This window comes from Psychrobacter sp. T6-4 (assembly GCF_052258425.1).
Lineage (GTDB): Bacteria > Pseudomonadota > Gammaproteobacteria > Pseudomonadales > Moraxellaceae > Psychrobacter.
Window position 1 is genome coordinate 173,015 of the sequence record NZ_JBQQEZ010000003.1, and the last position, 57,671, is coordinate 230,685.

Below are 57,671 nucleotides of genomic sequence, written 5' to 3' on the forward strand. Positions count from 1 at the left end.
GTTTTTGCATCGATTTGATTACCGCCCGCGTCAGTTAGGGTAATATCATGATGAAAAGGAATAGCGGCTAGTAGCTCGATGCCTACATTGTTAGCGATAAAATACTCACCTGTAAGAGTCGGGCGAATATCATCATCGACATCAACCGACAGCGCACCATTTAATAAGGTGCCGTTATCGCTTTTAGGTACAACGCCATGCGCGCCTGCACCTAGCGTCCAAGTACCCACAGGAACAGCAAAAGCCGTTGTCATCATCATTGCAGTCGCAGTCGCTAAAACTAGGGATTGTAGTTTCATCATGTATTCCTTAATACTAAAAGTGAGTGATAGACCGCCGATGAGGGATGGCATCAGGGGTCAAAGGCCAATAGTAGTTTTAGGATCAGCTCTTATCGTCCTACCTACAGTATAATGTAAAAACCTTACAGATGGTAAGGATTTAAAGCTAAATTGACGCCAAAGATATTAAAGGTATCTTGGACGTCACATATTTTGATCGTTTAAGATGGTGACTTTGATTAAAATAAGTGCACAATGATTGATGATGAAGTAGTGATAGTAAACGCTGTCTTTTATAAAAAAGGGGTCGATAATACCTTATGATTGGATACTGTAGTAACTCACCGCTTCGCTGCGAGAATGCTCGAAATATGACTTTGGTTAATCAGTCTAATAGCGCGTGTCCTGATTGTGGTTTATCTTTAATACCGGCTAATGATGTCAGTCGCAATTTGAGTATTGATCATCGTGTCTTGCAATTTGGTCTGATAGTCACTGTTTTTGTCTTGCTTGTATTGGTCTACGTTTACTACGCTGCATCTGTATAAATAAAAGGTAAGCTCGATGTTATTTGCTTTAAGAAATTTAAGCAAAACGTTTTATAACGATTTCAACAAAATATTAATTTATATGATATTTTATTGATAGCGCTTACTATCAAATCTAAACTCATTTATTCTACGAATATTGATTTTACTTATGCTAACAGAGGCGACGTAAAACAAATACTAGTAGCAAATACTCTCAAAGTGACTCAACTATAAACTAGATCGGTGTTATACCGCATAGGAACGGCATGCTACTCCAACCTGTACGGCGCTTGCGTCATTTTGTCTATAATATTTTACAAAATGATGAACACGATACTTGGCTAAGTCGTTACGTCGATTACTTCCTGATTGTTTTGATTATGACCAACGTCGCCGCGGTCATAGCTGAGTCTGTAGATCACTTATACTATCCTTATCAAGAGTACTTTACGTTATTTGAAAACTTCTCCATCGTTATATTTTCTATTGAGTATTTGCTAAGACTATGGAGCGTGGCTGAAGCAAAGCCTGATAATACTACGTGGCGACAGCGCTGGGAGTGGCTCAAAAGCCCGTCTGCGCTTATCGACTTGGTCGCCATTGCGCCCGCCTTTTTAAACTTTTTTGTCACCATAGATCTGCGTTTCTTACGTATCTTGCGTCTATTTAGAATCCTAAAACTAACCCGCTATTTTGTCTCAATGCGCATTTTGCTGGTGGTCATTAGTAAAGAAAAGGGCTCGTTTCAGGCGGTCATCTTTATTTTAATTATTATGATTGTCACTGCATCAAGTGGTATTTATTTGGTCGAAAACCACGCGCAGCCAGAAGAGTTTGAGTCGATACCTAAGGCGATGTGGTGGGCGGTGGTTACTTTGACCACGGTCGGCTACGGCGATGTTACGCCCATCACCAACGCAGGCAAGATATTAGGCGCGATTATCACTATATTGGGTGTAGGCTTGGCCGCTTTGCCTGCAGGTATTTTGGCGACGGGCCTTGCCAACGAGCTGGCGCAGCGCCGAGATGAGTTGGAACAGGATTTTCGTGAGCAGCTGGTAGATAGTGATTTTGATTTGGTACAAAATCAGGTCATGATTGATAAGATTCGCCGCGAGCTTGGACTCGATCGTGAGCAGGCGCAAGATATTGTCTTGCAGGTGCTGCGTGAGCAAGAGCTTGAGCGCCGAGAAAAAGAGATGCGTAAAAAGAATTTTTGTCCGCACTGCGGTGAGCCGCTTGAGTAATCGAATCTGTCATACATAAAAAAGGTGAGACACTAAAATGTTTCACCTTTTTTATGCTCATTTTTGTACTTACTAAGAGCGATTGTTGACAGGCATTAGCCGCCTGATTCTGACGACACAGGTGCTAGCGGCATGGGTAGTACGCGGGCAAGCTCATGTGCTATTAGTTGCGCCGCTTTTGGGATATCGTGCTCATCTAGCGGTAGATTTTGCAAAGTTAAATGCCAGTCCTCTATACCTCGGCGTAAACTTGCAATCCATACGGCGCTACAATCGCGAGGAGATTGTCTTAAATTAACTTCAAAGGCGCGGTTGCCTTCATCATCACTTAAATGCACTTCACCAGCGTTGAGCTTACCTAACGGATGACCGTGATAGGAGCTGACAAGCATGGCAATATGTTCGATATGCTCTGGTATATCGGCGAGCGCTAGGCGAATTTGCTCTTGATCAAGCGGCGCACGGTACAAGGATTGATCGCCGCGATCTTTACTGTTTAGGCTGTCTCCTTGATGCCTGACGGACTCCGCTTTGTCCCGTAATTGCTTAAACCAGACGATATCGTCGATAGTGCAGTTTTTGTCATACAGCACGCAAGCAATATCAAGATCTATAGCGTCTTGGTTTTTTTTAAAACGCTTGAGTAATCCTTTGGTCTCAACTTTGGTGAACTCATAATTTAAAGCAAAAAACAAAGTTTCAGCGTTTAATCCTAAAGCGCTCAGACTGTCTGATAGGGGCGGGGTAACTTGGGCATAAGGGGTAGACATGGTTAACCTTTTTTATTAAATAGTGTTGTTTATTAGCAGCAAGTAGAGCGCTTATCGCAGGCTATCTACTGATTCTTTGTTAAGTACCGCTTGATATAGCAAATCAGGTTTGGCACTAATGAGTCCTTTACCAAATCCGCGTAGCCACCAGACCAATTGCGAGGTTAGATTGACCGTGGCCTTAATCGTCAACGTATCGTCGTCATTATCGGTGACCGTCTGATCCACGCTCAGTTTGCTTTCAGTCAAGCTTTTACCCGCTCTTTTGGTAAATCTCAGCTCAACTTGAGTGTTTTTGCCGTGATCTGGTAGCTGGCTGAGCAAATGATGGGTAAAGCCCATACCGCCTGCATCAAGGTAGCTGTCAAGCTCAAAACCCTCAGGCGTGACAGATGGCGTGTCTAAAATCTCAACGCTCTCAAAGCGGTGTAGGGCAAAGGTGCGTATGATCATCTCAGGGTCATCCGTGCGGGTTGCGAGCATATAGATAATGACGCCGCGCTGGATAATAGCGATAGGGTTGAGAATATATTCGCTCGCCTCAGACTTGTTGCTACGCGTATAGCAGGCTCTTATCTGCATCTGATAAAACAGCGCATGATAAATATTATCTTTACTTTCTAGGTCAACATGCGGCGCAATTAGAGGCTGGGTCGCAGGTTCAATACGCACGCGATCTATCCAAGAGTGAGTGACCTTACTGTTTTTGAGCTGGCGCCGCGCCAAATCAAACCAGGGGAATAGCTCATCTAAAATAGCGGGCGGCAGTAGTTGGGTAAGATTGGCCTCAACCATGTTGAAGGCGACCGCTTGCGATAGGTTCATATGCGGTAAGCTTTGCAGCGGAGCATCATCACGCCAGCGCCAGCCTTGCGGATTGGCATTATTTTTTTCTATAGGAAAGCGTTTTGCCAAGGCATTTAAATCTCTTTGTACCGTACGCAAACTGATATCAAAACCTGCCAAAACCAGCTGCTCATATACGTGCGTAGTCCCTACCCAGCGATTGCGTTGCAACTGTGACAGCACTTGCCATTGCCGCGCAGTAGTTGCCGCGCCATGACGATTATCCGTATTGTCGTCTTTAACAATGGCTTGAGTATCGGCTTGTGGGCTGTCTGTCTGAGACACAGTCATTGGTAAATACCTTTATCAATTTGTTTTAATTGTTATGAGGTCAAAGTTATTAAGTTATTAAGTTATTAAGTTACTAAGTTATTAAGTCGCTGGCAGTTTGCAAGTGTCATGCGCTTATAAAAAACAGTAGTGCTCGTTTATTTATCATCGCAGAAAAGAGTGAGAGCGTCTAGACATGATTGCATAGCTTTGCTTGCGTAGCTTTGCTGGTTTATCTTTATTGACTAGGTGGTACAGCGGTGCTTACTCTTGTTCCTTATCACTTAAATCTTTAACCCGCTTTTCGTTTTGAGCGTCTTCTTGTATGGCTTGCTGCTCTTTTTTTTGACGTTTTTGTTTTTTCTTCTTTTTACTCTTTTTAGCTTCTTTTTTTGATACGCTATCATCGGCGACGTCATCGTTTTGATTGTCATCCCAGAGCATTAAGCGGCGTAGGACTTTGCCAAATAAGGTGTCTTTGTGGTAGCGCTTCTTTTTATTAAGGGTGTCGATAGGCAGGCCAGTCATTAGTGTCAAGGCTTCGTTGATCGTATGAACACCGTAAATTGAGAACTGCTTATTTTCAACCGCTTCAATGATATCATCACGTAGCATGAGCTGCTGACCGTTTGCCATAGGGATGACGACGCCTTGCTGTCCGGTTAGAGCTTGCTCGCGGCAGGCATCGAAAAACCCTGCGATTTTGGCATTGATACCACCAACCGCTTGCACCTCGCCCAGCTGATTCATCGAACCTGTGATGGCAAGCGCTTGATCGATCGGCACGTCGGCTAGGGCAGATAGGAGCGCGCAAGCTTCGCTAACGGTCGCACTATCGCCATCGATATGCGCGTAGCTTTGCTCAAAGGCGAGGGAGGCACTAAAGTTTAGCGCATGGTGCTGGCTAAAGAGCGCGCGTAAATAGCTGGTCATAATCAGCATGCCTTTAGCATGCAAACTACCGCCCAAATCAACATCACGCTCGATATCTAAAATCTCACCAGTACCTATATTGGGCTGGATAACTGCGGTCAAGCGCGCAGGCATACCAAACTCACTATCGGCGTAGCTGACGACGGTGAGGGCATTGACTTGACCAACGGCTACTCCTTGAGTCTTGATAAGCTGCTGACCGTTTTTAAGCTCATCCCAGTATAGATCGCGTAAGTAGCCTGAGCGCTCGTCCATATCGGCTATCGCTTCGGTGACGTGCGTGGCATCGACTAAGGTTTCGTTACTAAGGCGCGCATGACGATTAGACTCATGAAGCAATTTGATTAGCCGATCACTGTGCAGACTCAAACGGTCTTGCTCTTCAGCTTGCAGGCTCAAGTGCTCAAGTAAAGCCGCTTGCGCGCTACTGTCGAACGGATAAAGTCCTGCGTAATCTATAATATCTGCCATCTTGGCAACCAAAGCCAGTTCATGCTCATGAGTGCGTTTTACGTCATCATGAAAGTCGGCGCGTACTTTAAATACCGCATCAAATTCAGGCTCTAACTCTAATAGCTCGTAATATAGATCGGCCTCACCCAGCAAGATCACCTTGACACTCAAATCTACAGGCATGGGCGCTAAGGACAAGCTACCGGTCAAGGTCAGCATTTGCTCTAGGCTTGAGAGCTTGATTTTACGTGATTGCAATGCGCGTTTGAGTCCTTGCCACGCATAAGGATGCTCAAGGACGTGGCTGGCTTCAAGCAGCAAGTAGCCGCCGTTGGCGCGGTGTAGGGCGCCGGCGCGAATCATACTAACATCAGTTGTAACGGTGCCTAACTGAGTGATTTGCTCGACATGACCTAATAGATTAAGATGCGTCGGCAGATCCTCAAATACCACAGGCGCGCCGCTATTAGGCACGTGCGTCACCATAACGTTGACGGCGTAACGACTCGGCGTTGTCGCAAGGAGGGCGGCGACAAACTCCTCGTCATCGGCGTTTACGATTCGCTCTACATGGTTGACCATATCGGCGAGCATTGCCGTCAGGTATGAGCCTACCGCTGGCAGCGCCTCAAACTGCTTTTGAATAGGCGCAAACAGGGGCTGTAGCGTGCGTGTTGCGATATCACGGTGCATGGCTTCTATGGCGTCATTGGCATCATCTTCTAAGCGCTCAAGAGCAATCGTTAATTGGCTTAAGCGCTTATGCATGTGATTTTTTTGGGCAAAATTGCGCCGTGTATTGTTGTAATCCTCAGCTGATGTATCAAGGGTTTTTGGTTTATCAGAACTTGTAGACGCATACTCTTTAGTATCTAGCTCAATACTGGTATCTTGTTGAGGGTCTATAACATTTGCATCATTTAAGGATTGTGTTGCCAACTGACTTGGATGTACAAACATCGCTTTGTTGTCAGAGGGGCGAAAAGTCAGCGCCAAGTCATACTGTTTACCCTCAGCATTGAGCGCATCATAGGCTTGGCTCTCTTGCGCGTGCGCGTCATTTTTGATCGCCTCAATCTGGCTTTGATACTGATCACTGTAAAAGCGCTGACTCAAACGCTTTTTGGCCTGTTGCCAAAGGGTACTGATTTGCTCTTGCAATACAAGTGCCTGACCTGCGGGTAAGGTGAGAGCAATAGGAGTGCGTGGGTCTGAAAAATTATACACATAGACCCAGTCATCAGGGGTTGGCGCACGAGCAGCACTACGCGCGAGCAAACGGGTGATAATCGTACGTTTGCCTAAGCCATTCTCACCTGCGGCAAACACATGATAGCCGCTCGCTTGAATATCTAGCGCCGTACGCAAGGCTTTTAATGCACGCTGCTGCCCAAAGCCAATATCTAAAGGAGGCGCTGCGCGAGTATCTTTGGGGAGCACTCTATGATTGCTATAGCGTTTGAGCTGATCAGAGCTGAGCTGGCAGCGCTTTTTAACGTCGATAAAAATAGGGTGAGGCTTGATAGTCGCGTCGCCTGATTGCTCAGCGCTAGGCGCTAATGTGTCGTCTTTTAAGGTTTGAGTCATAAAGTTTTAGGTTTCGTCTTAGGCTTATCTGTCAGGCATAGCCAATAGATAATAGTAGGTAATAGGCAAGCGTTACAAAGCATTAGGCTCTAACGTCAAATACGTTCTAGCATAGCAGATTCTTTAAGCGACTACTTATTAGCGTAACGACTTTTTAATATGAGCTATATCGGCAAAACAATATAAATTATTTTATAAAATAGAGTATGAGAGGTCAGTATATGTCATTTATGATAAGACTAAAAAACGAATAACACATCAATAATCCCAAAGATAGTATAAGATGACGGACATCAGCGCAATGTCAAACTATTCAATGTGCAACCCTCGTGATAAAATGAGAGTTTCACACGACAAAATCGGACCCATCGTCTTATGCCAGCATCCTCAAACGCTACTGCCAAGCCCGCTATAAATGCGCGTAATCCTACAGGTTTTTCTGGACTTGATAGTACAGGTTTCGTCAAGATAGGCGCGCAACTGCCTAAGCTTGCTGGCATTTTATCAGAATCAGTACAAGCGTTAGCATTAGACATATCCGCCTTAGATCAGCGCACCTTGCTACTATATTTAGATAAGCTATTATTATGGAACAAAGCCTATAATCTGACAGCTATTACCGATCCTGTAGAGGCGCTAACTAAGCACATTGTCGATTGCTTAGCGATTATACCGCATCTGCCAGCAGGCTCGCTGCTTGATATTGGTACTGGGGCGGGTATGCCAGCGGTGATTATCGCCATCTGTCAGCCTGAGCGCCGGTGCATAGCTTTAGATAGCAATCAAAAAAAAATACGCTTTATTAAGCAAATCAGCAGCGAGCTTGGACTTGGCAATGTGCAGCCTATCGCTTCTCGTATTGAGGCGCATGACGGCGAGTACGATGTGGTGACCTCACGCGCTTTTGCCAGCTTACATGACTTTGTCAGTGCAGCGCAGCCACAATTAAAGGCGACAGGCCGCTTGTGCGCGATGAAAGGCAAAGCGCCAACTCAAGAAGAGCTACAAGAATTAGAAAATGAATGGCACATTAATACTATAAAACTAAATGTCCCAAGACTGCATGACAGTCGGCATTTAGTTGAGATGACACGTTTTTAAGATATAGACCTATATTAATAATACTGAGTGAGTTTATGGAAATCATAGCAATTGCCAATCAAAAAGGCGGCGTTGGCAAAACCACCACAGCGGTGAATTTGGCGGCAAGCCTTGCTGCTAAACGCAAACGGGTTCTTTTGATTGATTTAGACCCACAAGGTAATGCAACCTCTGGCACCGGACTTGACAAAAATGACTTGTCGCTGAGCATCACGGATGTTTTGCTCGATGGCGTTTTGTTGCAGGACGCTTTGGTGACGAGTCCTGCTGGGTTCGATGTCATCGGTGCTAATCGCGAGCTTGCAGGTATGGATACCACGTTGATGGGACAGACCAATAGTCATGAGCTGCTAAAAACGGCAATGAGCGCTTTGAGTGATCATCAAGCCAATACTCAAAGCAAACCTTATGATTACGTCGTCATGGACTGCGCGCCAAGTCTGAACCTGTTGACCATTAACGCTTTAGTCGCAACAGATGGTGTCATCATCCCTATGCAGTGCGAGTACTATGCGTTAGAGGGTTTGGCTGACTTATCACAAACCATTGAGCGCTTGACTGAGCTTAATCCAAAGCTACATATCCGCGGCGTGGTCAGAACGCTGTTCGATGCGCGCAACACTTTGGCGCGCGATGTCTCAGCTGAGCTTGAGGCGCATTTTGGCGATATCATGTACAAGACTCATATTCCAAGAAACGTACGATTAGCAGAAGCGCCTGCTCACGGTATGCCAGTTATTGCCTACGAGAGATGGTCTAAGGGCTCGCGCGCTTATCAAAAGCTGGCAGCAGAAGTCATCAAACAAAGCAAATAAAAGCACGACTTTTATCTACTCGCAAGCATCAATGGTTTTTGACATCATCAAAACGATATTTTGTGAGATTGATTCATCCAAAAGCTGGATTAAGTGAATGCTTGGTAAATAATATTGCCATCGTTTTTCTGTTATTAAACGCCGCTTTCATTTATTATCGGTTATAATCGAGCTTTTATTTTAGTGTTAGAGGAATTGGGAATCATGGCGAAGAAACGTGGATTGGCTGCCAATAGAGGCCTTGATGCCCTGCTTGGGTCAATCAAAAAAGAAAAGCAAATCACCGCCAGCGCCTTACAAGATGATACGGTTGTACGTGATGACGTTTTGCCAGAGGCTACCTCAAGTACTCAAGCGCCGGCCCAGTCTAAGCTTAAAAGCAATAAAAAGTCTAAAGCGGATACCGACACCAATATAAAGTCAGAGAACATAGAGCTAGTAGATAGTTTGGAGCTAGTAAATAGTGTAGAGCTAGATAGTAAAAAACCAGAAGCTGCTGCCAATATAGGTAGCCGAGCGCCGCGTCCTAACAACAAGACTTATAAAGATAAAGGTGGTGCTGAAGACCAAATTAGCTTGGTGCAAATAGAGGTCAGCTTATTGCAAGCGGGTAAGTATCAGCCACGCCGTGATATGAGTGAGACGGCATTGACCGAGCTTGCGTCCTCAATTGAGCAGCACGGTATCATGCAACCTATTGTTATCCGTCCGCTACTTGCTACAGAAAACAAAAGCAACGATATCGTTACGCACGAAATCATCGCAGGTGAACGCCGCTGGCGTGCGGCTAAAATGGCAGGTAAAACGGTCATTCCAGCAATAGAGCGCGCGCTGTCTGATGAGCTCGCTATTGCCTTAGCCTTGATTGAAAATATTCAGCGCGAAGACCTATCTGTCATTGAGCAAGCTGCCGCTTTGCAACGCTTTCATAGTGAGTTTGGTATGAGTCATGCCATGATCGCCGAGGTCGTGGGTAAGGCAAGAACAACAGTCTCAAACTTACTGCGACTCAATCAATTACATGATGCGGTCAAAGACCATCTGGCTAATAGTGCTCTTGACATGGGTCATGCGCGCACCTTGCTTGCGCTGTCATCAGAGCAGCAGCCTATCATCGCCCAAAAAATAATCGACGGTAATATGACCGTACGTGAAGCTGAAAAACTGGTCAAATCTATTCTCAAACCTACGCCTAAAGCTGATCGCAGCGAGTCAGCACCCGCTCATGATGCCGAGCGATTGACCCAGCGCTTAACCGACGCACTAGGTGCTGAGGTTAAACTCAAACACAAAAAAGACGGGCAAGGTAGCGTTGAGATTATCTTTCACAACCAAGATGAGCTTGCCGCTATCATCAAATATATAGAGGCGCAGCGCTAACGTGCGCTTTTTATACCTTAAATCGGGCTAACATCACTGGTTTAATACTCGATTTTTGATGCCTATTATAGTTATTACTATCTAATTATCTGATACGAGAGTTGTTATGTGGGAGCTGGTAACGGCGGGCGGTTGGCTAATGACGCCTATAGTAGCGTGTTCGATAGTGGCACTGATTATTATCATCGAGCGCAGTTATAATTTACAGGTCGGCAAAATTGCTCCCAGTTGGCTACGCGAACAGCTCATTACCCGTTTGCGCGATAATGGCGATATCAAGCGCGCGCAACTGATAAATGTCAAAGAAAAAACGCCCCTAGGTGATATCCTAGCAACGGGTTTGCTCTATCGTCAGTACGGGCTTGAATCTATGACCATGCATATGCAAAACCGTGCAAGCGTGCAAATACATCAATTAGAAAAAAACATCAATATGCTCGGTACTATAGGCGCTATTGCGCCGCTGCTTGGCTTGTTAGGTACAGTTTTAGGTATTATCTCCTCGTTCTTAGCGATTACAGATAACGCCATGCAAGATCCGACATTGCTCGCAGCTGGGGTGTCACAAGCATTAATCACTACAGCGGCTGGCATGATCGTCGCGATACCAGCACTAGTGGCGTATCGTTATTTTCAGCGCCGTATCATTGATATCAATGCGCAGTTTGAAACTCAAGCGGGCCTTATGGTGCAGGAATTATACGATTATCAGTTGTTAGATTCTTCATCAAACAAAGTCTTCACTAAAAGGGCTGTCAATATGAGTCAGGCTATTAATAAAGTGCTGCACGCTGATAATAATACGATCAACGCAATTTAGTCCATGTAGAGACCACTATGCGCTTTAGAAAACCTACTGTCGAGCCGCTTGAGATTAACTTGACGCCTATGATAGATTGCTTGCTGTTCTTAATTGTATTTTTACTGCTTGCAACCTCATTTAATCATTATAGTCGTCTAAATTTGGTTCTACCAGAAGCGCAAGGGGTAGCGCAAGCAGAGCAAAAACAGAGCATCGAGGTGGCTGTACAAGAGGATGGCAGTTACTTAGTCAACGGTATTAGTCTAGCTAATAGCAGTGAAGCTGAATTGACAAGCATGCTGCAACAAGAGGCTGGCAGTAACCGTGACCTGTTGTTTGTGATAGCGGCTGACGGCAATGCAACCCACCAATCTGTAGTCAGAGTTATGGATATCGCAGGTAAGCTTGGGTTTTTAAACTTAAATATCAGTACGGTTGTGCCGCAAGGTCAGCCTATACCGCAATGATTTATTGACTGAGTATACTTTAGCTATTATCAATGATGAGCGTTTTATACCTTTATAGTTTATATTTTTATAATCACGTCAGCCTTGTCATACAAGGGCAATGCATTTTTATATCAAAACTGAGGCTTTTATGAGCCAAGCTTTTAAACCTAGTCGCAAAAAAACACTGAGCAAACAGCGCTTAGTGTTGACAAACAAGCCTGATAGTGTACCCAAACATAAGACGCTACTACGCTTACTTAGGTACCTAAAACCTTATTGGTGGGCACTTATGCTCACTGTTTTGGGCTTTGCTATCAATGCAGGGACAGAGATCTGGGTCGCTAAACTTTTGCAGTATATTACAGATGCTATCAATCAGAGCGATCGCTCCAAACAAAACTTGTTTCCATTACTGATTGTTTTATTATTCTTAGTGCGCGGTATAGGCAGTTTTTTGGGTAATTATTTTACTGCTTTGGTATCGCGAAACTTGGTTTATAAGCTACGCGTAGAGGTATTTAATAAATTGCTGCGTCTGCCAAGCGCGTTTTATTTAGCCAATCCAGCGGGTACGATCTCCTCCAAACTCATCTTTGATGTCGAACAAGTGACCGCTGCCAGTACCGACTCGCTTAAGACTCTATTGCGTGATGGCTTGACTGTTATCGCCTTGATGGGCTTTTTGCTTTATAGCAATTGGCGTCTGACTTTAATCCTATTTTTGGTATTGCCACCTATTTTATTGCTGATTCGAATCGCCTCGAAGCGTTATCTAAAGTTATCAAAGAGCATTCAGCAGACCATGGGCGAGGTCAGTCATATCACAAACGAAGTCATCAGCGGCTATCATGTGGTCAAAAACTATGGCGGTCAAAGCTACGAGTCAAAGCGTTTTGATGCCACCTCACTAAAAAACCTACGCCAAGGTATGAAAATCGTTGTCACCAACAGCATCAATACGCCTGCGGTGCAGCTTTTGATGGCGATGGCGATGGCAGTAGTGGTGTGGCTGGCGCTACGTCCTGAAGTTATCAGTGGTTTTTCGGCGGGTCAGTTTATCTCATATATCGCCGCTGCAGGTTTGCTAAGCAAGCCTGTGCGCTCTTTGACAGACGTTAATCAAAAACTGCAAAAAGGTATCGCTGCAGGTGAGTCGATATTTGCGCTACTTGATGAGCCAGAAGAGGCAGATACAGGTACACTTGGCCCAAAATTATCAGGGAATATCCATTTAGATCAGGTAGGTTTGGTCTATCCTGATTCAACGGTAGCGCTGAGTGATTTTAGTTTAGATATCAAATCAGGTGAGACGGTCGCTTTGGTTGGGCGTAGCGGCGCTGGCAAGTCCTCACTGGTCAACTTACTCACGCGCACTTTGAACACATCCTCAGGTCAAATCACTATGGATGGCATGGCAATCGAAGACATTACGCTTGAGAGTCTGCGCGCGCAAATCGCTATTGTCAATCAGCAAGTCGTGCTCTTTAATACCACAATATTTAATAACATTGCTTATGGTAGTCTGGCTGATAAGACGCAAGCTGAGGTCGAACAAGCCGCGAGAGATGCCTTTGCTCATGACTTTATCACCGCGATGCCAAAGGGATATCAAAGCGAGATTGGCGCTGAAGGATTGCAGCTCTCTGGCGGTCAGCGTCAGCGCTTATCTATTGCACGCGCGCTACTAAAAAACGCGCCGATACTGATATTAGATGAAGCCACCAGCGCGCTCGACAATGAGTCTGAGTACTATATTCAACAGGCGCTCGATAATGTCATGAAAAACCGTACGACATTAGTGATTGCGCATAGGCTTACGACCATTGAATCTGCCGATCGTATCGCGGTGATGGATCAAGGTCAGATCGTCGAGTTAGGTACTCATAGTGAGCTTATGGATAAGCAAGGATACTACGCACAGATGTATGAGCGTGACTTTGAATAGCATGACTGTAAATAATGTTTTTGAATAAGGTTAATACTAAAGTAAATACCATGGCAATACTTACGATAATGACACCGAGCATAGTCTCAAATGAGCCTTGAGAAAACAATGACAGAGGCTTGGCAGCGCCAAGCGGCTTGGCTTTGGTTACTATTGCCACTTAGTTGGTTGTACGGCCTGCTTATGCTACTGCGCCGCCAAGCATACAAACTAAGTATATTTAAGAGTTTTCGTGCGCCTATTCCTGTTATGGTTATCGGTAATATCACCGTAGGCGGTAGTGGTAAAACGCCTTTGATTATTGCTTTGGTTAAGTGTTTACAGAATCAGGATATAAAAGTTGGGGTCATCAGCCGAGGTTATGGCGGTGATAGTAGCCAAATGCCAGCACTAGTTAAAGCAGATAGCAATCCAAGCCTAGTCGGTGACGAGCCTTGTTTAATCGTTGGCGTCACGCAGGTTGCTATGGCGGTATGCCCCAATCGCCAGCAAGCGATTGAGACATTACTAGCGGCGCACCCCGATACACAGCTAATAATCGCTGATGACGGTTTGCAACATTATGCATTGCAGCGTGATATTGAGTGGATAGTGGTTGATGACAGTCGCGGCTTTGGTAATCAGCAATTGCTCCCAACAGGGTTTTTGCGTGAGCCGATGTCGCGCTTGCAGGATACATGCGTGATCCATCATCAAAAGCCTAGTGAGGTATCATCTCTAGACAAGCCTTCATCACTGACCATGAGTTTGCAGCCTGCTAAGTTGCAGCGTTTATGGCCGTCCAATAGTAGAAGATTGAGCGCTACTCCTCAAGCTGGCCAGCCCGTCCACGGCGTCAGCGGTATCGGTTATCCCAAACGCTTTTTTGAGACGTTAAAGACACTTGGGTTTGAGGTTATTGAACACCCTTATCCTGATCACTATGATTTTAGTCTTGTCGAGCTACTTGAGTATCAAGATCATCCTATCATTGTCACTAGTAAAGATGCGGTAAAGATAAGATCGTTACTGATGCAAGAGCAAGTTTTAAGTACCCAGCAGCAAGCGCTTGTCGATAGATTATGGGTATTGCCTGTAAGCGCTGTCTTATCTGATAGTTGTTATCAAATGCTGCATCGCCAGCTACAGGCTTTAAATATAACTGTCCCAAACACCTTCAATCAATAAGCCATATCATAGGAGTCACGTATGACGACTAACTTGCCAGCCGCCAAAACGCATATTGTCATTCCAGCACGGTTTAAGAGTACGCGCTTGCCAGGTAAGCCGCTACTTATGATACACGGGATGCCTATGATACTGTGGGTCGCGCAAAAAGCAAAGGCTGCTCATTTTGCTGATGATATGTGTATCGCAACCGATGATGAGCGTATTGCGGCAGTATGCAAGGATGCTGGGTTTGAGGTGGTTATGACCAGCCGTGAGCACGCATCAGGTACAGATCGTTTAGCTGAGGTTGCGCAAATAAAAGGCTGGGCGGATCGTGATATCGTCATCAATATGCAAGGTGATGAGCCGCTAGTGCCGCCGCTACTCCTAGAGCAAGTCAAAGATTTGCTGGTAGCAGATAGCGATAGCGTTATGGCGACTTTGTATGAGCCTATCGAGGACTATGATACCTTTATGCGCTCCTCTGTAGTCAAGGTGGTTAATCATGCTCACGGCGATCAGCAGCGTGCGCTTTATTTTAGCCGCGCGCCCATTCCATATGATCGTGATATGGCGTTAGCACAGAGTAGTTTGACAGGTGAGAGTAGCTGTCCAAATGTATCAATACCCAAAGCGGCCAGTCGCCACTTAGGTCTGTATGCGTACCGCGTCAAATTACTACAGCAGTTTATAAGCTGGCCGCAAACGCCACTTGAGCGACTTGAGAGTTTAGAGCAGCTACGCATTATGGAGAATGGTGGTCATATCGCTATTGCCGCCGCGAGGATTCAACTACCAGCAGGGGTAGATACTCAAGAGGATCTCGATCGATTAAATGCGATGAGTTTAGACGAATTTCAAAGCACTAGGCTATAACTGCTAAAATAGCCTAATAAGGTATAAAATAGCCTAAGTATTAAAAAAGTGGATGTATGGTTCAGACAGTACTTTAAGCTGTAGGACAACTGGGCACTGGGATAACATAGTAAATATGACGGACATAACAAAAGCGACAGACGCCATTTACTTTGCGCCGCTACTCTCTTGGCAACATGAGTTGTGGACGCAGCTGACCCAGCGAGTATCGGTGTCATCAGGTCAGCTACCGCATGCACTATTAGCTGCCGGCATGTCAGGTATGGGCAAGCGCGCCTTTGTCTGGCGTCTGGTCGCTTGGCTGCTTTGTTACGAGAAACACAAGCATCCGTTAGGGGCCTGTGGTCAGTGCGAGAGCTGTCAATGGCTTAGATCTGGCACCCATCCAAGCCTACAGGTGTTACCTTTAATAAGCCTGCCGGTGAGCGCCGAGCATAATCAGCAAGAGAGCAAACCTAAAAGCACAAAGTCTGCCAAAGCGGTGAGTGCTGCGGCGCTAAAAATAAAAGTTGATGATATTCGTGCGCTGCAACCTTTTATTTATCAAGGCGGGCAGGGTATGCGTATTTGTATCCTAGATTATGCCGAGCAGATGACCATTGCAGCGGCAAACGCGCTACTCAAAACATTAGAGGAGCCGCAATCTCAGGTACATCTTATTTTGATCAGCGACATGCCAGCAAAGCTTCTGCCAACGATAAAAAGCCGCGTACAGCAATTACCACTACAGACTATCGATCATAAACTTGCTTTTGACTACGTCAAAGAAGCGTTGGGCGGTACTATCAATCGCGAAGCGGTAACAGATGATGCTATTGAACAGCTACTACAGCTAGCAAATGGCGCGCCACTAGCAGCGATCATGCTTGCACAAGCGCCTTGGTATCATAAACGTGCGCTATGGATAACTGTCTGGCAGGCACTGCGAGCAGGCAAGCGCAGCAGTACAGCGGCGAGTGATTATTGGCAGTCTCAGCTCAGTATTACCGAATTCATCAGACTATCAGAGCTGATGCTACTGGATATGCGCCGTATCAGTCTTGGGCTTGAGAGTATGCAGCAAGATATTGATCTGTCGGTCACACTTGCAAAGTATCAGCCGCTCGATAATGCGCTAAACCAGTTTGCGCTTAGCCTACAAGAGAGCAAAGTCGCCCTACAGCAAAACGTGCAAGAAAAATTTGCTTATGATAAGCTGATGCAAGAGCTTGCGCAGTTGTAACGCTAACCGCAACAGCATCTACTTTACTCTTAAATCTATTTAGGGCGTGTTTGATAATTCACAAATACGCACTGACAGAGACTATTTTTTAGTCGATTCAAAGATAAAAATAGTAAGTTTAGTCATTCTAAGCGTCTATTTTTATCAAAGGAGCGGCAAAAAAGAGTCCTGTCCTTTCAGGCTGATGCTAAAATTGCCCCATACTGTGTTGCAAGTTAAGCTAAGGTCTAGACATTATCTTCGACTTGCGCCGTGTCTGGAACCATTTTAGCGATCAGCAGTGCCATGGTTGAATGTTCAACACGCCCTAGTTTATAACCCTACCTTTGAGGAGCTGACAATGGCTATGCCTGGACGCGGCGGTATTTTAACCTGTCATATCGAAGACATTGCAACGCTATATGCCAGTTACTTATCCTTTGTCAGTAATGGCGCTTTGTTTGTGCCCTCCAATCGGGTTCAGCAGTTAGGTGATGAGGTGTTCATTGCCGTGACTTTGCCCAATTCAAGCGAGCGTTTGCCGATGAATGGTAAAGTCGTTTGGATTAATACCAAAGCGCAGGCCAACCGTCCCGCAGGTTTTGCGGTACAAATTGGCACTGATGCTGCTGGACAAAGAATTAAGAATGAAGTTGAACGTTTACTAGCAGGCAAAATTGATAGTTTGCAATCGACTTATACGATGTAAAAGATAGGCGTCTAATAACGTGGCGGTACATACATATCATCAGGGATAGGCTCGCGGTAATATTCATTATCGCGTTTGCGCTCAGGCAGTTCAACTTCTGCGCGCGGCACTTCTTTATAAGGAATTTGCTCTAATAGATGAGCAATACAATTAAGGCGTGCACGCTTTTTACTGTTGCCTTCAACCACCCACCACGGTGCCTCTGGTATATGGGTACGTTCAAACATCGTCTCTTTCGCTTTGGTATAATCCTCCCAGCGCCGGCGCGATTCCAAATCCATTGGTGAGAGCTTCCATTGCTTAAGCGGATCATGGATACGGCTCATAAAGCGCGAGTGCTGCTCATCGTCAGTAATCGAAAACCAGTATTTGACCAGACGTATCCCTGAGCGTACTAGCATACGCTCAAACTCAGGTACCGATTGAAAAAACTCCTCATACTGCGCGTCCGTACAAAACCCCATGACTCGCTCAACGCCGACGCGGTTATACCAGCTGCGATCAAATAATACAATCTCACCTGCAGCGGGCAGGTGTGCTACATAGCGCTGAAAGTACCACTGCGTTTGCTCACGTTCAGTTGGCGCTGGCAGAGCAGCGACTCGGCAGACCCTCGGATTAAGACGCTGAGTAATACGTTTAATCGCGCCGCCTTTACCCGCCGAATCGCGCCCTTCAAATATCACCACGATGCGCTCACCGCGATCAACCGTCCAATCTTGTAGTTTAATCAGTTCGCGCTGTAGGCGCACTAGTTCTTGAAAGTATAGGCGACGATCGAACCTGTCTTGATCGCTCATCTCAAAGCCATCAAAACGAAAATCACGCATATAGTCATCGATTTCGTTCTCAACCTCCTCATCATAGGTGTCGATTAAGTCTTCGTGCATTTTGCGCCGCAGCTCATCATTGAACACCTCTTTGTCCATACGCTCGATAAAGTTGTCTTGCTCAGCGTGACTTAGCTCATCTCGCTCTTGCGTCGTTAGCGATTTTGGGTCGATTGCTGAGGGTATTTTCGCCATTATTATTTACTCCTTTATAGCGCTTTATTGTCTTATGCTAAAAGATCATCGTCTTGATTTACTCTAGCATATCTATCAACAAAATTTTAAACAGGCTACGATTTGCTACTTGTTGCTTTGACGTTGTAGTCACCCTATTTTGTAATAAATATTTTAGACAAAAAAAATACCCTCCAAAGTATTGAAGGGTAATTTAAAATCTAACAGTGCTTTATTAATTTAAAGGGTAACTTATTTCTCTAAGATACAAGTCACACCTTGACCACCAGCAGCGCAGATTGAGATTAGCGCGCGGCCTGAGCCTTTTTGATCAAGCAGTTTGGCAGCAGTGGCTAAGATACGACCACCAGTTGCAGCAAACGGGTGACCGGCGGCAAGTGATGAGCCGTTGACATTAAGCTTACTACGATCGATTGACCCTAGTGGTGCGTCTAGTCCTAAGCGCTCTTTACAGAAGCTCTCATCTTCCCAAGCCGCTAGCGTTGAGAGTACTTGCGAGGCAAAGGCTTCATGAATCTCATAAAAGTCAAAGTCTTGTAAGCTAAGATTTGCACGCTCAAGCATACGCGGTACGGCATATGCTGGTGCCATCAGTAAGCCCTCTGTCGTGCCTGACTTACCAATAAAATCAACGGCAGCAGTCTCTTGATGAACGATATAAGCCAAAGTCTTAAGACCATGTTCTTTTGCCCACTCATCATTAGCTAGCAGTACACATGAGGCGCCATCAGTCAGCGGAGTTGAGTTGGCAGCAGTCATTGTCGGGTTGGCGTTTCTTTTGCCAAATACAGGCTTGAGCTTGGCCAATTTTTCTTTAGTGGTGTCAGGACGCAAGTTATTATCGCGAGTCAGACCTTTATACGGGGTGATCAAATCATCAAAGAAACCGTCGTCATAAGCGCGGGCAAGGTTTTGATGGCTGTTAAAGGCCAGCTCGTCTTGGGCTTCGCGGCTGATGTTCCACTCAAGGGTAGTAATCGCTTGGTGCTCGCCCATAGATAGACCTGTACGCGGCTCACCATTTTGCGGCGCATCGATCAAGTCTTTTGGATTTAGACCCATCAAGGCCTTTAAACGCTGCTTGTTGTTTTTGGCTGCGCCTAATTTGATCATGACTTTACGTAAGCCATCACCGATAGCGATAGGTGCGTCTGATGTGGTATCCACACCGCCGATAATCGCAGAGTCAATAAGACCCAAAGCGATTTTATTCGCTGAAGCAAAAGTCGCTTGTAAGCCAGTACCACAAGCTTGCGAGATATCATATGATGGTGTGTGCGGATCAAGCGCTGTGTTAAGGACAGATTCGCGCGTCAAGTTGATATCGCGGCTAAGTTTCATGACTGCGCCTGCAACCACTTCACCGAGTACTTCGTCTTGTAAGTCAAAGCGCTCAATCAAACCATTTAAGGCTGCGGTTAGCATGTCTGTATTGCTAGCATCGGCGTAGGTGCCATTTGAGCGCGCAAATGGGATACGGTTACCACCGATAACGGCAACGCGTTGCTGGTTTGTACTTAATTTAGCGCTAGGTTTTTTCTTAGGCTTAGCGCTAGACTTTTTGCTAGCTTTAGTGTCAGCAGCTTTATCGTCTTTACTGTCTTTTTTGTCAGTTGCCGCAGACTTAGCTTCCGCTTTTGGTTTAGCTTCCGCTTTTGACTTAGTCGCAGGCTTTGTGTCTGCTTTGCTATCAGACTTAGTCTTAGCTTCATCTTTTGCAGCTGACTTAGCTGGAGCTGCGTTTGATTCGCTTTCTTCAGTTGCCGCTTTTTCGCTTGCAATATCCGCTTTAATTTTCGCTTTTTTGTCAGCGTCAGCGCTTTGGGCTTGAGTGTCTACAGGTTTGCCGTCGCTATCGACGATATCTGTCGCTTGCTTAAGATCAGCGATAGAATCAAATTTTGAATCACTTGCTTTGGCTGTGTCTTTGCTGTTAGTAGCGTTTGTGTCAGTTGTAGCATTGCCTTTTACAACGGTGCTTTCAACGATAGGGCTGTCTTTTTTGTCGCTCATAACGGTGTCCTCATACTTGTAGGTTAAAAATAAAAGAGCACTTATAACACTAAGTGCTGTGATCTTGTAGCTATCAATGGTGCCTATGATAGTGACTTTTTGAATATTACGTGTAGCTGTTTAGCAAACTGAAGAGTTTATATCTCATAGGTCATCTTTATATACTTATACTTAGTCCATATTATTTAAAATATGGACGTAAACAGCAATTGTAACCACTATTGATAGGCAACTTTGATAACATATTGTTATATCTAAATCAGTTAGCTATAATTTGTTGTGTTTATTTTAACATAAGCTTATCGCTTTTAAAGCAACAGATAGTAACTGCCGTGTCTATAAAACTGGGCATAAATAGGCAAATTATCAGTTTATAATAGGCTATCTACTCATATTTTGTTTAAATACAGTGAGAAGGTATTCTACAAATGATAATTAAGATATCTTTTCATTGATATTATTCATTATTTTATATTTATTAATCGGAGCATGCTATGTCGGATCGTTATGGTGATTTTGTTCAGTCTTCAATAGGTAAAAAAGTTGCAAAAAACTTAGGCTTGCCGCAGCCTGTTACTCTTGATCGTTTTGAGAGTGGTCAGCGCCTAGTACGAGGTAGCGTACTTGTGGGCCGTGCGGCAGGTGATGATAGCCGCGTCAGTGCGTCAATCGCGCGTATCTTGTCAGAGCTGCATGCTGAAGTATTCGTCAATAGTAGCGACGATATTAAAGACGCTTTAGCTGATGCAGGCGTTGAGGCAAAAGGTAATACTGGCAGCGAAGATAAATTCAAAATCTTGTTATTTGATGCTAGCAATATAAGCGACGCTGAAGGTCTTAAAGCAGTTTATGAGTTCTTTCATAGCGTTGCTCGCCGGGTTGAGAAGTCAGGTCGCGTGATTATTGTTGGTCGTCCGCCTGAGTCTATCGATGATATTGAAACGGCACTAGCGCAGCGCGCGCTTGAAGGGTTTATCAAGTCAGTGGGTAAAGAGTTTAAGCGCGGTATCACAGCGCAGCTAATCTATGTCAATGAAGGCGCTGAGGACAACCTAGATTCAACGGTGCGCTTTTTTACCTCAGCGCGCTCAGCTTATGTCTCAGGACAAGTCGTACGTGTAAGCGAAGGCAATACGGTTGATATCGATTGGACACAGCCTTTGGGTGGCAAAACCATGCTAGTGACAGGGGCAAGCCGCGGTATCGGTGAGGCAATCGCTCGCGTTCTAGCCCGTGAAGGCGCCCATGTTATCTGCCTCGATGTTCCGCAGCAGCAAGCGGACTTGCAAAAAGTCGCCAGCGAAATCAGTGGTTCAGTCTTGACGGTCGATATCACAAGCGAAGACGCAGGCAAAGAGATTGCGACAGCGGCGCAAAAACGTGGCGGACTTGATGCTGTCATCCACAATGCTGGCGTCACTCGTGATAAGACACTTGCCAAGATGGATGAGCAAAAGTGGGATATGGTTATCAATATCAACTTAGGTAGTATTGCTCGAATCAATCGCTACTTGCTTGATAACGAGGTACTCAATGAGGATGCGCGTATCGTTTGTGTCTCGTCAATCTCAGGTATCGCAGGCAACATGGGTCAAACTAACTATGCGACCTCAAAAGCGGGCGTTATCGGCCTTGTCAATTCAACAGCTAAGCAGTTGGATAACAATGATAAAGGCATGACGATCAATGCTGTTGCGCCAGGATTTATTGAGACGCAAATGACAGAAGCGATTCCATTTGCTATTCGTGAAGCAGGTCGCCGCATGAACTCTATGAGCCAAGGCGGCTTGCCAGTTGATGTAGCCGAAACTATCGCTTGGTTTGCATCACCTGCCTCTGGTGGTCTTAATGGCAATACTGTACGGGTTTGTGGTCAAAGTCTGCTCGGTGCATAAGCGTTTGCTTGTTGTATAATTTACGGGTTGTATGAAAAGTTATTTTGAGAAATAATAATATAAGTTATTGATAACCTTTATTATATTCTTACAAAATCACAAATTATTACTATTAAATATAAATTAAGCTGCCCTAGGGTGGCTTTTTTATGATAAAAACACAGCCTAATCTACCAAATTTGCTCTTGCTTTACTTATTATATTTAAACTTATTATATTTAAACCTTGCCTTATTAGGATTGACTTATGTCAGACAAATATTATGATGCGTTGCCAAAAGCGCATACTACTTACGCCAATATCATCAAAAGCTTGCTGCCTACTGGTGAAAAGGCCAGCAAAGACTCATTGCCAAACGCCACTTATCATGTCGAGAACTTGCATATCGATCAAAGCAATCTAGACGATTATCGCAAGATTTGCGGTTTTGCGGACAATGGCAAGATTCCGATTACCTATTTTGCAGTGCTATCACAAGCGCTACAGATGAATATGATGGTCAAAGAGTCCTTTCCTTTTGCGATGCTAGGACTTGTCCATGTAGATAATAGTGTCACTCAGCACCGTCCTATTGGTGAGCGCGAAACGGTGACTATGTCTGTGGCGTTCGCCAATCTACGTGAACACAATCAAGGTCAGCAGTTTGACTTTGTGACGACTGTCAAATCAGGGGATGATGTCGCTTGGGAGGGCACATCGACGTATCTATCTCGCGGCAAAACGTCTAGCAGCAAAAGCAAAAAGAGTGCGCCGCGTCCTGTCACTGTCAAGCCGATGATCGATGAAGAGGGCGTGCACAGTGTCTTTGAGGTACCAGAGGATATCGGTCGCCGTTACGCCTTTATTTCAGGAGATTTTAATCTCATTCATTTGCATCCCTTGTCCGCGCGCGCGTTTGGCTTTCCAAAAGCGATCGCTCACGGTATGTGGTCAAAGGCTAAGAGCTTGGCGCTTATCGCTGACTTGCCTGATGCTTGTAAGGTTGAGGTGTCCTTTAAATTACCAATATTTTTGCCATCAGAAGTAGAGCTGATCTCAGAACCTGTGGCTAAGCTTAACGACGCAGCAGACAAGTGCGTATTTGGTCTCTATAGTGCCAAAAACGATAAGCCGCACCTGACAGGTCATATTGAGCTTGTAGACGCGGACGCCTAGTTATTCGTTATGCTAATGGCTTACTCTTAGCTAAGCGCTTATTACTAGCTGATAGGCGCTTAGCAAAAGCTATCACTATCGCTTTATGACAAGCGTATTTTTTATTGACTATGAATAGAACGATTATGACTGAATCTACTCAAAACTTGGATGTGACATCTAGCAACGACGCTAAGAATAATGACGCTAAAAGTAATGACGCCAATGTTCAATACATTGATACTGATAACGGTATTGCCCTCAATCAAGCTTTGCAGCCCTATTTTCGCCCGGACGCGCAGACTATTGTTTGCGGCGCGTTAGATGATGACAAGATAGCTGCACTGGTAAAAGCGGGTGTTGAACTGGTTATCAATCTGCAACCTGATGACGAGCTCGTCTTTGATGAAGCTAATGCGGTCCAGCAAGCAGGCATGAGCTATGAGCAGCTACCTATTAGTGGGGCCAATGATCTCAAGCAGCTTAACATCTTAGCGTTTGATAATATTTTGCGACAGCACCATGGCAAAAAAATTGCGATGCATTGCGGCTCTGGCAATCGTGTTGGTGCGGCGATAGCCCTGCGAGCAGGATGGCTACGCGGTCGCAAGATGGATACTGCTATGGCACGTGGACAAAGTCATGGACTGACTGGTTTAGAAGAAGAAGTGCGTAATCGCTTGCTCGTTCCGCGATAATCAGTGTACAGTCCAAACACCCAACACAAAATAGGCGACCTTTGGGTGGCCTTTTTTTATAAGTAATAAAAATCAATTATTTAAGTCACTATAAACGGAAGTATTATGACCAAGCATACTGATACCGACTTTGAGCTGCGTATCGCGCAGATATTTAATGATTTGCAATTGGATGACGCGCCAGCGGGCGGGGCACTAGTTGTCTATCAAGCAGGCGAATGTATTATGCAGGCGAGTGTCGGTATGGCGCAAAAGGATATACCTTGGCAGGCTGATACCTTATCCTTGAATTTTTCGACAGGTAAAGGGGTACTCTCAACCCTTATTCATGTTTTGGTGTCACAGGGTTTACTCGACTATGATGCCGCGATTGCCAGCTATTGGTCAGATTTTGCCGCTAACGGTAAAGCAGATATCACTTTAAGGCAGGTTCTATCTCATCAGGCCAATCTATTTGCGATCTCCTCTATTGAGACCGATAGCGAGACATTGATCGACTGGCAAGCGATGCTGGCAAAAGTTGCGGCTATGCCAATGACTAAACCTGATGCCAACAGCAAAACTGGCGATGAGTATGAGAGCGCCTATAGCGCCCTAATCTTTGGTTGGGTGCTTGGTGGATTAATAGAAGCGGTCACTGATATGACTCTAGCACAAGCCCTGCGTCACTATTTAACAGAGCCGCTAGGGATAGCAGATAGCTGTTATTTTGGCGTGCCTGAGGCCAAGGTCAATACAGTGGCTAAGCTCGTTAAAGACTTTGAGCCATCAGAGCAAGACAGCCTGCAACCCTCTTCACAAACAGGTGCTAAGCGTCACAAACCGGTATTGAAAGTAGACTCACCTAAAACCCTTGAGATGTATCAAAGCCTGCCAAGCTATCACTGTTGGCAACAGCGCGCCTTGGATAAGCAAGTTGAATCGTCAAACGCGCAAACAGAACTAAACACCGCTCAAATCAACCGCTTGTACTTTGATCATAGCGCTATCAATGCCAATAACTACAGAGCTGCGCTCGTACCGTCCAATCGGCAGCCGATAAATTATCATACCGATGAGGTACTAAAGGCCGTTATACCCGCCGCCAATGGTGTGGCATCAGCGAAGGCACTAGCAACTATTTATGCCATGTTAGCAAACGGCGGCGTTTGGCAAGGCAAAACCATCATCGATAAGCAGACATTTACGCAACTAGCGGCAGCACAGTCAAACAGTATGGACGCGGTTATGCCGGCAGCAATGAATTGGCGTCTTGGGTATCACCGTCTATTTAGCGTCTGCAATGAGACGGATATTGGGTTTGGTCATATGGGTTATAACGGTTCTGTCGCTTGGTGTGATCCAGCGCAGCAATTATCGTTTGCTTTTGTCCATAATTTTGATACCACGATGCTTAATGATATTCGTCAGTTTGCGCTGACAGAAGCGGTTTTGTCTTTGATAAATAAAAACTAGCGCTTAGCAGATGACGCTTAAACCTATCACCCCACCTAGTTGATATCAGGCGTCATCTTTAATAATTTAGGTGCGCTTAAACCATGGACAAAGATAGAGATGAGTATCACAATACTACAGACTACCCATAGTTTGATGGCGTCCTCATCGGCAAAATAGCCTTGATTGAGCGCATAGGAGAGGTAATATAGCGTACCGATACCGCGGATACCCAATGCTGATATAGCATATTTTTCGGTGCGATGCATATCGAGTCCAGACAAAGCGATAATGCCGCCAAGCGGTCTTATTATGAGCAAAAAGACAAAGCTTACGATATAGACTTGCCAAGTGAGCTCAAAATTAGACTGCAATCCTTGACCGATAAGCATACCAAAAGTCACCAGCACAAGTGACATGAGCAAACCCTCAGACTGCTCGGCAAAATCGTGTAGTTCTTCGTGATAGCTGTGCTCATGTTCTGAACGTCGAAACGAAAATGCGGCGACAAATACTGCGATAAAACCATAGCTATGTACGTACTCTGCGATCCCATAGGACAATAATGTCAACGCGATAACAACGTAGCCTTGCGAGATAATGGTCTCACGAGAGTGCCTGGAGAATACCGCTTTTGCCATCAGTTTACCGACGATGACACCGACAAGCACACCGACGCCGATCTGCCATAACACATCTTGCAAAAACCATGAACCCAGCATCTCAAGGCTAAAGCGCTTACCTTCACTATAGGCCTCTGCTATCTTTATAGCCAAATAGACAAAAGGAAATGCCAAACCATCATTGAGCCCTGCCTCTGAGGTCAAAGTAAAGCGCGGCGTATCTTCACCGCCTGTATTAGGCGGCCCAACTTGAATGCTAGAGGCCAGCACAGGATCAGTCGGAGCCAATACCGCACCCAGCAAAATAGCAGCGCCAAGGCTTAAACCAAAGGTGTAATAGCCAAGAATCGCCATCGCAAAGATACAAATGGGCATAGTGATCAATAACAAACGTACGGTTGGACGCCACATCTGCCAAGCCAATTCGGTATCGATCTTGATGCCTGCGCCAACCAAAGAGACGAGTACAACGACCTCAGTGAGCTTTTCGATAATGATGCCGTTCTCTAACGGATCCAAAAATGATAAGGTAAGCCAAAAGTAGCCAATAATGGCACCAAAGCTCACCTGTAGCATAGGTAAAGAGATTGGAACACGTTTGGATATGAGCGGAAATAAAGAGCCAAATAAAAAGGCCATACCACCGATTAATAACAGCAGATTGTAATTCTCAATCATAAGGTTTGTACGCACCGATATTGTAGTTTTTAATTTTTAGTTTTTGAGATGTAAAAAGCTTGTCAATAAAACCTCATTTATCATGACGATAAACCATCAGTGTTTTCGCAAAAAAACGTTATCAAAGACGCAAATACGTTGTGTTTTGGTAGAGTATCCTACTCACAAAAAAGCCAGCACGAATGCTGGCTATATCAGTACTTCTTGACTGTTAACTTTATAGAGTCTTAGCGCTCAACTTGACTCACATCACGTACCGCACCTGTATCGGCGCTAGTGGTCATCGCTGCGTATGCTCGAAGAGCAGGGGAGACGTGACGCTCGCGATCCACTGGTTTCCATGCATTGCGCTCGCGCGCTTCCATCTCAGCGCGGCGCGCGGCCAAATCTTCATCGCTGACATCCATATTGATAGTTCTATTAGGAATGTCAATATGTATAGTATCGCCCTCGATAACAAGACCTATCGCGCCGCCCTCTGCTGCCTCTGGGCTGGCATGACCGATTGACAAGCCTGAGGTGCCACCAGAGAAGCGACCATCGGTGAGTAGAGCACACTGCTTGCCCAACCCTTTGGACTTAAGATACGTCGTTGGATAGAGCATCTCTTGCATACCAGGACCACCTTTGGGCCCTTCATAGCGAATAATAACCACATCTCCTGCGACAATTTGATCCCCTAGTACTGCCTCAACAGCCGCATCCTGTGACTCAAATATACGCGCACGCCCTGTAAACACTAGGTTGCTCTCATCAACGCCTGCGGTCTTGACCACGCAGCCGCGCTCAGCAATATTGCCGTACAGTACCGCAAGGCCGCCATCTGCCGAGTAAGCATGCTTGGCGCTACGAATACAGCCTGACTCACGGTTGACATCGAGATTAGGCCACTCTTTGGCTTGTGAAAAGGCCTCAGTCGTACGTACGCCGCCTGGGGCTGCAATATAACGCGCGCGCGCCTCAAGATTATCAGGATTCATAATATCCCACTTATCGATAGCCGCGCGCATAGAGGGACTATGGATCGTTGGAATGTCTGTTTTGAGCAGCCCTGCGCGATCAAGTTCAGCGAGTAATGCCATAACGCCGCCCGCTCTATGCACATCTTCCATGTGGTATTTTTGCGTAGCAGGGGCAACTTTGGATAGACAAGGTACGCGTCGACTGAGACGATCGATATCTGCCATCTTAAAGTCAATTTCCGCCTCATTAGCCGCGGCTAATAGATGCAAAATCGTATTGGTTGAGCCGCCCATAGCGATATCGAGGCTCATGGCATTCTCAAACGCCGCTTTGCTCGCGATAGAGCGCGGTAATACTGAGTCATCATCCTGCTCGTAGCGGCGCTTGGCTAGATCGACAATAGTACGACCTGCTTCTAAGAATAGCTCACGGCGCAAGGCATGGGTGGCAAGTAGTGAACCATTACCAGGTAAAGATAAACCTAGCGCTTCGGTCAAGCAGTTCATCGAGTTGGCAGTAAACATGCCTGAACATGAGCCGCAAGTAGGACAGGCAGACACCTCGATCGCTAGGACATCCTCATCGCTGATCGTATCGTCAGCGGCGTCCATCATCGCATCGACTAGATCCAATTTGCGAATGGCATTACCTTTACTATCTGTCGCTTGTGCATCGCTTTGACCGTCATTGTTATGGCTATGAGCGACAGTACTGGCAATCACTTTACCTGCCTCCATAGGGCCACCTGAGACGAAGACGACTGGGATGTTCAAACGCATAGCTGCCATAAGCATACCAGGGGTAATTTTATCGCAGTTAGAGATACAAACGAGCGCATCAGCACAGTGAGCATTGACCATATATTCAACAGAATCTGCGATCAAATCGCGACTGGGCAAGGAGTAGAGCATACCGCTGTGACCCATAGCAATACCATCATCAACTGCAATAGTATTGAACTCTTTGGCCACGCCGCCTGCTTTTTCAATCTCACGGGCGACCAATTGTCCTAAATCTTTTAGGTGCACATGACCCGGTACAAACTGCGTAAAAGAGTTAGAGATTGCGATAATAGGTTTGCCAAAATCACCATCGGTCATGCCAGTTGCGCGCCACAACGCTCGTGCGCCTGCCATATTACGACCGCCAGTAGAGGTTTTTGAGCGATAATCCATGGGATATTCCTTACGTTTTAAAAGGGTGTTAATTTGACACAGGAGTGAGTGCTTTGAGGGTTAATAATCGCTAGTAATAGGTTTATAAGCGAATAGCTGTCTTAAGTTATTCGATACGCTCCAAAATAGCCGCCTCAAACCAAGGCAGCTTGTCTTTGTCAGCTTCAAGTTTGGCAATGAGGGCTAAAGCATGCGTCGCTGGCAGTTGCTGATAGTCGCTACTGACCTCAAAGATAAGTACGGACTCATCAGTTGTGCCGTTCTCATCAATACTGACCAGTTTTTGTTTGCCGTTTTTATAAAGTACATCGACACGGCCAAAAAACTGCCAGTCTTTAAAGGCCGCTTTGATAGCGTCTTCCTTATTTTGCATGTACAGCTGCTCGGTGGCTTTGCCTGTATTAGTCCATTGCAAGCGCACGGCTAACTGCAAGGCTTCGCTAAATACGACGACAGAGCCGACCACTTTGATGTGCCAAGGCGTCGATATCAGTGCTTCATCGATACCGATAAGTGTGGCAGCATCCTGAGCGCTCATAGGCGTATTAAATTGAGCAAGCAAGTCAGGCGTTAAAGGATGGCTCTGTTTAACAGCGTCATCTAAGCTATCATAGTGATACAAAAACGGCAATGGTTCATCTTGCGTCACTTGTCTTTTGGTGATTTTACAGTTGTGAATGTGCCATTTGATCAAATCATCAGTGATGGCGTCTGCAAGTATGTAAGCGTTTGGATCTATAGTCGGTTTGACACGGGTATCAAGTGGTATTTGCTCGTAGGTTTCATGAGTATAGGCTACTGCGGCGTCCCCAGCATCCTGATTTGGCTGTACTAAGTCTGGCTGTACTGATATTTTATCGTATGATTGCGTCGAATCCATAGAGTTATCGTCGTCAAAATAGGCTCATAGTATAGCATTTTTGCGCTACTTCTCGCTAATCAATAGTAGCTATATAGGCCATTTAGGCGGCAATAGATGACGTGATAAATAATAGTTTTAAAACAGGTGCACCTTGTAGTTTGCCCCTATATCGTTCACTATAGTTACGCTGATATAAAGGCAAGCTTACCCAAATAAGGATAAAATAATGAGCCAAAACAATTACGACGATAATAATATTTTTGCCAAAATGCTAAACGGTGATATTCCGCATCACAAGGTCTATGAGGATGATAAAACTTTAGCCTTTATGGACATTATGCCGCAAGCAGAGGGTCATGTGCTGGTTATCCCTAAGCAAAAAGCGGTTGATTTAGCTGATCTTGAACCTGAATACGCGGCAGCGGTACTGATGAGTGCTAAAAAGGTAATGAGCGCGCAGCGAGAAGTGTTTGCACGCGAAGGTATTATCCAAATGCAATTAAACGGCGCGCAAGCGGGCCAAACGGTATTTCATTATCACATTCATCTGATACCAGGCAGTATTCATGAATTGGGCGTTCATGCAGCTGCGCAGGCGGACAATGACAAGTTAGCTGAGCTGGCACAAAAGCTTGCAGCAGCGATTGAAAGCTAGCAGTGCACTAACATCAAAGCCTACTAAGCATAAGATAAAGAGTAACTTACGGGTTGCTCTTTTTTTGATTAAAAATGTGTCAAAGCTCCAAAATCAAACTATTGAATCTACTGTTATTTTGGAATTTAGTTGAGGACTATGGTATAAACGTCACCTTTATAGCATGACTGCTCAATTTTTAAGCAGCCATACATTTGATGCTTTTATACAAACTATCGATAACAAGGTGGTTTTAACTACCGGCCCTATTTAGAGGTTTAACTATGCAGAATAAACGCGTGCGCTCTACTATTTTGATGCCCGTATTTATCCCGACAGCGATTGTCATGATATTGCTAGTCATTGGCACTTCGGTCAATCCGCAGCTGGCTAGCGGGGCATTTGAGCAGGTACTGAGTTTTACCACAGAGACTTTTGGCTGGTTTTATATGCTGGCAACGGCGCTGTTTTTGATGTTTATTGTGGTACTAGCGTTTTCTCCTTATGGCGGTATTAAGTTAGGTCCTGATCATGGTGAGGCACAGTATAATTTTATAGAATGGTTTGCGATGCTGTTTTCAGCAGGGTACGGTATTGCGTTGCTATTTTATGGCGTCGCTGAACCCGTACTGCATTTTGCCACGCCGCCACTGTCCGAGCCTCAAACCATTGCTGCCGCCAAAGAAGCCATGCAGATTGCTTATTTTCACTGGGGCTTTCACATTTGGGCGATCAATGGAGTAGTGGCGCTAACCTTAGCTTATTTTGCTTATCGTCAAGGCTTGCCTTTATCTATGCGCTCAACGCTTTATCCGATTATTGGTGACAAGATATACGGCCCTATTGGTCATGCGGTCGATGTGTTTGCCATTTTGGGTACTTTGTTTGGACTTGCCACCAGTTTAGGTATTTCAGTCTCGCAGATTAATACGGGTCTAAACTATTTGGTTCCGAGTATTCCTGTGAATACGACTGTGCAAGTCATTGCTATCACGATCATTACCGGTTTGGCACTGATATCAGTATTGGCAGGGATGGACAAAGGCGTTAAACGCTTGTCTATCTTAAATATGATATTGGCGACTTCCTTGATGTTGTTTGTATTTATTGTTGGGCCCTCGGTATTTATACTCAATGCCTTTATGGAAAATACGGGCAGTTATTTGGGTAATATCGTTGAGCGCACTTTTAGCTTGCAGGCTTATCAGCAAGGTGATTGGATTACCAGCTGGACGCTATTTATTTTTGCATGGACGATTTCGTGGTCTCCATTCGTCGGCATATTTATTGCCAAAATCAGCCGTGGTCGCACTATCCGTGAGTTCATCGCGGGCGTGATGCTAGTGCCAACGATCTTTACCTTCTTTTGGTTTGCTGTATTTGGTGATACGGCGCTCAACATGATTATGGTACAAGGCTATGAGTCGTTAATTAGTGACGTACAGAACAATCAAGCAATCGCTTTGTTTAAGCTACTTGAGAACTTGCCCTTTACGCAAGTGGTTTCCGCTCTAGCAGTGGTACTTATTGTCACCTTTTTTATTACCTCATCTGATTCGGGCTCTCTAGTTATTGACTCGTTAGCAGCAGGCGGTCGCAGTGATACGCCCGCGTGGCAGCGTACGTTTTGGGTGTTGATATTAGGGGTTGTAGCCTCTGTGCTTTTGCTGGCAGGGGGTTTGCAGGCTTTGCAAACAGCAGCTATCGTCAGTGCTTTGCCGTTTACTATTATTATCTTAATTGCTATGTATGGTATGTGGAAAGCGTTACGCATCGAGGGTCATCGTAACGAGAGTTTGGCGAATGAAAACCATCTACCGCCGCATCTGCTCAAACTTGACGCTTGGCGTGACCGCATTGACTACATCACTGAACAACCTAGCCGCGAGGATGTCTTAGACTATATTAAGGGTACGGTCATGTCATCAATGACTGAGGTGGCCGAAAAGTTTAGACAGACGGGCTGGAAACCTGAGGTAAATTACGATGAGGTCAATAATAGGGCAGTGCTGGAGCTACAACGCGGCGATAACGTCGAGTTCTGGTATGAGGTGCGTCTGACTCATCAAGATACACCTGCCTACTATCAAGAAGGCGTCACCAGCAAAGAGAGCGTTACTAGCGATATACCGCAAGAGCACTATCATCGCGCGCAAGTTTACTTACGACGCGGCGGGCAGACCTATGATTTGTATGGGTATCAAAGCGAGTCTGTGATTAATGATATTATCGATCAGTTTGAAAAATATCTGCACTTTTTGCATGAGTCGCCTGATAGTTTGCCTTGGCGAATGCAGGAACATGACGAGCATATTACTCTTGAACAAGGTAGTGTGTTTGATAAGTAAGCATAAATAGACACACCACTTGCAATATAGCTTTCAACCCTTAAAATAGCGGCTTGCTTTTATTAATATATTTGACTAAATGTAAGCCGTTTTTTATGTCTATAGATACCTTGGATACTCCTGATTTGCACCTGCATCCTGCGACGACTCATCCGTTGTTGCAGCCGCTCAATATCGGCGGCTTAACGATACAAAACCGCTTGATGGTTGCGCCTATGGCAGGAGTGACGGACAATCCGTTTCGCAGATTGTGCAAATCCTTTGGCGCAGGTCACGCGGTCAGTGAAATGATCATTGCTGATACTGCTCTGTATGCACGCAAAAAGTCTCTGTACCGTGCCAACTTTGATGGTGAGATTGCGCCAATATCCGCGCAAATTGCAGGGGCAGAACCAGACAAGCTTGCCGAGGCGGCACGTTATCAGGTCGATAATGGCGCGCAGATTATTGATATCAATATGGGCTGTCCTGCCAAAAAAGTCTGCCGTAAGCTTGCCGGTTCAGCACTATTGCAAGACGAGGAGTTGGTCGCAAGGTTGCTCGATACAGCGGTCAACGCGGTCAACGTTCCTGTGACCCTAAAAACCCGTTTGGGGTTTGAAAATGGTCGCGAGAATATATTACGGGTGGCCAAGCGCGCTGAGCAAGCAGGGATTGCTGCTATTGCCATTCATGGGCGTACGCGCGAGGATATGTATACCGGCAACGCCAGATATGAGCTGATACGCGAAGTCAAAGACAGCATTAGCATTCCTGTCATTGCTAATGGCGATATTGATAGCGCCGAAAAAGCCCAGCAGGTATATGAGATGACTGGTTGTGATGCCGTTATGATTGGACGCGCGGCGCAAGGGCAACCGTGGATATTTCGAGATATCGAGCACTATCTGCGTACAGGTGAACGTCTTGATGCGCCAAGTGTGAGTGAGATTAAAGATATTGTACTCACGCATTTACAAGAGCTATATGCGTTTTATGGCGAGTACTCTGGTTGCCGTATTGCCCGCAAACATATCGCTTGGTACACTACAGGTATTCCAAACTCCAACGCCTTTCGTCAAGCGATGTATGATGAGGAGAGTACCGCTGGGCAATTTAAAGTGGTCGAGCGCTTCTTGCAAGCACACGAATAGCGCTATACCTGTAGCACTGTGCCTGCTCTATTGTTTGTGCAGTATGTTTTTATCATAGCATATGAGTCATGATTTTAAGTTGCTTATGACTTTAACTGGCTTATGACTCCAAGTTACTTATGGTTCTAGATTCTCGTCATAGATTTTTTCATGCACACGCTGCGTCCTCTGCGGCGCTTTTTCTTTTTGCCAAGGGAAGCGACCCTCTAGCTCCACTTGCAATGATAAGCTCAAAAACGTACGAATCAGCACAATAAGGCCTAAAACCAATACGCCGCGCAAGGTCGGTTCTGTAACTACCGTCGCCATAATATCAGCGGCAATCAAAACCTCAAGTCCTAGCAAGATAGACTTGCCAACCGTCTGCCTGATTTCGACATAAGTATCATGATTAAAGCCGCCTGTCACCTTGATGCCTCGGTACAGTGCGTAAAATAGTCCTAAAAACATAATCAGAACACCAATCACCTCAACGATTTTGGCAATTAAATCGATATAGTGCGCTAAGGTCTCAATCAAAACATTCTCCTACCTTTACAAAGATGTTTATTTTATCAAATGAGCACGGCAGTATTGTGACACCTTGTTTTAATTCGATACTTGTTTTTATGCAACAAATGAAAAATCACCAAAAGTTGTTTACGCTTTGAAATACCTCTTATAAAAGCAATAGCTCCTTTTGTCGCTGCGTTCTAACAATAAACTTGACAAATTTTAGCCATCAACTAACAATGGTTAAGCGACAAAATATACGGCAGATTTGATAAGTAATCTTTGCTATTTTAAATGTAGGCATTAATATGGAATGTTAATGTATCGATAACCACCAAAAAAAAGGACATCTTATGGCTAACCCCTCGAAAAAAACGATTTCTAAATCTGTTAAAGGCAAAAACATTATTATTACGGGGGCATCAAGTGGTATCGGAGAGCGTACCGCTTATTTGCTAAGCGAATGCGGCGCGCACGTTATAATGCTGGCACGTACTGAAGAAAAACTAAAAAAGGTCAAAGAAAATATCGAGGAGCTTGGCGGTAAAGCCAGCTACTATCCTTGTGATTTGACAGACATGGATGATATCGAAAAGGTGGGCGAACAAATCAAAGCTGATTTTGATCGTATCGATGTGCTAGTCAATAATGCTGGGCGCTCAATCCGCCGCTCGGTTCACGAATCTGTCAATCGTTTTCATGACTTTGAGCGTACGATGGACATCAACTACTTTGGCGCGGTCAAAATCATTTTGGGCTTTTTGCCCGGTATGATAGAGCAGCAAGCCGGTCAAATCGTTAATATCTCATCGATCGGTGTTTTGGCAAATAGTCCGCGTTTTGCCGCTTATGTCGCCTCAAAGTCTGCGCTTGATGCCTTTAGTCGCTGTTTGGCCGCTGAGGTCAAAGGTGACAACGTGACGATCACTAATATCTTTATGCCACTAGTGCGCACGCCTATGATTGCGCCAACTAAGCTGTATCGTTACATGCCAGCGCTAATGCCTAATGAGGCGGCACTAATGATTGCCAAAGCGATCGTAGATAAGCCTAATAGTATCGCTAGCAACATGGGTAAGTTTGCCTCAGCTACTTACTCACTAGCGCCTGCGATCAATGTTGGTATTCAGTCGATGGGTTATCGTATCTTCCCAAGCTCAGATGCGGCGCTCACGACAGACTCCAAACCCAACCTCGCTCAGCGCGCCTTTGCCAAAATCTTGCCAGGTGAGCATCACTAATTGCCTATATCAGTATAAAAACATCACCACAAAAAAGGAATGCATTGGCATTCCTTTTTTTATGCACTATCTCATGAAGCGCTCTAGCCAAACACTCGCCATAGTATCCAAAATAGTCCTGCCATGATGATAACGATGATAAGGAGGCGCTTAACAAGATAGGGGATAACAGGTTTTCTGTAGCCGATATCATCCAACTGACTCTCAACTCCGCGCTGCAAGCTTTTAAACCCTTGCTCAGGTGGCGTGGATTTGACACGGTCTTTGACTAAAGGATCAAAGCCTTCTACCTGTTGCTCTTGATCAAAGCTAATGGCGCTATTGGGAATGCCTTGCTTGCTGGCGATACTATTAAGCTTTTGCTGCTGCTTGTTTTTGAGCGTCATCTCATAGGCATCAATGCGCGCTTTGGCAGCATCCATACTGATGTTTTCATCTTGCGCTAGGTTTTTTATCGCCATGACAAGATTGCCTTTTTCGATCATCATTATCACTGATTTTGGCAGTTTTTTTTGCTTAGTGCTTGTATCGGTATTAGAGCCATCAGGGTTAAACATATTTATCCTTAAGCGTCAATTGCGCCGCTCAATGTGAGTAGTAGCACTTTTATTATAGCAACTTTATTGTGCTTAATTTTAGCCAAAAAAATACCGCAATTAAACAATTACGGTAAATTTATCACTTACTTACTTTTGAGTCTAAAAGACGCTTATAACGCTTTCCAGCGCTGGATAGATTCTTTGATGACTTCTTTAGCTTCGTACACATCGCCCCAAGATTCAACGACAGTCGTGCCCGCTTTTTTCAAGTCTTTGTAATGGCTAAAGTGGAACTGTAATTGATTAATGAGCTGCTTTGGTAGATCGTCCAAGCTATTGTAAGCGTTGCCTGTATCACGGTCATCAGCAGGAACGACAACGACTTTGTCATCGACTTCGCCGTCATCAACGAACTTCATCACACCGATGACTTTCGCTTTTAAGAAAATACCAGTAGGCAGAGGCTGCTCTGTGATGATGAGCGCATCTAGCTCGTCGCCATCTTCATCAAGGGTTTGCGGAATAAAACCATAGTTGCAAGGTTTGGCAAAAATCTGTGGATCAACACGGTCAAGCTCAAATACGGCAAGCTCGCGGTTCCACTCAATCTTGTGGCTGCTACCGGTTGGAATCTCAACCACAACGTTGATAATACCGCCGTCTACATCACCTGCGTCCAAAATTTTATTAAAATCTGCCATAAAGGGCTCCTAATGAATACGTTTTTAGCAAAAAAATGTGAGAAGTAAAAGGTAAGAGGTTACTACGGTTTGCGAGTATAGCAAGTTTGCGACATATTTTCCTATTTTGCTTAAGTCTAAGCTGGCACGATATTATGCAAAATAGGACTCAAAAGCTTAAAACACAAAAGTTATGATTTAGACGCTTATGCTAGAGCGTTTTAAGTTTTAGGTGCAAGAGGTCGCAGCTCGATGAAACCGGCGTGACGCTTAGCGATATTATCGATAAGTTTTTGCGTCGCTTGCTCATAAGATAATGAATCGGTGTCCATAGTGACAAAGTCTGCCAAACGTAGCATTTGCATACCCGCGTACCCGCAAGGGTTAATAGCATTAAAAGCGGACAGATCGCAATTAATGTTGAGCGCAATACCGTGATAGCTAAAGCCGCGCTTAATCTTAAACCCAAGAGAGGCGATTTTGCCGAGCATAATTGTCTCACGCTTAATAGTATGGTCAGAGTCAGTCATGTGACTATATAAGTAAACGCCTGGGGCATCGCGGCGTGCATGAGCGCTGATGTTATCTTGGCTATCCATAGACGCCAAGCAGTCATTGAGCACATCCTCTAATGCTTGTTCAGCATGAGAGACGAGGTTACGTACACTCCAGCCCAAACTGTCCAAGTCAAATAACCAATAAAGCACCAGTTGCCCAGACCCGTGCCAAGTGACTTGCCCGCCGCGATCGGTTTGGATAATAGGGGTATTAGTGTGCTCCAAGATATGCTCTTTTTTGCTTGCTTGCCCCAAAGTATAGACATCATTGTGATCGACTATCCATAACTCATCTGGAGTGCGCTGCGTATGCTGTTTTTTTAATTCAATGCGCTCAAGGGTACGCGCCAGCATTGCCTCGTGGGTTGCTACGTAGTCAGCTTTAGACAATGATCTAATAATCAGGGTATCACTGGTTGGGTGCGTATAATTTTGCATAGTCGTCACAGTATTAGAATATAGGGCTCATGCTTTAAATTGCGCTTCTTGCCCTAATAAAGAGGACTAAGCGCAATGATGGCAATATGAGAAAACAATGGTAGTCATAGACAAGTGTAGCAGCTGTGCTTAATTTTACTATACAAACCTACCAGTACGCTAAATACACTTTTCATTGTGATAGGCTTGCGCTACATTAAGTGGCAACTGACAGTGGCTCACACTGGCTTACTCTAGACATGACAAGGAAGACAAATGACAGATAATGATGTAATCACTCAAGATAATACACAGATGCATACAGATCGTACCATGAGCATTATTAATACCGTTGAGGAGATGCAAGCGCAGTTTACGCGTATGCAAGCGCTCAGTCGTAGCCAGCCGATTAATGACTGGTACGAGCGTGAGACGCAGCTCGACAACCTCGAGCTATTGCTTAGTGATAACCAAGAACAGATTGCCGAAGCTATTAGCGAAGATTTTGGCTATCGTAGCCAGTCTGAGACGCAGTTCGCTGAGCTGTTTCCAAGCTTTACGGGTATCACTCATGCCAAAAAGTACGGCAAAAAGTGGATGAAACCGCAGCGCATGCCGATATCCGCTTTGTATCGTCCCGCGCATAATGAGATTCAGCCGCAGCCTTTAGGACTGGTCGGTATCATGGTGCCATGGAACTATCCACTGTTTTTGGCGATAGGACCGATGATTGATGCGCTCACAGCAGGCAATCGCATCATGATTAAGATGAGTGAAGCGGCGCCTAAGTTTGCTGAAACGTTTGCAAAACTCGTCGCGCATTATTTTTCTCCTGATATGGTCTCTGTAGTGTTAGGCGAAGTTGAGATTGCCGAAGAATTTAGTAAGCTGCCCTTTGATCATCTGCTATATACTGGCTCTACCGCTGTCGGCAAAAAGGTAATGGCAGCCGCTGCGCCCAATCTGACTCCTGTAACTTTGGAGCTGGGTGGCAAATCCCCTGTTATCGTTTTAGAAGGTGCCAATTTAGAGGCGGCGGTCAACCGCGTTATGATGGGCAAAACGCTTAACGCGGGTCAAACTTGTATCGCGCCAGATTACGTACTGATTCAGCGCAAACATCATGATGAATTTATCAGACTCGCAAGAGAGTGGATGGATAAACACTATCCAGATATCGAGAACAATCCTGATTACTCGCGTATTATCAACGGCTCACAGTTCAAACGCGTACAAGGCTATATCGATAGCTTACAAGGCCAAGGCGTCTATCCATTGACCGAAGTGGGACCAGATATCGAGACGCGCTTGATGCCGCCTGTCGTCGTCGTTGAGCCAACCTCTGGTAGCGAGGTGATGAAGAATGAAATCTTTGCACCCGTATTACCGCTCATGCATTACGAGACACTCGATGATGCCATTAGCTTTGTAAACGCGCGTCCTCGTCCACTAGCGCTGTATGTGTTTGGGGACAATCAATATGATATCGACAGAGTGCGCTCAAATACGGTATCGGGCGGCTTATGCATCAACGAAGTTATCTTGCATGTGGTACAGCATGATCTGCCGTTTGGCGGCGTTGGGCATTCAGGTACAGGCGCTTATCACGGCAAAGCAGGATTTGAGCGTTTAAGCCATATGAAGCCTGTGTTTGTGCAGACTAAGCTCAACGGTATGAATTTCTTATTACCTCCTTATGGCGGATTCTTTAAAAAAGCGATGGGTATGTTCTTAAAATAAAGAGAATCTAAAAGATTAGAAATATAAAAGCGCTTATGGATATAAGCGCTTTTTTTTACAAAAAATAAAGTAGTACCTGTAAAGTTGATAAATAAGCGTTTGTTATCTTTATTCTAAATCGCTACACTTTAAATCAATACGTTAAAAGTAATAAAGCTCATCGCTAAGTCTTTTAGTATAAACAGTCATAGTTAGAACTCTAGTTAGACCCACAAATAGGATCGCTCATGCGCCAATGGATTGCACTCAGTGTATTATTGCTCAGCTCATTTTTCTGGTCGATTGTTGGCATGTCGACCGCCTCTGCTGCAACCTCAGCGGCGTGTGATACACCCATTAAGTTTGGCGCGCTGACATGGGAGAGCGGTCAATTTACAGCAGGCGTGCTCAAATACATCACCGAAAATGGCTATGGCTGCACGGTCGAGGAGGTGCCTGGCGCAGGTCCTGCGCTTGAGACCGCACTGTCACAAAACGATATTCAGATCATAAGCGAGCAGTGGGTAGGGCGCTCACCGATTATGGAGCAAGCCATCAATGACAATAAAGTGGCGGTCATTGGCGATACGCTAAAAGGCGGCGCAACCCAAGGCTGGTATGTTCCACAGTATGTAATAGAGGACAATCCAGGTCTACGCCGCTATGAAGATCTGCCCAAATACGCGGAGCTGTTTCGTGATCCACAGGATCCAAAACGTGCGCGATTTATGAATTGTCCTTCTGGCTGGGCATGTGAGATCTTTAATACGCGCCTGCTCAAAAACACAGGTTTAGATAGTGTCTTTAACAATGCACATCCAGGGACAGGTGCGGCGCTCGATGCCGAGATTGCCTCTGCTTTTGAGCAGCGCAAACCGCTGCTATTTTATTACTGGCAGCCAACAGGCTTGATCGCCAAATACGATTTTGCACCGATTGAGTTCCCTGAGCATGTTGATGAGTGCTGGCAAGACCTGTTAATCGCAAATGGCACCTCAGACTGCGTCTCAGGGTTTCCCGTATCACCACTCAAAATCGCCGCCTCAACGCCTTTTATTAACGATAATCCTGATCTGGTTGAGGCTTATAAAAAAGTACAGTTCACCCCTGATCAGCTTAACGGCGCTATTTTAGCTATGAGTGAAAACAAGCGCAGTGGCGATGAGCAAGCCTTACTGTTTTTGCGTGAAAACCCTAGCGTCTGGCAAGAGTGGCTATCGGCTGACGCAGCAAGCAATTTGGCCACAGCTTTAGGTATAAACGCCTCGGGAGGTAGTGCGGGTGATACTGATGTAAACACGCCTCTTGATTCTGTTGAGCCTACAAATAGCTTATTGGCGTTATCATCAAGCTTCCCCTCATGGTCACTTGAGGACTCGCTTAACAAGGCATTGGCAACTGTCGTCAGAGAATACGGCGATGTGTTTCGTAGCATTAGTAGTGTGACATTAACTTATCTATTATTGCCCATTGAGCGCGCTTTAACCTTTATACCGCCTTGGCTTATTATTGCAGCCGTTGCAGTATTGGCATGGTTTGGGGTACGTAAGATATGGTTTGCGCTCGCTTGCGGCGCTGGGCTGTTTTTGATCGGCGCTTTTGGACTATGGGGCGCTTTGGTCGATACTCTGGCGCTGCTGATCGTATCAGTACTGGTCACTATCGTTATAGGGATTCCCATTGGCATTGCGATGTCAGGGAGCCAGATACTACGCAAGATAATCACGCCGATACTCGATGTTATGCAGACGATGCCAAGCTTTGTTTACCTGATACCTGTGCTCATGCTGTTTGGCATTGGTAAAGTGCCCGCGCTGTTTGCAACGGTCATTTATGCTTTGCCGCCACTGATACGTTTAACAATGCTCGGTATCACTCAAGTCAATCACGAGATGATTGAGGCGGGGCGCTCATTTGGTAGTACTCATTGGCAATTGCTTATCTGGGTTAAGCTACCGCAAGCCTTGCCCAGCATCATGGCTGGGGTCAATCAGGCGGTCATGATGTCGCTTGCGATGGTGGTACTGGCCTCTATGATTGGCGCGCCAGGTCTAGGCGAGGATGTATTGCAGTCTATTCAAACGCTCAATATCGGGCAAGGTCTACAAGCAGGTACCGCGATTGTCATTATGGCGATTATCATTGACCGCATTACCCAAGCGTTCGGTCAAGGTAAGCGTGCGCGTCAAAAAACCATTGAAGCGGGTCGCCAGCACATAGGGTAGAGCGTCTTGAGCATTCACAATAGAGAATAATAATGAATCATATTCAACTAGAAAACATCAGCAAAATCTATAACGCTAGCCCTAGTCAAGCCAGATCGGCGCTAGCTCTACTAGCCGAGGGTATGGACAGCGTCGAGGTTAAAAAGCAGACAGGATATTCAGTAGGGCTTTATGATATCAACCTTGCGATTAAAGCAGGCGAGCTACACTGCATCATGGGGCTATCAGGTTCTGGTAAATCAACCTTAATACGCCATCTCAATCGTTTAATCGATCCGACCTCAGGTAAGATATGGGTAGATACATCAATTGATGCCAATACCACTTTGAATGAGATATCAAACGATAGGTTTGCCAAAAGCCTATCAGGCTCTGTAAGCGCAAATTCGCCAGCTACCATATCCGATGCTGCTATCAATATACTTGAATTGGACGACAAGGCACTACAGCACTATCGTCAGCAAACGGTCAGTATGGTGTTTCAGCACTTTGGTCTGATGCCGCATATGACGGTTATACAAAATGTGGCTTATGGTCTACGAGTGCGCAAGATGAGCACGAGCGAGCGTCATGATATCGCGCGTCACTGGCTGAATGAAGTTGGGTTGCCCAATCTTGAGAACAGCTATCCTGATGAACTATCTGGTGGTATGCAGCAGCGCGTTGGGCTGGCGCGAGCGCTGGCGATGGATACGCCTGTACTACTAATGGATGAGGCATTCTCGGCGCTTGATCCTCTGATTCGGGCGCAATTGCAAGATCAGTTATTAGAGCTACAAGCACGTCTTAATAGAACGATTGTGTTTATCACCCATGACATCGATGAGGCGGTTAAAGTGGGTCAACGCATTAGTATATTGAACGGCGGACGCTTGGTACAGACGGGCACGCCAAGTGAGCTACGCGCCAATCCCGCCGATGATTATGTCGCGCAGTTTATGAGTGCAAAGGCTTAATGCTTTACATAGCATTTTGAGAAAACAAAAAACGCTAGGCGGATGAGTACAGGCTTAGCGTTTTTTAGTTTAAGATATAAAGCCTTTAAAATCAGTTATACTTCCAAAATCATTAAGGGTTTGGCTCTAATAATTAACCTTACCATTATTTTATTTATCTCCTCTTTTATACTTATCAGGTTGTCCTATGAGTGCACCTTTTACGCCTATCATTACCTCCTTACTTGATAATGATTTGTACAAATTTACTATGCTCCAAGCCATGTTGCACCAGTTTCCGCAGACTCATGGCGTCTACCGCTTTCGCTGTCGTAATAATGCGGACACCGCCTATCCGCTAGCAACTATTAAGGAGGCTTTGGAGCAGCAGTTAGATAGTTTGTGCGAGTTGCGATTTTTGCAAGATGAGCTTGAATATCTACGCGGTCTGCGCTTTATCCGTTCAGATTTTGTCGATTATTTAGAGCTATTTCAGCTCAAGCGTCGATTTATCACCGTGAGCACTGACGAGAAAGGCCGCTTGCATATCGATATCGAAGGACCTATGATTCAGGCGATGTTCTTTGAGGTCTTTGTCTTAGCTATCGTCAATGAGCTGTATTTTGACGCGTTATCAGATACCGCCGTCATAGAAGAAGGGCAGCGCAGGCTTGATGCTAAGGTAGCTCTACTTCATCAGTATGTTACGCAGCAAACGGCAGGAGAGCCGCCTTTTATCATCGCCGACTTTGGTACTCGTAGACGCTTTAGTAAAGGCTGGCAGGCGCATGTGGTTGAGACTTTGCATAAGGCTGAGCCTAAAATCGTGGGCGGCACCTCCAACGTCTATCTCGCCAAAACTTTGGGAATGACCCCAATAGGCACGATGGCGCATGAGTTTATGCAAGCCTTTCAAGCCTTGGATGTGCGCCTGCGCGATTCACAAAAGGCAGCGCTTGAGGCATGGGTGCATGAATATCGCGGCGATTTAGGAATTGCGCTGACGGATGTCGTCGGCATGGATGCGTTCTTGCGCGATTTTGATCTGTACTTTGCTAAGTTGTTTGACGGATTGCGTCACGATAGCGGCGACCCTTATATCTGGGGCGACAAAGCCATTGCTCACTACCAAAAGCTTAAGATAGATCCCAAGACCAAGATTTTGACCTTTAGTGATGGTCTAGATATTCAAAAAGCTTGGGACTTACATCAGTATTTTAAAGATAGAATTAGGACCAGTTTTGGTATCGGTACCAACTTGACCAATGATATGGGTTTGACCCAAATCAATATTGTCCTAAAACTAGTCGAATGCAACGGACAGCCCGTAGCCAAGATATCAGACAGTCCTGGCAAAACTATGATCAATAATGATACTTATCTAGCATATTTGCGCCAAGTGTTTGAAGTTGATGAACTGGATTAACTTTCAGAGTCTACGCTGATAGAGTCCTCTTCAGCGAACGCGGCATCCAAGGCTTGTTGCACGGCATTGATACGCGTCTCGCACACACGGTAAGCGGCGATGGATTCTTCAACCGTCGTCATTAGATTGTCGATATCCGGCTCGTCTTGTTGCTGAAGCTGAGCGGCATTGGTTTTTAGGATATCATAAGCCGCCTTAAAGGTTTTTGGGGCGGCTTTTTTGCGTTTGCGAGCAGGGGTTGTCATAGCGTTTCCTAGCGTGTTGAGTTTAAAAAGTCTTGTTTAAAATGTTTAATTATCGGCTATCATAAATTTTTCATCATGAGTAGTATTGCCATCGCTAACGTTACTATCAATGATAATGTCTTTAATGCGCGCAGTTGCACTGCCGTCTTTTAGGACAATAGTCAGCGTTTGGTCAGCATATAACTGAGTACTGCTGGTGAATATCTGTTTGCCAGCTTTATCTGTCAGCAAGGTATAGCCTTGATTGAGTACCCGTGCGGGTCGATGCAAGAGCACGATATCACGTAGATGTGCGCTTTCACGCTGTGCTTGTATAACTTGCTGCTGGGCACTTTGAGTGATCGTTTTTTGATAGCGCTTAACCTCTTTGCCAGCAGTGGACGCGTGCTGGTAGGCGCTATCTTTTATTAACTGATGGCGCTCATCGCTAAGGCGCTTAGCTTGTCTAATCTGTCTATGAGCGCTTTGTTGTACGCTTTGCCACGCGTGCTTACTGTCTCTTTGTAGGGCGGTGAGCTGTCCGACTGTTTGCGTTTGTACTTGACTCAATTGACGAGCACACTGCATGTCAGCTTGAGTCAACTGATGACGTGCAGCCTGTTTGATTTGAGCTTGATATGTCAGAGTTTGCGTGATCAAGGCAGCCAGATGACTCATAATTGCTGCGATGACTTTGGAGGGCGTATCAAAGCTGGTGTGCGCCACCTCATCCAATATCACTTTGTCGCGTTCATGACCGATACCGACCCATACGGGGATGGGCTGTTCTGCGACCAGAGCTGCCAGCTCATAGTCGTTGAGATAAGCCAAATCACCGACCGCACCACCGCCGCGTATAATAACGAGTAAATCAGGCAAGCAGTTATAGCGCTCTAAAAACTGCTGCTGAGCGCTGACAATCGCTTGCCGAATCTCACCTGGGGCATGATTGCCCTGAAAGGTCGCATGATGATAGTGAAAATGACAAGCGCCTGTCGAGGCCAGTCTGTTGGCGTCCGCTTGAAAATCGCCTAAGCCTGCTGCTTTTTCGGGAGCGATAACAAGAACATGCTCGATATCAAATGGACTTGGCAATTGCGCGTTTAAGGTCAATAGGCCTTCACCGCTTAGGCGGTCAACCATTTCGGCATACTGGCGCGCCAAGTCGCCCAAAGTATAGCTGGGGTCAATATCCTCAATAGTGAGCGAAAAACCGTATTGCGCATGAAAGTTGGCGGATATCTTTAGCAAAACCGTTAAATCACGGCTAAGCGCCATACCGGTTGCGCGTTCAAACTTAGCAAGCACGCGGGAGGCTTTAAAGCGCCATAGATTGCCGCGGCAGCTGGCCACAACTTTACCATCATCGTCCTTTTCGGCTAATTCAAAGTAGTAATGACCGCCTTTACTGGATAGATTGCGAATCTCAGCTTTGACCCAGACTCTATGATCAAAGGTTTGTTTGATGACCATATCGACAGCAGATAAGTAGTCGCTTAAACGCAGTACGGTATTCTCGAGAGTATCATCCGCCTCGGCAAGCTCAGCCTCTAGCGTTGCCAAATCTTTGGCAGGGGCGAGGACTTTGGCTGATTTGGGCATTGAGAGATTGGGTTTACGCATAATAAGGGAACCACGATGTTAACGCTGAGTGAGCAAAAAGTTTAAAGGAGTAGTTTACCCAAAACACATAGCAAAAAAAAGCAAAGCCAATAAGCTGCTGTTTGATCGCATACTTATTGGCTTATTTTATTATGCAAAATTGCTGGCATTTTGGCTGAGCGATAAGTTACTGACAGCGAAAACTGATAGCGTACTCGTAATCGTCATCACGAGATAAGTTAGGTGTGCCGGTACCAAATATTGACCCCACTACAGCGCCCACTTGTCCAACCATTCGCCCTGAACGCTCATCCAAAATCCCATTGTATCTTGCCTCGTCTTTGACGATGATGACCTGCTTATTGCGGCAAGTTTTTTGAGCACTGTCGATAGCGTTTTGTTGCGCGCCTACTTTGGTGTCAGCAATACCTGTAGTCTCAAAAATTGAGCCTTCGCGCTGAATCACTGGCGATGAGGGCGTGCTTTGACAAGCGCTTAAAGCAAGTACAGCGGCAAGTGCAGCCGTCAACGTCGTAGTTTTAGTCAATGAAGTCATAGCAAATCCTGCTAAAAGGGGAAAAAAGATAAGATACGCTCGACATTACCTTATTTACGCTATCGGCGCTAGAGATATTATCAATACGTTATAAAGATCTTAAAATGACATAAACACAGACAGACACAGCAAATCACTTGAAATAATAATGATATCTAGGATAATTGAATCACAATTTTAACCAATGACGCTCATTATGCCTCTAATATGTGCCCCTGCTGGCGTGCTCGAAGTCGACGCGCTGTGGCAAAACGACAACCCAAATGATCCCAATACTGATACGGTCGCGCTATTGTGTCATCCTAACCCCTTGTTTGACGGTACAATGAACAATAAGGTGGTGACCACTATGTACCGCTTTGCTCGTGACAATGGTATGCACGCTGTGCGTTTTAACTTTCGCGGTGTGGGCGAGTCAACAGGCGAGCATGATTATGCTGAGGGTGAAGTCATTGATGCGATGACCGTGTTACAATGGATTGCAGGACAGACAGGCGCACGCAAATTGTGGCTTGGTGGTTTCTCCTTTGGAGGATACGTGACTGCACGCGCCGCTGAGCAAGTGACAACGTTGCCACATATCTGGGGGCTAAGCGATTTTGAAGTAGCTAATGTGGCACTTATCGCGCCCTCGGTTGAGGACAATGACGTTAGTGATTTGAGCCTGCCTATAGATAGAACGTTTGAGATCTATGGTAATGCTGACGGCGTCATTAGCCCTGATGTTATGCAAGCTTTTGCCGAGCAGCAAGGTATTGCGGTCAGCGTGGTCGATGGCGCAGGACATTTTTTTCATGGCCGATTGTCTGAGCTCAAAGCGCTACTTGAACAGCATAGCTTTGGTAAGCCTATATAACCGTTTTGCCTTTTTGTTTATTTATACCTAAATTTATCCAATAACGAGTCCTATTATGAGTCTATCGCCCTTGCAACGCTATGAGCAAGCCATCGCTACTGATGAGTTTACCCGAGATGAGCAGCAGCTTGAGGCTATGAGTTACTTGGATAACTTGTATCATCAGCTCAATACAGGCTCTGAGCAAAAAAAGAGCTTTTTTAGCTTTTTAAAGTCCAAACCCGAAGCGCCCAAAGGTTTGTACATGTGGGGCGGGGTGGGACGTGGCAAGACTTGGATGATGGATATGTTCTATGACTCGCTGACTATTGAGCGCAAGATGCGTCAGCATTTTCATCATTTTATGCAGCGCGTCCACCGTGAGCTAAACGCTTTGCAGGGACAATCTGACCCGCTTGAAAAAGTCGCCGACATCATTTATAACGAAGCCGTTGTTATCTGCTTTGATGAGTTTTTTGTCTCTAACGTCTCAGACGCCATGATATTAGGCGATCTGTTCACTATGCTGTTTAATCGCGGCGTAACGCTGGTGGCCACATCGAACATTGAACCCTCAGGTCTGTATAAAGATGGCTTGCACCGTGATCGCTTTATGCCTGCTATCGCTGAGGTTGAGCGCCATACGACGGTCATGAATATTGACGCAGGCGTTGATTATCGTCTGCGCGTATTACAGCAGGCTGAGCTGTATAAATCGCCGATGACGAAGAAAAACCACAATTGGCTCGCTAACCGCTTTGCTAGTCTCTCAAGCAACCAAAAAATTAGCAACGAGCCTATCATTATCAATGGTCGCGAGATTGCCATAAATGCGCGCACGGAAGACATTTTATTCTGCGACTTTCGCCAACTGTGTATGCAGCCGCGCTCTGCCAACGACTTTATCGAAATCGCTAAGCAATTTAACACCGTGCTCATCAATGCGGTACCTGCCTTAGATGATGATTTGCGTGACCCCACGCGCCGATTTATTTACTTAGTGGACGAGTTTTATGATCGCCGCGTCAAGCTTTTGGTACGCGCGCAGCAGTCTATCCTCGAGTTATATCAAGGCGAAAAACTTGCCTTTGAGATTGAGCGTACGCGTTCACGTCTGCTTGAGATGCAATCAGAAGACTATTTAAAAATGGCGCACCGCGTTGAAACCGCTACCTAATGCTCTAGAACAGACAATAAAAAAGGATAACCCATGAGCGTTGACGATAAAAACGACAACAAGATAAGTGCTGTAGATATCTCGCAAGACTCTGAGATTCAAGCGAGTGATGAGCAACTAATAGCTTGGATTAACTCTAGGCGTAGTATCGGTAATTTAGAGATGCCAGCACCATCAACTGAGCAAATAAAAGCGGCTATTGAATGTGCAGCCACTGCTCCTGATCATAAAAAACTGCGTCCTTGGCGCTTTATTGTGACGCAAGGCGAGGCCCGCCGCGACTTAGGTCAAGCGCTCGTCACTGCCGCCAAAGCAAAAGCTCAGCAAGAAGGCGAGACATTGTCTGAAAAGACTATTCACAAAACTGCCAACCTACCTTTGCGTGCGCCCGTTATCATTACAGTAGTCACGCACATGCAAGCACACAAAAAAGTGCCGCCTTTTGAGCAGATGCTTAGTGCAGGCGCTGCCGTACAAAATCTGATATTGGCGTTAAAGGCACAAGGCTATAGCACCGTATGGCGCACAGGTCTGCTCTGCAATGAGCCTGCGGTAAAAGCGTACTTCGATGTTAGCGCAGATGATTATGTGACCGCTTTTGTTTATACTGGCAGCAGTCCCACTCAAAAGCCTGTGCGTAAACCTATAGATATCGAGCCTTTAACACGTTTTGAACACTGATATTCGCTATTGAATGTTAAAAATAATATTTATAATAAACGGCACTAACGCGCGTTACCATCTTATTTGCGCAATACGGATTACTAATTATGACAAACGCTACTGACCCAAAAGACAATAAAAATAATGGTAATAAAGACAATAAGAGCAGCGGCGATAAACAAAGTGGCCTGCTTGCTAGTATTATTGAGCGCGCGACCAAGTCAGGTTTGGGACGCAAAAAACTCAATCCAAGTGCGGTGGAGTCTGCTGTCGCCGAAAACATGGACAAGATCCACAAAAACCCAACCAAGCTGCGCTTAGCATTTTTGGGCGGCGGTAGTTTTGGTACGGCAATGGCTAATCTGGCGGCGCGTAACGGCTGCGATACGACGCTTTGGGTCCGTAATAAGCGCACGGTCAAATCTATGGCTAAATTGCAGATGAATAAACAATATCTGCCAGGCTATAAGCTCGATGATCGCCTCAAATATAGCCACGACTTAGAAGCCTCTGTAAAAGACAAAGACATTATATTTTTAGCGGTGCCCAGCTCAGCCTTTCGTGAGACGCTACAAAGCATCGCGCCCTTTATCACAGGGCAGTCGATAGTCTCATTGACCAAAGGCATGGAGAAAGATACTTTTGCCATGATGAGCGATATCATCAAAGATGTGCTACCTGAGGTAAATTTTGGCGTGATGTCTGGGCCAAATCTAGCCGTTGAGATTATGAAAAACATGCCCTCAGCGACCGTCATCGCCAGTAGCTCTGAGCCACTGCGTCATGCGGTGCAAGCGGCTCTGCACAGTGCGTTTTTTCGCGTCTTTGCTAGTGATGACGTGCACGGAGTTGAGCTTGGCGGCGCTCTCAAAAACATCTATGCCATCGCTATGGGCATGGCTGTTGCCTATGAGGTTGGCGAGAACACCAAAGCTATGCTGCTTACCCGAGCTTTAGCGGAGATGAGCCGTTTCGGTGTTGAGACAGGCGCTAATCCTTTGACGTTTTTAGGCTTATCTGGCGTGGGCGACTTATACGCCACTTGCGGCTCAGAGCTTAGTCGTAATTTTCGTATTGGTAACATGCTTGGGCGCGGCATGAGTATCGATGCTGCGGTCAAAAAGTTAGGGCAAACGGCTGAGGGCGTCAATACTATTCAGCAAGTACATGAAAAAGCGAGCAAAGAGGGTATTTATATGCCAATTACCCATGCGCTTTATGCCGTCATTTACGAAGATAAAGCAGCGCTTGGCGTTGCTCTGCATTTGATGGAAGCCGGCTTTCGCAGCGACGTTGAATTTGTAATGCCGCATGATCATAGCAATGCCTCACTAACCGCGCAGATGAAAAAATCAGCGGACGATCAAGCCGATACGTCTGCCCAAGACAAAGATTAGGGGCTGTTAGTTTTATTCATAAGTACGGCTAATGGCTACCATTGCAACTCATAAGATACAAGGCTAAATACACAAGGACAGTGATGAAAATTATATTAATGCGTCATGGTCAAGCAGAAGATATTAGTCGTCCAGATAGCGCGCGGCAACTGACTGAATTTGGTCACAGCCAAGCGGTGCAAACGGCTGAGTATATTATCAATAACTTTAACCCAGATCACTTTGTAGTCAGTCCTTACGATAGAGCGCAGCAAACACTCGCTGAACTACAAGCGCTTGCGCCTAATGTGCCTGTGACCGTGCAAGATAATATTACACCATCAGACAATGCTAATAATGCGTTAATTACGCTTGCCACTATAGAGTCTGAGTGCATGGTGGTTGTCTGTCATATGTCTATTATCGCCAATATAGCAGGCCTATTGACCAACGACTATCCAGAGGGCTTTTCTTTAGCAGAGGCGCGAGTGTTTGAGATGGACTTTGTTATGTCTGGTATGGCAACTGAGAGCGATCGTTTTGTTCCTATGCAGCCTTAGTCATAACCCTAGCCCTATACAGTCTCATTCGCTATTTAGATTTTAGATGTTGATACCCTTTATAAGTAAGGACACGTTTAGTGTTACATGTCTGGTTACGCGCACAATACAGTCCTTTAGCCGTCTGGCATGGGGACACAAAACAGTGGCACGCTGTCGATAGCTGGCAGCAGCTGTCCAATATCTATGGCAGCAAATCTAGCAATAAAACCTTATGTTTGTACTTCCCCTCAAGCTATATACTGCAAGTTAATACCGAACTTAGTAGCGCGCAGCTCAAGCAATTGGGCGTGGTAGGCAAGCAGTATTTGTTTGAAGAGACTTCTCTTACGCCTGTTGAGCAGTTGTCAGTGCGTCAAGTGAGTCAAGGTAGTCATCATCATCTGCACGCACTTGCCAAAAGCGATATTGAAGCGTGGCAACAAAGTGCAGCATTAGTGGGTATGCGTATTAATGCCTTACTCCCTGATTATTTATTGTTACCAGTGCTGGAGGAGGGTGCCGGTCAGCAGGTCACTTTATATCAAGATCGCTATACTATGCTTATGCGTCAATCGCTACGCCTGGGCATGGCAGTAAGTTATCTACCGCTTATGCTTGAGCATCTGCCGCATCTGAGTGAAGTAAGTATCGTACCTACAATCGATTCTACTCACACAGAGGCTGACGATGATGCTGTTCTAAATAACACTGAGTTAAGTGATGCTGTATTGAATGAGGGTATCAGTCTACAAAAAGAGTCCATTGATCCCAATGAGCAAACCGCCGCTTATATTGCTGAGCAGCAGATACTCTTGACTACCGCCCACCCGCTGATACCTGCTGATCATCCTGAGCGTCATGAGCTTAATTTTGCTATTCGGCTAAACGATGCCAAGCTTGCGCCTTACCTGCGCGTTGCTATGATGGTCGCCCTATCAGCACTGGTATTACAAATGGCAACGGATGGAGCGCAGTGGTATCGATACAATCAAGCGACAGCTGCTACCCAAACGGCAATAGCTGCGCAGTATCAGTCTTGGTTTGCAGATGAGCGCCTCAATTCGCGTACTCAGCTACGTACTCAGATGAGTCCAAAGCTACGTACTGATGCTCAAGGGCAAACGCCGCATATGGCAGCCTTATCTCGTATATCGCCGCTAATCAAACAGTCGTCACTACAAGCAAAAGCTTTGGTAATGGCACCATCGTCTTTGAGTTTCACTTTGATCGCGTCTGAGCGTAATAGCTTAGATCAGTTCACAAGCACCCTAATAGAGCAAGGACTGAGCGCATCTTTGGAGCGTGTCAATGCTAACGAACAAGGACAATTTAGCGGGCAGATTACTATTGACGTGATGGAGGCGGCACCATGAAGCTGATGCAAAGGCGCTCAAAGGATAAGCCGTTAGATCAAAGTACTGTAGATCAAAGCACTTTAGACTCTAATAGGTTAATTGATCGGGTGAGTCGATATCAAAATGGTATAGGTACGCGCTGGCAAGCTTTATCATCGAGAGATCAGCTTGCTTTGATGATTTTATCACTATTCTTGCTGCTATTTGTCGGCGGTTACGGCGGCTATACTTTGCATCAAATGGCCAAAGACAGCAAAGAGAACTATCAAGAACAGATCGCAGATTACTTTTGGCTGCGCGCACAAGCTGGTAATATAGACAGCAATGCTTTGATAAGTAATAGCGCACAAGGCGAAGCATTACCGCCTGCAAGCCGCGTTACTACGTTATTAAGCGGTGCAGGCATTAGAGACGCGCAAGTTGCTGCAGTAGGTGAGTCGGTACAGATAAGTTTTATGAATGCCAGTCAAGCGGTAGTTAGCGCCGCTCTTAGTCAACTGACGCAGCAAGGATGGCAGTTTACTCAGATGACTATGGAGCAAGACGAGACGAGCAAAGCGATCACGGTACAAGCGACTATGACTTTGTGAACGCTTTATAAGAGACAAGTATCTTATTCTCTTAATTGAGGGCGCTGCCTAAAGCTTTGTTTGTTCAATTGCCATCGATAGCCGCTGCTTGAAAAGCATATGAGTTGACGCAATACAGTAAGCAATCATCAGTATCAGTGACAGCGCTTGTCAATTATAGCGCTATGCTATATACCATTGGAGGTGCTTATTATGTCACGCAATGTAGATTCCAACTCAGAGGCGCAAACTCGTAGAACCAAGACCGCCGAGATTGAGGCGCTATCAGATCCAAGGCGTTTTGACGTACAAAAAGAGTACGGCGTGGCGCGTCAGAATGCGATGAGTAATAAAAAACAGCGCTCACTAATCGCTTACAATCATCTGACTTATTTGTTGTATGTCGTCAGCTACTTTACCGCAGGTCTGCTGTGGGTCGTACCCATTGTCATGAACTACTCAAAACGACAAGAAGCAGACGGCTCGTGGCTTGCTACCCACTTTGATTGGCAGATTAAGACCTTTTGGTACAGTATCGTCTGGTTTGTGATTGGCATTGTCATTGTACTCTTTGCGCTCAGTGGTTTTGGGGTCAGTATGATGCTAGAGGCCGGCGACAACTTAGCTATTGGTTCGATATTACTGACAGGTTTTGGTTTGATTATTATCATCGTAACCTTTATATGGCATCTGTACCGTATCGTACGTGGCTGGATAGCTTTAACAGATAATCGTCCTGTACCTTAATATATTACTTGTGCATGGGCTAAATTAGGCGAGCTATTAATCAAATCTTAGTCTTATTTCTGTTAAGCTGATATAATCGCAGCGCCTGATTTTACCCTTTATTCATCATTACTCTAAGCAAGGTCTATCGCCACTATGTCTTATACCTTACTTCGCCCCTTTTTGTTCAAAATGGATCCTGAGCACGCTCACGACATGACATTGTCCTTGTTGCACAAGGCACACAAGGCACGGGCTTTGGGCCTAGTGTACGGGCAGCCGATGCACCCGACAGAATGCATGGGTTTACAATTTCCAAATCCAGTGGGCTTAGCCGCAGGGTTAGATAAGAACGGCGATTATATTGATGCCTTAGCAGAGCTGGGTTTTGGTTTTATTGAAGTTGGTACCGTCACGCCTAAGCCGCAGATAGGTAATGAGAAGCCGCGACTGTTTCGAATCAGACAGGCGGATGCTATTATTAACCGCATGGGATTTAATAATCAAGGCGTTGATTATCTCATTGAGAACGTCAAAAACTGCAAATACAAAGGCAATATCGGTATTAATATTGGCAAAAATGCCAGTACCCCTGTCGAGCAAGCGGCTGATGATTATGTCTACTGCTTAGAGCGCGTCTATCCGCATGCCTCGTATATCACTGTTAATATCTCATCGCCCAATACCAAAAACTTACGTGATTTGCAAAGTGGTGAGGCGCTAACCGAGCTGCTAGCTACTATCAAAAACCGCCATCAGCAGTTGGCGACTGAATATGGATTCTATGTGCCGCTCGTGCTCAAAGTCGCGCCTGATTTAGAACCAGACCAAGTAGATTATATCTCCCAGCAGTTATTAGACTTTGAGATTGACGGTCTTATCGCAACCAATACTACTTTGAGCCGAATAGGCGTTGAGGATTTACTCGATGGCGATCAAGCAGGTGGTTTATCAGGTCGCCCTGTCAGCCATATTAGTACTCAAATATTGCAACAGTTTGCGGATCAATTAGGCGATAAAGTCGCTTTGATTGGAGTGGGCGGAATAGATAGTCCTGACAAAGCGGTCAAAAAGATAACAGCTGGTGCGGACTTAATACAGCTCTATACTGGCCTGATTTACCGAGGCCCTGGACTGGTACAATCAAGCATTCAGGCGATTGGCGGCTATTATGATGCGATGGAAAGTGACATCAACAGCTAAATGGTGCCGTCCTAAAAGTCGCCGTTTCAACATAGCTATCCTCAATAACAGGCGGTGATATGAGTGGCCTAGATATAATGATTGCCTTTGTCGTACTTATTGGCTTATGGCGCGGCTTTCAAGTGGGTTTGATCAAGACAGCAGTTGGTCTTGTCGGCTGGTTTATCGCTTTGATTACAGCGACGCGTTTGGCAAACTCTATAGCGCCGCAGTTATCTGGCATCGTTGAAAATCCAGTGCTGCAAATGGCATTAGCATTTTTGCTTGTGGTCTTAATAATATTAGCAGTTATGCATACGCTTGCTTTTGTCTTCTCAAGTGCTCTCAAAACGTTAAATTTAGGCGTCGTTGACAAGCTGGCAGGCGGCGTATTAGGCGCCGCCAAAAATATATTAGTGATCTTAGTGATACTGAGTATCAGTGCCCCTTTATTGGTACAATTACCGCAGTGGGAGACCTCAGTTATTGCCCCTGAGCTTATGCCTTATGCTCCTATGGGTAAGGAGCTTGCGTCAGATATGCTGGGCGTTGCGTGGAGTCAGATCAATCAGTCATAGTTTGGACTGTTGTATTAAGTTTTAAACTGCTGAATTAATGACTTTTATGCGCACTATATTTGCATTTAGACCTTTATAAAATTAATTTTGACAGTATTTAGTGCACATCATGTTTTTCACCCATTTATTTTATAAGTAAGATAAATAATCAGTAGCAAAAAACGTTTTTGATAAGTTTACTCATGTATGATCTAAAATAGGACATAACTATGTGTGGAGTCGTTGGGGTTGCAGCTCATGAACCCGTTAACCAAATTCTTTATGATGGTCTAACGATGTTACAGCATCGCGGGCAAGACGCAGCGGGTATCGTCACTTTGCAAGATGGCAGGCTCTATTTGCGTAAAGAAAATGGCATGGTACGTGACGTATTTATGAACCGCCATATGATTAAACTGGTTGGCAAATTCGGTATCGGTCACGTCCGTTACCCAACAGCGGGCACCTCGAGCAGTGCTGAAGCGCAGCCCTTTTATGTCAATTCTCCTTATGGTATTACGCTCGCTCACAACGGCAATCTGACCAATGCTGAGAGTCTGGCTAAGTCTTTGTACATAGAGGATCGTCGTCATCTCAATACCGATTCAGATTCTGAGGTTTTACTCAACGTGGTCGCGCACGAGATGCAAAATCTAGGTAAGACGCATCCGAGCGCTGATGATATATTTGAGGCGATAAAAGCGGTCTACGGCCGCGTTGAAGGCGCTTATGGCGTAGTCGCTTTGATCACAGGCCATGGCCTGATTGCATTTCGTGATCCCAACGGTATCCGTCCGCTCGTATTCGGTGAGCGTCTAGCAGCTAACGGCGGCACAGAATATATGGTTGCCTCAGAGTCAGTCGCCTTGACGGGTTCAGGGTTTAGCATTATTCGTGATGTAAAGCCTGGCGAGGCAATATTTATTGACTTAGATCATAACCTGCATACTCATCAGTGTGTCGAGCCAAAAGAGTACACGCCGTGTATTTTTGAATATGTATACTTTGCGCGTCCTGATTCAATTATGGATAATATCTCAGTGTACAAATCACGCCTGCGCATGGGCGAGAAGCTTGGGGACAAAATTCTTAAAGAGTGGGGCGAGGATCATGATATCGACGTGGTCATTCCTATTCCTGATACTTCGCGCACCTCAGCGATGGAGCTGGCGCTTAAGATGAATATCAAGTACCGTGAAGGCTTTATGAAAAACCGCTACATCGGTCGCACCTTTATTATGCCAGGTCAGCAGCAGCGCAAAAAATCAGTCCGCCAAAAACTAAGTGCCGTGCCGCTTGAGTTTAAAGGCAAAAACGTGTTGTTGGTTGATGATTCTATCGTACGCGGTACCACCTGTCATGAGATCATTCAGATGGCACGAGATGCTGGTGCGCGCAAAGTGTTTTTTGCTAGTGCCGCGCCGCCAGTTAAGTATCCTAACGTCTATGGCATCGATATGCCTGTGCGTAGCGAGCTGATCGCCTCAGGCCATAGCGTAGAAGAAGTACGCAAAATCATCGGCGCTGATCGCTTAATTTTTCAAGATTTAGATGACTTAATTGATGCAGTAAAAGATACCAAACATAGCAAGGTTGAAGGCTTTGATTGCGCAGTATTTAACGGCTTTTACATCACAGGTCAAATCAATGAAGCCTATCTTGATCACCTGCAAGAGCTGCGTAATGACACTGCTAAGATCGGCAAAAAAGGCGTGCAAATTGTCGCTGATACGCCAGTCGATATGATGGGTGTTGAAGAGTTATAATTCTAAGTTTGTAGTGCTAAAGAAAAAAGGCTGATCTCGATTGCGAGTTCAGCCTTTTTTTTGGCTAAAACTCATCCTAACATACGCGCAAATAGCCAAAGTAAGCCATTAATAGTCGCAATGCCAACGAGCATACTGACGAGTAGCTGACGACTAATGTGATAAATAAATAGCACGGCAGTTAGCGCACCGATCTGTGCCAGTAGCAAGTGCATCTCAGCACTATTTAGGCGCGTACCCAAAGATAGCTCTTGATAGGAGAGGCTGGTTAAGATAAGCAGTACCATCACGGACAACGGCAGGCTCTCATTAAGGCGATGTAGCCAAGGAGTGTCGAGTACCTTTTTGGGT

The 57,671-nt window shown here is 45.5% G+C and carries 51 protein-coding genes (2 of these 51 running past the window's edge); 34 read left to right on the top strand and 17 right to left on the bottom strand.

Annotation, left to right across the window (positions count from 1 at the left end):
* A protein-coding gene (locus ACTXGE_RS03515; RefSeq protein WP_443541941.1) for an OmpW/AlkL family protein crosses the window boundary here: on the bottom strand, positions 1 to 299 show its 5' portion. It extends 328 nt beyond the left edge of the window; 299 of the gene's 627 nt are visible here — the first part of the coding sequence; it begins with the start codon at positions 297 to 299; its stop codon lies beyond the left edge, outside the window.
* 778 nt (positions 300 to 1,077) lie between these two features.
* On the opposite strand from ACTXGE_RS03515, the gene ACTXGE_RS03520 reads away from it, so the two are divergent.
* A complete protein-coding gene (locus ACTXGE_RS03520) occupies positions 1,078 to 2,058 on the top strand; it encodes an ion transporter (protein WP_317199017.1) in 981 nt (326 codons plus the stop codon).
* Between the two features lie 95 nt (positions 2,059 to 2,153).
* On the opposite strand, the gene ACTXGE_RS03525 is transcribed toward ACTXGE_RS03520, so the two are convergent.
* The 3 genes from ACTXGE_RS03525 to ACTXGE_RS03535 all read right to left on the bottom strand — a co-directional run bounded on the left by ACTXGE_RS03525 (position 2,154) and on the right by ACTXGE_RS03535 (position 6,917).
* Complete coding sequence (locus tag ACTXGE_RS03525; RefSeq protein WP_317199016.1) at positions 2,154 to 2,828, bottom strand: TerD family protein; 675 nt, start codon at positions 2,826 to 2,828, stop codon at positions 2,154 to 2,156.
* 51 nt (positions 2,829 to 2,879) lie between these two features.
* Positions 2,880 to 3,965 (bottom strand): helix-turn-helix transcriptional regulator, encoded by a 1,086-nt coding sequence (locus tag ACTXGE_RS03530; RefSeq protein WP_443541780.1) that lies wholly within the window; start codon positions 3,963 to 3,965, stop codon positions 2,880 to 2,882.
* 243 nt (positions 3,966 to 4,208) lie between these two features.
* Entirely contained in the window at positions 4,209 to 6,917 is a 2,709-nt protein-coding gene (locus ACTXGE_RS03535) for an AAA family ATPase (protein ID WP_443541778.1), read from the bottom strand.
* A gap of 375 nt (positions 6,918 to 7,292) precedes the next feature.
* Between ACTXGE_RS03535 and rsmG the strand changes: the two genes are divergently transcribed.
* The 10 genes from rsmG to ACTXGE_RS03585 all read left to right on the top strand — a co-directional run bounded on the left by rsmG (position 7,293) and on the right by ACTXGE_RS03585 (position 17,344).
* Positions 7,293 to 8,018 carry a 16S rRNA (guanine(527)-N(7))-methyltransferase RsmG gene (gene rsmG, locus ACTXGE_RS03540; RefSeq protein WP_443541777.1) on the top strand — a complete coding sequence of 242 codons (726 nt, stop codon included), beginning with the start codon at positions 7,293 to 7,295 and terminating at the stop codon, positions 8,016 to 8,018.
* A 35-nt stretch (positions 8,019 to 8,053) separates the two neighbouring features.
* On the top strand, positions 8,054 to 8,833 hold the full coding sequence (locus ACTXGE_RS03545) for a ParA family protein (RefSeq protein ID WP_443541774.1): 780 nt from the start codon (positions 8,054 to 8,056) through the stop codon (positions 8,831 to 8,833).
* Positions 8,834 to 9,037: 204 nt separating this feature from the next.
* On the top strand, positions 9,038 to 10,213 hold the full coding sequence (locus ACTXGE_RS03550) for a ParB/RepB/Spo0J family partition protein (RefSeq protein ID WP_317199011.1): 1,176 nt from the start codon (positions 9,038 to 9,040) through the stop codon (positions 10,211 to 10,213).
* Positions 10,214 to 10,319: 106 nt separating this feature from the next.
* Positions 10,320 to 11,033: a MotA/TolQ/ExbB proton channel family protein gene (locus tag ACTXGE_RS03555; RefSeq protein WP_435949112.1), complete on the top strand. Its 714-nt coding sequence runs from the start codon at positions 10,320 to 10,322 to the stop codon at positions 11,031 to 11,033.
* A 17-nt stretch (positions 11,034 to 11,050) separates the two neighbouring features.
* Entirely contained in the window at positions 11,051 to 11,482 is a 432-nt protein-coding gene (locus ACTXGE_RS03560; protein WP_317199009.1) for an ExbD/TolR family protein, read from the top strand.
* Between the two features lie 130 nt (positions 11,483 to 11,612).
* Positions 11,613 to 13,409 carry a lipid A export permease/ATP-binding protein MsbA gene (msbA, locus tag ACTXGE_RS03565; protein ID WP_443541771.1) on the top strand — a complete coding sequence of 599 codons (1,797 nt, stop codon included), beginning with the start codon at positions 11,613 to 11,615 and terminating at the stop codon, positions 13,407 to 13,409.
* Between the two features lie 90 nt (positions 13,410 to 13,499).
* Positions 13,500 to 14,576 (top strand): tetraacyldisaccharide 4'-kinase, encoded by a 1,077-nt coding sequence (gene lpxK / locus ACTXGE_RS03570; RefSeq protein WP_443541769.1) that lies wholly within the window; start codon positions 13,500 to 13,502, stop codon positions 14,574 to 14,576.
* A gap of 21 nt (positions 14,577 to 14,597) precedes the next feature.
* Complete coding sequence (gene kdsB, locus ACTXGE_RS03575; protein ID WP_443541767.1) at positions 14,598 to 15,434, top strand: 3-deoxy-manno-octulosonate cytidylyltransferase; 837 nt, start codon at positions 14,598 to 14,600, stop codon at positions 15,432 to 15,434.
* Between the two features lie 115 nt (positions 15,435 to 15,549).
* Positions 15,550 to 16,656 carry a DNA polymerase III subunit delta' gene (locus tag ACTXGE_RS03580; RefSeq protein WP_443541765.1) on the top strand — a complete coding sequence of 369 codons (1,107 nt, stop codon included), beginning with the start codon at positions 15,550 to 15,552 and terminating at the stop codon, positions 16,654 to 16,656.
* Positions 16,657 to 16,996: 340 nt separating this feature from the next.
* Positions 16,997 to 17,344, top strand: a complete 348-nt coding sequence (locus tag ACTXGE_RS03585; RefSeq protein WP_317199004.1) for a PilZ domain-containing protein — start codon at positions 16,997 to 16,999, stop codon at positions 17,342 to 17,344.
* 11 nt (positions 17,345 to 17,355) lie between these two features.
* Here ACTXGE_RS03585 and ppk2 read toward each other — a convergent pair whose 3' ends face one another.
* Both ppk2 and ACTXGE_RS03595 read right to left on the bottom strand, forming a co-directional pair.
* Positions 17,356 to 18,369, bottom strand: coding sequence for a polyphosphate kinase 2 (ppk2, locus tag ACTXGE_RS03590; RefSeq protein ID WP_443541762.1), 1,014 nt, complete (start codon positions 18,367 to 18,369; stop codon positions 17,356 to 17,358).
* A 231-nt stretch (positions 18,370 to 18,600) separates the two neighbouring features.
* On the bottom strand, positions 18,601 to 20,163 hold the full coding sequence (locus tag ACTXGE_RS03595) for an acetyl-CoA C-acetyltransferase (protein WP_443541939.1): 1,563 nt from the start codon (positions 20,161 to 20,163) through the stop codon (positions 18,601 to 18,603).
* A gap of 713 nt (positions 20,164 to 20,876) precedes the next feature.
* Between ACTXGE_RS03595 and ACTXGE_RS03600 the strand changes: the two genes are divergently transcribed.
* From ACTXGE_RS03600 to ACTXGE_RS03615, 4 genes are all read left to right on the top strand, one after another.
* The gene (locus ACTXGE_RS03600; RefSeq protein ID WP_443541760.1) at positions 20,877 to 22,277 is read left to right on the top strand and encodes a 3-oxoacyl-ACP reductase; all 1,401 of its coding nucleotides are present in this window, start codon (positions 20,877 to 20,879) and stop codon (positions 22,275 to 22,277) included.
* Positions 22,278 to 22,523: 246 nt separating this feature from the next.
* Positions 22,524 to 23,432 (top strand): MaoC family dehydratase, encoded by a 909-nt coding sequence (locus ACTXGE_RS03605; protein WP_443541759.1) that lies wholly within the window; start codon positions 22,524 to 22,526, stop codon positions 23,430 to 23,432.
* Positions 23,433 to 23,557: 125 nt separating this feature from the next.
* Complete coding sequence (locus tag ACTXGE_RS03610) at positions 23,558 to 24,109, top strand: protein tyrosine phosphatase family protein (protein WP_317198999.1); 552 nt, start codon at positions 23,558 to 23,560, stop codon at positions 24,107 to 24,109.
* 105 nt (positions 24,110 to 24,214) lie between these two features.
* Positions 24,215 to 25,564, top strand: coding sequence for a serine hydrolase domain-containing protein (locus tag ACTXGE_RS03615; protein ID WP_443541757.1), 1,350 nt, complete (start codon positions 24,215 to 24,217; stop codon positions 25,562 to 25,564).
* Between the two features lie 35 nt (positions 25,565 to 25,599).
* Here ACTXGE_RS03615 and ACTXGE_RS03620 read toward each other — a convergent pair whose 3' ends face one another.
* The 3 genes from ACTXGE_RS03620 to ACTXGE_RS03630 form a co-directional block, all read right to left on the bottom strand.
* Positions 25,600 to 26,844 carry a cation:proton antiporter gene (locus ACTXGE_RS03620; protein ID WP_435949095.1) on the bottom strand — a complete coding sequence of 415 codons (1,245 nt, stop codon included), beginning with the start codon at positions 26,842 to 26,844 and terminating at the stop codon, positions 25,600 to 25,602.
* A gap of 227 nt (positions 26,845 to 27,071) precedes the next feature.
* Complete coding sequence (gene ilvD / locus ACTXGE_RS03625; RefSeq protein WP_435949094.1) at positions 27,072 to 28,982, bottom strand: dihydroxy-acid dehydratase; 1,911 nt, start codon at positions 28,980 to 28,982, stop codon at positions 27,072 to 27,074.
* 106 nt (positions 28,983 to 29,088) lie between these two features.
* Complete coding sequence (locus ACTXGE_RS03630) at positions 29,089 to 29,862, bottom strand: hypothetical protein (RefSeq protein WP_443541755.1); 774 nt, start codon at positions 29,860 to 29,862, stop codon at positions 29,089 to 29,091.
* A 208-nt stretch (positions 29,863 to 30,070) separates the two neighbouring features.
* On the opposite strand from ACTXGE_RS03630, the gene ACTXGE_RS03635 reads away from it, so the two are divergent.
* The 3 genes from ACTXGE_RS03635 to dusB all read left to right on the top strand — a co-directional run bounded on the left by ACTXGE_RS03635 (position 30,071) and on the right by dusB (position 33,959).
* Complete coding sequence (locus ACTXGE_RS03635; protein WP_317198994.1) at positions 30,071 to 30,499, top strand: HIT family protein; 429 nt, start codon at positions 30,071 to 30,073, stop codon at positions 30,497 to 30,499.
* Positions 30,500 to 30,762: 263 nt separating this feature from the next.
* Entirely contained in the window at positions 30,763 to 32,826 is a 2,064-nt protein-coding gene (locus ACTXGE_RS03640) for a BCCT family transporter (RefSeq protein ID WP_443541753.1), read from the top strand.
* Positions 32,827 to 32,921: 95 nt separating this feature from the next.
* A complete protein-coding gene (gene dusB / locus ACTXGE_RS03645) occupies positions 32,922 to 33,959 on the top strand; it encodes a tRNA dihydrouridine synthase DusB (protein ID WP_443541751.1) in 1,038 nt (345 codons plus the stop codon).
* Between the two features lie 117 nt (positions 33,960 to 34,076).
* On the opposite strand, the gene ACTXGE_RS03650 is transcribed toward dusB, so the two are convergent.
* Positions 34,077 to 34,478 carry a DUF1622 domain-containing protein gene (locus tag ACTXGE_RS03650; RefSeq protein WP_317198991.1) on the bottom strand — a complete coding sequence of 134 codons (402 nt, stop codon included), beginning with the start codon at positions 34,476 to 34,478 and terminating at the stop codon, positions 34,077 to 34,079.
* Positions 34,479 to 34,804: 326 nt separating this feature from the next.
* Between ACTXGE_RS03650 and ACTXGE_RS03655 the strand changes: the two genes are divergently transcribed.
* Positions 34,805 to 35,692, top strand: a complete 888-nt coding sequence (locus tag ACTXGE_RS03655; protein WP_435949087.1) for an SDR family NAD(P)-dependent oxidoreductase — start codon at positions 34,805 to 34,807, stop codon at positions 35,690 to 35,692.
* An 83-nt stretch (positions 35,693 to 35,775) separates the two neighbouring features.
* Here the strand turns inward: ACTXGE_RS03655 and ACTXGE_RS03660 are convergent, their stop codons facing one another.
* From ACTXGE_RS03660 to lipB, 3 genes are all read right to left on the bottom strand, one after another.
* Positions 35,776 to 36,249: a hypothetical protein gene (locus tag ACTXGE_RS03660; RefSeq protein WP_443541748.1), complete on the bottom strand. Its 474-nt coding sequence runs from the start codon at positions 36,247 to 36,249 to the stop codon at positions 35,776 to 35,778.
* A 152-nt stretch (positions 36,250 to 36,401) separates the two neighbouring features.
* The gene (locus ACTXGE_RS03665) at positions 36,402 to 36,932 is read right to left on the bottom strand and encodes an inorganic diphosphatase (RefSeq protein WP_443541746.1); all 531 of its coding nucleotides are present in this window, start codon (positions 36,930 to 36,932) and stop codon (positions 36,402 to 36,404) included.
* A 200-nt stretch (positions 36,933 to 37,132) separates the two neighbouring features.
* Positions 37,133 to 37,906, bottom strand: a complete 774-nt coding sequence (lipB, locus tag ACTXGE_RS03670) for a lipoyl(octanoyl) transferase LipB (RefSeq protein ID WP_443541744.1) — start codon at positions 37,904 to 37,906, stop codon at positions 37,133 to 37,135.
* 255 nt (positions 37,907 to 38,161) lie between these two features.
* Between lipB and ACTXGE_RS03675 the strand changes: the two genes are divergently transcribed.
* The 4 genes from ACTXGE_RS03675 to pncB all read left to right on the top strand — a co-directional run bounded on the left by ACTXGE_RS03675 (position 38,162) and on the right by pncB (position 44,190).
* Complete coding sequence (locus tag ACTXGE_RS03675) at positions 38,162 to 39,625, top strand: coniferyl aldehyde dehydrogenase (RefSeq protein WP_443541742.1); 1,464 nt, start codon at positions 38,162 to 38,164, stop codon at positions 39,623 to 39,625.
* Positions 39,626 to 39,852: 227 nt separating this feature from the next.
* A complete protein-coding gene (locus ACTXGE_RS03680; protein WP_443541740.1) occupies positions 39,853 to 41,829 on the top strand; it encodes a glycine betaine ABC transporter substrate-binding protein in 1,977 nt (658 codons plus the stop codon).
* Positions 41,830 to 41,861: 32 nt separating this feature from the next.
* Positions 41,862 to 42,785, top strand: coding sequence for an ATP-binding cassette domain-containing protein (locus ACTXGE_RS03685; RefSeq protein WP_317198984.1), 924 nt, complete (start codon positions 41,862 to 41,864; stop codon positions 42,783 to 42,785).
* A gap of 187 nt (positions 42,786 to 42,972) precedes the next feature.
* On the top strand, positions 42,973 to 44,190 hold the full coding sequence (gene pncB / locus ACTXGE_RS03690) for a nicotinate phosphoribosyltransferase (RefSeq protein WP_317198983.1): 1,218 nt from the start codon (positions 42,973 to 42,975) through the stop codon (positions 44,188 to 44,190).
* Here the strand turns inward: pncB and xseB are convergent.
* From xseB to ACTXGE_RS03705, 3 genes are all read right to left on the bottom strand, one after another.
* Entirely contained in the window at positions 44,187 to 44,435 is a 249-nt protein-coding gene (gene xseB / locus ACTXGE_RS03695) for an exodeoxyribonuclease VII small subunit (RefSeq protein ID WP_317198982.1), read from the bottom strand. The two genes, pncB and xseB, sit on opposite strands and share 4 nt — an antisense overlap.
* A 45-nt stretch (positions 44,436 to 44,480) precedes the next feature.
* The gene (gene xseA, locus ACTXGE_RS03700) at positions 44,481 to 46,037 is read right to left on the bottom strand and encodes an exodeoxyribonuclease VII large subunit (protein ID WP_435949073.1); all 1,557 of its coding nucleotides are present in this window, start codon (positions 46,035 to 46,037) and stop codon (positions 44,481 to 44,483) included.
* Positions 46,038 to 46,203: 166 nt separating this feature from the next.
* Positions 46,204 to 46,572, bottom strand: a complete 369-nt coding sequence (locus tag ACTXGE_RS03705) for a hypothetical protein (protein WP_435949072.1) — start codon at positions 46,570 to 46,572, stop codon at positions 46,204 to 46,206.
* A 196-nt stretch (positions 46,573 to 46,768) separates the two neighbouring features.
* Here ACTXGE_RS03705 and ACTXGE_RS03710 point away from each other — a divergent pair, with 196 nt between their 5' ends.
* From ACTXGE_RS03710 to purF, 11 genes are all read left to right on the top strand, one after another.
* Positions 46,769 to 47,428 (top strand): alpha/beta hydrolase, encoded by a 660-nt coding sequence (locus ACTXGE_RS03710; RefSeq protein ID WP_435949070.1) that lies wholly within the window; start codon positions 46,769 to 46,771, stop codon positions 47,426 to 47,428.
* Positions 47,429 to 47,483: 55 nt separating this feature from the next.
* Positions 47,484 to 48,584: a cell division protein ZapE gene (gene zapE / locus ACTXGE_RS03715; RefSeq protein ID WP_435949069.1), complete on the top strand. Its 1,101-nt coding sequence runs from the start codon at positions 47,484 to 47,486 to the stop codon at positions 48,582 to 48,584.
* Positions 48,585 to 48,617: 33 nt separating this feature from the next.
* Positions 48,618 to 49,265 (top strand): nitroreductase family protein, encoded by a 648-nt coding sequence (locus ACTXGE_RS03720; protein ID WP_435949067.1) that lies wholly within the window; start codon positions 48,618 to 48,620, stop codon positions 49,263 to 49,265.
* A gap of 89 nt (positions 49,266 to 49,354) precedes the next feature.
* The gene (locus ACTXGE_RS03725; protein WP_435949066.1) at positions 49,355 to 50,644 is read left to right on the top strand and encodes an NAD(P)H-dependent glycerol-3-phosphate dehydrogenase; all 1,290 of its coding nucleotides are present in this window, start codon (positions 49,355 to 49,357) and stop codon (positions 50,642 to 50,644) included.
* Positions 50,645 to 50,727: 83 nt separating this feature from the next.
* Positions 50,728 to 51,183 carry a SixA phosphatase family protein gene (locus ACTXGE_RS03730; RefSeq protein ID WP_435949065.1) on the top strand — a complete coding sequence of 152 codons (456 nt, stop codon included), beginning with the start codon at positions 50,728 to 50,730 and terminating at the stop codon, positions 51,181 to 51,183.
* An 80-nt stretch (positions 51,184 to 51,263) separates the two neighbouring features.
* Positions 51,264 to 52,538 carry a type II secretion system protein GspL gene (gene gspL / locus ACTXGE_RS03735; RefSeq protein ID WP_443541736.1) on the top strand — a complete coding sequence of 425 codons (1,275 nt, stop codon included), beginning with the start codon at positions 51,264 to 51,266 and terminating at the stop codon, positions 52,536 to 52,538.
* Positions 52,535 to 53,110, top strand: a complete 576-nt coding sequence (gene gspM, locus ACTXGE_RS03740; protein WP_435949063.1) for a type II secretion system protein GspM — start codon at positions 52,535 to 52,537, stop codon at positions 53,108 to 53,110. Before gspL ends, gspM begins: the two co-directional genes overlap by 4 nt.
* Before the next feature lie 192 nt (positions 53,111 to 53,302).
* Positions 53,303 to 53,836, top strand: a complete 534-nt coding sequence (locus ACTXGE_RS03745) for a DUF4870 family protein (protein WP_317198972.1) — start codon at positions 53,303 to 53,305, stop codon at positions 53,834 to 53,836.
* Between the two features lie 135 nt (positions 53,837 to 53,971).
* The gene (locus ACTXGE_RS03750; protein ID WP_435949060.1) at positions 53,972 to 55,018 is read left to right on the top strand and encodes a quinone-dependent dihydroorotate dehydrogenase; all 1,047 of its coding nucleotides are present in this window, start codon (positions 53,972 to 53,974) and stop codon (positions 55,016 to 55,018) included.
* 59 nt (positions 55,019 to 55,077) lie between these two features.
* Complete coding sequence (locus ACTXGE_RS03755; RefSeq protein WP_443541733.1) at positions 55,078 to 55,575, top strand: CvpA family protein; 498 nt, start codon at positions 55,078 to 55,080, stop codon at positions 55,573 to 55,575.
* 209 nt (positions 55,576 to 55,784) lie between these two features.
* Positions 55,785 to 57,320 carry an amidophosphoribosyltransferase gene (gene purF, locus ACTXGE_RS03760; RefSeq protein ID WP_443541731.1) on the top strand — a complete coding sequence of 512 codons (1,536 nt, stop codon included), beginning with the start codon at positions 55,785 to 55,787 and terminating at the stop codon, positions 57,318 to 57,320.
* Positions 57,321 to 57,391: 71 nt separating this feature from the next.
* On the opposite strand, the gene ACTXGE_RS03765 is transcribed toward purF, so the two are convergent.
* Positions 57,392 to 57,671 carry the 3' portion of an AzlD domain-containing protein gene (locus ACTXGE_RS03765; protein ID WP_435949058.1) on the bottom strand. 80 nt of this gene lie beyond the right edge of the window, so the window shows 280 of its 360 coding nt (coding positions 81-360); its start codon lies off the right edge, out of view — the gene reads right to left on this strand; it ends in the stop codon at positions 57,392 to 57,394.

Bases quoted from the DNA above. Each gene is read 5' to 3' on its own strand.
- ACTXGE_RS03615 (WP_443541757.1), top strand. From the start codon at position 24,215: ATGACCAAGCATACTGATACCGACTTTGAGCTGCGTATCGCGCAGATA.
- ACTXGE_RS03525 (WP_317199016.1), bottom strand. From the start codon at position 2,828: ATGTCTACCCCTTATGCCCAAGTTACCCCGCCCCTATCAGACAGTCTG.
- ACTXGE_RS03580 (WP_443541765.1), top strand. From the start codon at position 15,550: ATGACGGACATAACAAAAGCGACAGACGCCATTTACTTTGCGCCGCTA.
- msbA (WP_443541771.1), top strand. From the start codon at position 11,613: ATGAGCCAAGCTTTTAAACCTAGTCGCAAAAAAACACTGAGCAAACAG.
- ACTXGE_RS03680 (WP_443541740.1), top strand. From the start codon at position 39,853: ATGCGCCAATGGATTGCACTCAGTGTATTATTGCTCAGCTCATTTTTC.
- ACTXGE_RS03600 (WP_443541760.1), top strand. From the start codon at position 20,877: ATGTCGGATCGTTATGGTGATTTTGTTCAGTCTTCAATAGGTAAAAAA.
- ACTXGE_RS03675 (WP_443541742.1), top strand. From the start codon at position 38,162: ATGACAGATAATGATGTAATCACTCAAGATAATACACAGATGCATACA.
- xseA (WP_435949073.1), bottom strand. From the start codon at position 46,037: ATGCGTAAACCCAATCTCTCAATGCCCAAATCAGCCAAAGTCCTCGCC.
- ACTXGE_RS03530 (WP_443541780.1), bottom strand. From the start codon at position 3,965: ATGACTGTGTCTCAGACAGACAGCCCACAAGCCGATACTCAAGCCATT.
- ACTXGE_RS03665 (WP_443541746.1), bottom strand. From the start codon at position 36,932: ATGGCAGATTTTAATAAAATTTTGGACGCAGGTGATGTAGACGGCGGT.
- dusB (WP_443541751.1), top strand. From the start codon at position 32,922: ATGTCTATAGATACCTTGGATACTCCTGATTTGCACCTGCATCCTGCG.
- xseB (WP_317198982.1), bottom strand. From the start codon at position 44,435: ATGACAACCCCTGCTCGCAAACGCAAAAAAGCCGCCCCAAAAACCTTT.
- ACTXGE_RS03685 (WP_317198984.1), top strand. From the start codon at position 41,862: ATGAATCATATTCAACTAGAAAACATCAGCAAAATCTATAACGCTAGC.
- ACTXGE_RS03750 (WP_435949060.1), top strand. From the start codon at position 53,972: ATGTCTTATACCTTACTTCGCCCCTTTTTGTTCAAAATGGATCCTGAG.
- ACTXGE_RS03545 (WP_443541774.1), top strand. From the start codon at position 8,054: ATGGAAATCATAGCAATTGCCAATCAAAAAGGCGGCGTTGGCAAAACC.
- lipB (WP_443541744.1), bottom strand. From the start codon at position 37,906: ATGCAAAATTATACGCACCCAACCAGTGATACCCTGATTATTAGATCA.
- ACTXGE_RS03535 (WP_443541778.1), bottom strand. From the start codon at position 6,917: ATGACTCAAACCTTAAAAGACGACACATTAGCGCCTAGCGCTGAGCAA.
- ACTXGE_RS03520 (WP_317199017.1), top strand. From the start codon at position 1,078: ATGCTACTCCAACCTGTACGGCGCTTGCGTCATTTTGTCTATAATATT.
- ACTXGE_RS03730 (WP_435949065.1), top strand. From the start codon at position 50,728: ATGAAAATTATATTAATGCGTCATGGTCAAGCAGAAGATATTAGTCGT.
- ACTXGE_RS03610 (WP_317198999.1), top strand. From the start codon at position 23,558: ATGACTGAATCTACTCAAAACTTGGATGTGACATCTAGCAACGACGCT.
- lpxK (WP_443541769.1), top strand. From the start codon at position 13,500: ATGAGCCTTGAGAAAACAATGACAGAGGCTTGGCAGCGCCAAGCGGCT.
- pncB (WP_317198983.1), top strand. From the start codon at position 42,973: ATGAGTGCACCTTTTACGCCTATCATTACCTCCTTACTTGATAATGAT.
- ACTXGE_RS03550 (WP_317199011.1), top strand. From the start codon at position 9,038: ATGGCGAAGAAACGTGGATTGGCTGCCAATAGAGGCCTTGATGCCCTG.
- ACTXGE_RS03620 (WP_435949095.1), bottom strand. From the start codon at position 26,844: ATGATTGAGAATTACAATCTGCTGTTATTAATCGGTGGTATGGCCTTT.
- gspM (WP_435949063.1), top strand. From the start codon at position 52,535: ATGAAGCTGATGCAAAGGCGCTCAAAGGATAAGCCGTTAGATCAAAGT.
- ACTXGE_RS03560 (WP_317199009.1), top strand. From the start codon at position 11,051: ATGCGCTTTAGAAAACCTACTGTCGAGCCGCTTGAGATTAACTTGACG.
- rsmG (WP_443541777.1), top strand. From the start codon at position 7,293: ATGCCAGCATCCTCAAACGCTACTGCCAAGCCCGCTATAAATGCGCGT.
- ACTXGE_RS03655 (WP_435949087.1), top strand. From the start codon at position 34,805: ATGGCTAACCCCTCGAAAAAAACGATTTCTAAATCTGTTAAAGGCAAA.
- ACTXGE_RS03640 (WP_443541753.1), top strand. From the start codon at position 30,763: ATGCAGAATAAACGCGTGCGCTCTACTATTTTGATGCCCGTATTTATC.
- ACTXGE_RS03660 (WP_443541748.1), bottom strand. From the start codon at position 36,249: ATGTTTAACCCTGATGGCTCTAATACCGATACAAGCACTAAGCAAAAA.
- ACTXGE_RS03745 (WP_317198972.1), top strand. From the start codon at position 53,303: ATGTCACGCAATGTAGATTCCAACTCAGAGGCGCAAACTCGTAGAACC.
- purF (WP_443541731.1), top strand. From the start codon at position 55,785: ATGTGTGGAGTCGTTGGGGTTGCAGCTCATGAACCCGTTAACCAAATT.
- ACTXGE_RS03605 (WP_443541759.1), top strand. From the start codon at position 22,524: ATGTCAGACAAATATTATGATGCGTTGCCAAAAGCGCATACTACTTAC.
- ACTXGE_RS03555 (WP_435949112.1), top strand. From the start codon at position 10,320: ATGTGGGAGCTGGTAACGGCGGGCGGTTGGCTAATGACGCCTATAGTA.
- ACTXGE_RS03720 (WP_435949067.1), top strand. From the start codon at position 48,618: ATGAGCGTTGACGATAAAAACGACAACAAGATAAGTGCTGTAGATATC.
- ACTXGE_RS03755 (WP_443541733.1), top strand. From the start codon at position 55,078: ATGAGTGGCCTAGATATAATGATTGCCTTTGTCGTACTTATTGGCTTA.
- zapE (WP_435949069.1), top strand. From the start codon at position 47,484: ATGAGTCTATCGCCCTTGCAACGCTATGAGCAAGCCATCGCTACTGAT.
- ACTXGE_RS03710 (WP_435949070.1), top strand. From the start codon at position 46,769: ATGCCTCTAATATGTGCCCCTGCTGGCGTGCTCGAAGTCGACGCGCTG.
- ilvD (WP_435949094.1), bottom strand. From the start codon at position 28,982: ATGGATTATCGCTCAAAAACCTCTACTGGCGGTCGTAATATGGCAGGC.
- kdsB (WP_443541767.1), top strand. From the start codon at position 14,598: ATGACGACTAACTTGCCAGCCGCCAAAACGCATATTGTCATTCCAGCA.
- ACTXGE_RS03725 (WP_435949066.1), top strand. From the start codon at position 49,355: ATGACAAACGCTACTGACCCAAAAGACAATAAAAATAATGGTAATAAA.
- ppk2 (WP_443541762.1), bottom strand. From the start codon at position 18,369: ATGGCGAAAATACCCTCAGCAATCGACCCAAAATCGCTAACGACGCAA.
- ACTXGE_RS03585 (WP_317199004.1), top strand. From the start codon at position 16,997: ATGGCTATGCCTGGACGCGGCGGTATTTTAACCTGTCATATCGAAGAC.
- ACTXGE_RS03705 (WP_435949072.1), bottom strand. From the start codon at position 46,572: ATGACTTCATTGACTAAAACTACGACGTTGACGGCTGCACTTGCCGCT.
- ACTXGE_RS03630 (WP_443541755.1), bottom strand. From the start codon at position 29,862: ATGGATTCGACGCAATCATACGATAAAATATCAGTACAGCCAGACTTA.
- ACTXGE_RS03635 (WP_317198994.1), top strand. From the start codon at position 30,071: ATGAGCCAAAACAATTACGACGATAATAATATTTTTGCCAAAATGCTA.